The organism is Nioella nitratireducens (genome assembly GCF_001879715.1).
In the GTDB taxonomy this organism is placed as follows: Bacteria; Pseudomonadota; Alphaproteobacteria; order Rhodobacterales; family Rhodobacteraceae; genus Nioella; species Nioella nitratireducens.
The window spans coordinates 1-55377 of record NZ_MNBW01000016.1; the positions used below are offsets into that span (position 1 = coordinate 1).

A 55377-nucleotide genomic window follows, 5' to 3' on the forward strand; every position below is an offset into this window, starting at 1 on the left:
AACGGCGGAGAGTTTCCTGGGCTTCATCGACATAACATCGATCCGCCTCTGGCTCCGCCATTTGTCAACATGACCTAGAGAACGTCCCATTGGGCCGAAATTACGAGAACAAAGAGTTGCCCGACGACACCAACACCAACGTGTCCCGCCCCAGACAAGTCACGCGAGAAGAACTTTACGAAAAGGTCTGGTCGACACCGATCAGCCACTTGGCGGCCGAGTACGGTGTCTCCGGTTCCTATCTTGCGCGGGTCTGTACGGCGCTGGCTGTGCCCCGGCCTCCCGCTGGCTACTGGCAGAAGAAGGCGGTCGGAAAGGCCTCTCCACGACCTCCACTTCCCGCTGCAAAGCCAGGCGATCAGCTTGTCTGGTCGGCGGATACGCCGCTGGCGCGTCCCGTGACGCCCGCCGCCAGAGATTCGACGTCGTCACCTAGTCGTGGCAGGCAACGCAAGGATGCCCGGCATCCGATCCTTCGCGGCGTCGAGCCGCATTACCGCAAGACGCGCAAGATCGACGAGTACGAGTTTCTTCGACCCTACAAGCTCCTCCTGCCGGACATCGTGACGTCCGAGGCGCTGCTGCCACGCGCATTGGACCTCGCCAATGCACTCTACGATGCGTTCGAGCGAAAAGGGTATCGCGTGACCTTCGCGCCGCCTGATCAGCCATTGTTTCGGGCGCAGATCGAAGAGCAGGAAGTCCCGGGGAAGGATCGCAAATACGGGCGCTACTCCTACGGACGGATTTGGGCCCCGCACCGCCCGACCGTCGCCTATATCGGCGAGGTTCCCATCGGTCTTGCGCTCGTCGAAATGTCCGAACGGGTCACGCTCAGATACGTCAAGGGCAAGTATGTACGGGAAGACAGTGCGGTCGTGAAGGCCGCCAGGCCGCACCAGCTGGTCCACTCCTGGACGACCGAGAACGATGTTCCGTCCGGGCGCTTCCGGCTTGTCGCCTACGCACCGCGCCGGGACGTGGAGTGGTCGGCGATATGGCAAGAAACACCAAAGCGCGCCTTGTCGTCCATGTTTCCGCGGATCGTGAAAGAGCTGGAAGCCGCCGTGCCGGACCTGAAGTCCAAGACTGAAAAGGCCGAGGCGGCGGCCATCCGCAAGCAACGCGAATGGGAGGAACAGCGGGAGCGTTGGAAGCGCGAAGAGGACCGACGCAATGCGGACAAGGCCCTTGCCCAAAGCCGCGAACAACTTTCCGAAGTGATCCGGAAATGGTCCGCCGCGATGTCGACCGAAAGCTTTTTCCGCGAGGCGGAAGAACGTCTTTCCAGCGTCGACCCCGACAGGCGTCAGGCCTTGTCCTCTCGGCTTGATCTGGCGCGGTCCATGATGGGAACGCTCGATCCGCTGGAGTTTCTGGAGCAATGGGTCGCGCCGGATGAGCGCTATCGACGGCAGCATCCGGAAAACTGATAAAAACGCTGCTTTATCAGATTCTTGCGACCCGATATTCAAGCAACTTTGGCTTTGGTGCAGGCCGCGACTCGATCAGCATGTGTTCGATCGCCGAGCGTCGCGACTCCCGATCCAGCGTGTAGGTGTTCCGCCGGAACTCCACGCCTTCCAGCAGGGCCTTCAGGTATCCCGCGACCGTATCTGCCGCCATGATAAGCGTCGAGTCGAGCGTGTGAACGTAACGACTTGTGACCGAACCTTTCGCATGGCCGATAAGGGCCGCAATCGTGATCTCGGTGAAGCCCAGATCGTTGGCGATGCTTGCGAAGCTGTGCCGGAGGACATGCGGTGTCACATCCCAGAGCGGCGTGTCGGTCAGGAGCTTCTTCCAGCTTTGGGGAAAGTTGCCCACCGAGTTATCGAGACCCTGGCCGGGAAAGACATAGGTGCCGGTTCGCGCCGACCGCTTGCTTTCCAGGTACTCGATCACCGGAAGCCCGATGGGGCGCACCGACGCGCCTTCCTTGCTGTCGATCAGCCTCAAGCAGCTCCCCTCGATGTCGACCTCGCTCCATCTGAGATTGATGATCTCCCCGCGACGGCAGCCGGTCACGGCGAGGATCCAGAGGATCTCGGCATGCAGGCGATAGTGGTCGCTCTTCTGCGCCTGTCGCAGAATGCCACCGAGGATGCGGTATTCCGCTTCGCTCAGCCGCCGGTCCCGGACCTGGTATTTTGGTTTGCGCAGTCCGTGGGTGGGATTGTGATCGATCACGCCGGCTTCCACCGCGAAGGAGAAAATCCCGCCAAGCAGGCCCATTGTGCGGATGGCCGTGCCGCGCCCGCCGCGGACGATGGCTTTGCCGCGCAGCTTCTCTGTCTTCATCACGACGCGGGTCTTGCCCGCGATGATGTCCTTCATCAGGTTGTTCATGTCCGGCTTTGTAATGTCCCGGACCCGGCGCGTGCCGAGCAGGGGGATGATGTGTCGGCGGATGCGGCCCACGTCGATCTCGATCGTCGAGGCCTTCTTGGGGCGACCGCCTTTGCCCATGATCAGGCCAGCCTCCATATCCTCGATGTATTGTTGGCAGAGCTGCTTGACCGTCAGCGCCCTCCGGTCCTCCTCGCGTTCCTCGGCCGGGTCGTTGCCTCGGGCGACGTTGCCGAGCAGGGCCTTCGCTTCCCGCCGTGCCGTCTCGGGCGTCCAGATACCGTGAAGGCCGATCGTGTAGCGGCGCGACCGACCCCGTGCGCGGTACTGGAGGATGTAGCTGCGCTTGCCGGACGGATAGACGCGGAGCACGAAGCCCGGCAGCTCGTCGTCCCAGATCGCTTGGCCTTTGGCCGCCGGTTCGACCCCTTCGACAAATCGTTTCGTGAGCTTCGGCATGCTCCTGTTCCTCGCCTGCGCCCGGTTTCGAGTAAGCACCACGTAAGCACGCGGACGGAAAACAAGGCGTATTTTCGGATAGAGCTTTCGGAGCGGTGTTTCGTAATGTCTATATAATTCTGATAGTTATCGCGCTCTGGCGGGCTCTGTCGTACATTTCGGAAAGGCCATTAGGCCAGCTCCGAAGGCAGAGGCCATAGGTTCGAATCCTATCGGGTGCGCCATTTTCCCTTTGTGAACCAGTCAGACATTCAGTTCCGGGAGCGTCTTCGGCCCAGCAGTTTCCGAAACGAGGCAGGCGCCCGCGACCCAGGACTTCCGAACCGGTGCATCTGGCAAAAAAACGGCCCGAAAAGACAACGCTCCGGGCCGTTTCTGCTGATTAACGAGCACCTTATGAGGCGGCTCACTCCCCGCGATGCCGCTTTTCGAAACGCGGCAGCATGGCCGAGAAATCCATGCCCTTGCCGTCTTCGCGGTCCACGAATTGTTCATAGAGCGCTGCGGCGGCTTGACCCATGGGGGTGTCGGCATCGGCGGCCTCGGCAGCGGCTTGGCTCAGGCGCAGATCCTTGAGCATCAGTTCAGCCGCGAAACCGGGTTTGTAGCCATTGTCAGACGGGCTTTGCGGGCCGATCCCGGGCGCCGGGCAATAGGCGTTCATCGTCCAGCTATATCCCGACGAAGTGCTGACCACATCGAACATCGCCTGCCGGTCCAGCCCGAGTTTGTCGGCCAGCGCGAAGGCCTCGCAGGTGGCGATCATGGTCACGCCAAGGATCATGTTGTTACAGATCTTGGCCGCCTGACCGTTGCCCGCCGGGCCACAATGCACGGCCTTCTGGCCCATGATGTCAAAGAGCGGCTTGGCGGTGGCAAAGGCCGCGTCGTCGCCGCCGACCATGAAGGTCAGCGTGCCACCCGCCGCACCGCCAACCCCGCCCGAGACCGGCGCGTCGAGAAAACCCAGCCCCGCCGCCGCGCATTGGCCTGCCACGTCGCGTGCGGCGTCCACTTCGACCGTGGAACAATCGAGCAGCACCGCGCCCTTGGTCATCGCCGGGATGATCTCGCCCGCGACCGATTTCAGGATCGTGCCATTGGGCAGCATGGTGATGACCACGTCCTGCCCCGAGGCCGCTGCTGCTGCGGTGTCGGCCTGGGTCACGCCCTCTGGCATCGGCGCGGCAAGGTCGAACCCCGTCACCTCGTGGCCCGCCACGACCAGATTGGCCGCCATCGGCGCGCCCATGTTTCCGAGCCCGATAAATCCGATCTTCATGGTTGTCCTCCCTCAGAGTGTGAGTGCCTCCGCGCCCCGATCGGGCGAAAGAGCGCCGAAACCTCGGCAGGGCTGACCGCCCCCGGCTCGGCATGACGCCAGTTGGGCGCGTTGTCCTTGTCGATGATGATGGCGCGGATACCTTCGAGGAAATCCGCCTGCTCCAACGCGCGCGAGGTAAAGCGGTATTCGAAATCCAGAGCGCCCTCAATCGTATCGGTGGTCCGGCTGCGGTGGATCAATTCCACCGTGCAAGCCATTGATATTGGAGAATTTCCAGACATCTGAGAGAGGGCCTTTTGGGCAAACTCGCCCTCGGTCGCACCGAGCAGGTTAAGAATGTCGCGCAGGGTTTCCCCGGCGAACAGGCTGTCGATTTCCCCCTGAAGGGCCGCCAGCTTCGACTCTGGTGCAGGCAGGGCACTGCGGTCCACCGCCTCCCAATCGCCGGTCTCGGTCAGCGTGTCGATCAGCGACGGCCACTGGTTGCGCGGGATGTAGTAATCGGCGAAGCCCGCGTGAATCGCGTCGCCCGGGCCCATGCGGGCAGCGGTGACGCCGAGGTATTCGCCAAGCCGCCCCGGCGCGCGCGCCAGCAGCAGTGACCCGCCCACGTCGGGCACCAGGCCCACCCGGGTTTCGGGCATGGAAATGCGGCTGTCGTCGCAGACGATGCGGTGCGAGCCGTGGCAGCCGACGCCGACGCCGCCACCCATGACGAAGCCGTGCAGGAAGGAGACGACCGGTTTGGGAAAATTGTAGAGCGCCGCGTTCATCCGGTATTCGTCGGCCCAGAAGCGGCGGCCATAGTCAAAGTCGCCAGCGCGCCCGGTGCGGTAGATTTCGGCCAGATCACCGCCCGCGCAGAAGGCTTTCTCGCAGGGCAGCCCGTCGATGATCAGCAGCTTGACCACCGGGTCGTCGGCCCAGGCGGTCAGGGCTTTCTCGATCTCCAGGCACATGTCCCAGGTCAGCGCGTTCAGCGCCTTGGGGCGGTTCAGCGTGATCCGGCCCGCGCGGCCGTCGATGCGGCAGTGGATGTCTTGCATTAGCCACGCTCCACAAGCATTTGACGAGAAACGATAAGACGCATGATCTCGTTGGTGCCTTCCAGAATCTGGTGCACCCGCAGGTCGCGCACGATCTTCTCGATCCCGTAATCGGCCAGATAGCCGTAGCCGCCGTGCAATTGCAGGCACTGGTTGGCCACGTCGAAGCTGGCATCGGTCACATACATCTTGGCCATGGCGCAGAACTTGCTGGCGTCATGCGCGCCATTGTCCAGTTTCCACGCCGCCTGGCGCAGGAAGGTGCGGGCGGATTGGAGCTTGACCTCCATCTCGGCCAGCCGGAATTGCAGCGCCTGAAAGCTGTCGATGGTGCGCCCGAAGGCCTTGCGCTCGCCCATATAGGCCAGCGTCAGGTCGAGCGCCTTTTGCGCGCCGCCAAGGGCGCTGGCGGCGATGTTCAGCCGCCCGCCGTCGAGGCCCGCCATGGCGTAGGTAAACCCCTTGCCTTCTTCGCCGATCAGGTTATCGGCCGGCACCTTGCAATCGTCGAACTGCACCTGCGCCGTGGGTTGGGCGAGCCAGCCCATCTTTTTCTCCAGCGCCCCGAAAGAGAGCCCCTCGGTCCCGTCCTCGACCACCACGGTGGAAATCCCCTTCGGCCCATCCTCGCCCGTCCGGACCATGGTCACGTAAGCATCGGAATAGGAGCCGCCCGAAATGAACGCCTTGGTGCCGTTAAGCGTGTAGCCCTCGTTCGTCCGCTCCGCCCGTGTGCGCAGTGCGGCGGCGTCAGAGCCGGACCCCGGTTCCGTCAGGCAGTAGGAAAACACCTTTTCCATCGTGCAGAGATCGGGCAGCCATTTGGCCTTGGTCTCGTCCGAGCCGAACTTGTCGATCATGCCCCCACACATGTTGTGGATCGACAGGAACGACCCAACTGCGGGGCAGGACATGGCGAGTGCTTCAAAGACCAGCGTCGCATCCAGCCGAGACAGGCCCGATCCGCCATAGTCCTCAGAGACATAAAGCCCGCCAAAGCCAAGCTCCGCGATCTTGGGCCAGAGGTCTTTCGGGATCGTTCCCGCCGCTTCCCAGTCCATGGCATGGGGCGCGATATTCTCTTCACCAAAGCTGCGCGCCATGTCGAAGATCATCACCTGTTCGTCGGACAGTGCGAAATCCATGATCTAGTTCTCCCTAAACAGGCCGAAGTATTTGGCGACAAGCAACCACAACACGAAGGCCGCCGCTGGAATGAAATAGTTCCGAGGGAACTTGAGCAATCCGAAGCTAAAGATGTCTTCCCACATAAGCCACTTGTGGAGTGCCCTGCGGTAGTCAGGACTGCGGATTAACAGAACGAACCACACGAATGCGTAGATCGCTCCGCCAATCATGAGACCGTATATCGACACGTTGCCGGGTTTCCTCGCCCTCAGAATTGAACACTTGTTTAATTACCAATCCTTGCAGGAATTTTGCAAGCCGGGTCGCAACGTCACAAATCCGCGTGAAATTCTTCGATCAGGTGGCGGACCACGTCGCGCATGGCCTCGTCGCGGGGCTTTCCCGCCGTTTCCGACGCTTTCAGAACCGCGCGTTGCCGTTCCGCCGAGGTGCCGCGCGCGACCATGCCGCGCACCGCCTCGACCTCGGCCAGACAGCCGAGCGTTTCGGCGTCCTCCGCCACCAATTCGATGATATCCTCGACCAGCACCGCCATTGGCAGAATCTCGCGTTTGCCGAAGTCGATCAGCCCCCGCCGGGTGCCGTAGCGTTGCGCGCGCCAGCGATTTTCCTCGATCAGGAACCGGTCGTACAGCCGCCAGCGCTGGTTCAGGCCGCGCAGGCGATAGAGCATTCGCGCAAGGCTCTGGATCATCGCGGCCAGTGTCAGCGCGTCTTCCAGACGCGGGCTGACATCGCAAATCCGGGTTTCCAATGTCGGAAACCGGGCCGACGGGCGCAGATCCCACCAGATCTTGGAACTGTCCTCGATAATGCCAAGGTCGATCAGCACATCGACCGTGCGTTCGTAATCGGCAAAGGATGGAAACAGCGGCGGCAGCCCGGTGCGCGGCAGGTTGTCAAAGACGGTCAACCGGTAAGAGGCCAGCCGCGTGTCCTGCCCCTGCCAAAAGGGCGACGAGGCCGACAGCGCCAGCAGATGCGGCAGGAAGTAGCTCAGTTGCCCCATCAGATCGTTGCGCAGATCGTCGGTGCCAAGCCCCACATGCACATGCATCCCGCAGATCAGCATCCGCTGCACCACGCCACCCAGATCGCGGGCAAGGCTGTTATAGCGGTCCTTGTCGGTATGATGCTGGTCCTTCCAGTCGGCGAACGGGTGGCAGGACACGGCAATCGGCGCCAGCCCATGGCGATGGGCAATACGGCTAACGGTGCTGCGCAGGCGTTTCAGGTCGTCGCGCGCGGCGGAGATGTCGGCGCAAACGCGGGTGCCGATTTCGATCTGGCATTGCAGGAACTCGGGGCTGACCTGCTCTTCCAACTCGGCGCTGCACTGGTCCATCAAGTCGGGCGGGGCCACGGCCAGATCCAGCGTGCCCTGATCGACCAACAGGTATTCTTCCTCGATCCCGAGCGAAAAGGGGGGCTCTGTCTGGGGCATGGATGTCCTCCGCTATTGCGGCCAGCAAACCCCGGACTGCCGGTTTTGCCAAGAAAAAAACCCAGGCAGCGGGTCGGGGCGCACAGTCGCGGATTCAGGGCCCTTCACCCACCCGAATCGTCATCTTTCAGGGCGCTCGGCCCGCAATGGCGTCGAAGTTTTTTTGTTGACGCAAGCGGCCGGAAGGGGCTGAAATACCGTTCATTGTAATCAGCCGCATACAAAAAGAGGTATTGAACATGCGTAGACGGAATTTCGTTCTTGCCGGTTTGGCCGGTGTTGGCGTCACGGCAATTGGCGCGCGGGGTAGCCGCCTGCTGGCCCAGGAAACCCAGGGAATAGCGCCGATCGCGGCCTTCGCTACCGACATGGCCGGCGGTCGGGTGGTGGTGCGTGCCTACCCAGCCGAGGGCCGAGGCCGCTACTGGGTCATGGCGCGCGCGGGCGGGCGCGACCGCTGGTTCAATGTCGGTTTGCGGGGTGAAGTGGCCGATCTTCTCCGGGATCTGGCCACGACGGGCCAGTTGCGCAGTCGGCTGGAGCCAGAGACCGGTGCGTCGCTGCAATTCGAGATCCAGCGCGTGGCCGAAAGCGAAAACTTCCGGTTCCGGTTCCGCCCCGAGGCCGGTGACGACATCGAGGGGCCGGGCACCGGCGACGTTCCCCCGGGCGGTGGCGGCGGCGGCACCCAGGCCTTCGGATTCTGGGGGGCGCTCGTAGCTATTGTTGCGATCTTCGCGTTGGTGGGAATCTGGGCCATCGAAAGTGGCGAAGCCGCCCGCATGTCGCTGACCATGCGGGGCGTTGGCGTGACTGTCGAAATCGGCGAGGCTGCCGAGCCACCTGACGAGGGCGGATTTGTTCATGAAGACATATGCGATACGATGCCGCCGATGCTGTGTTGAAGCAGGTTAACGTGCCGCAGCGGCGCGGTTTTGCGGTGCGTCTTGTGGCCCCTGCCGGTTAGCGCGCGGTCTGCAACAAATCCTCGATCCGCGTTTCCCGCTGTCCAAGCAGCGCAAGCGCATCGGCTTCGTCTTCCTGCATCATCGGAACCAGCTTGTCCGATGGCTCCCATGACCGCATTGTCGTTTCCGCAATCTCGCGGCTTACCGCGCTCGGGGCGTAGAACACCAGCAAGGTCCGCGCGCCGCTTGCCAGAAGAATCTCGGCCTTTTCTGCTTGCATAGCCATGAACCGCAGGTAGTCCTTCTCGAACGCGGTAACCCCCGACAGGTCGACCAACTGGTCCTGCCCCGGACGAAACTCCGGGTCAGAGGCATAGCAGCCGAAGGCGCGTGCGCTCTCCTCAAGTGTTACCCGTCCCCAATAGCGCACCAAAACAAGCCCGCGCTTCGGGAAGATCCTGAAACTGACCGGCATGGCCCCCCCACCGTCACTTCGCCCTCTTTTGCGGTGTAAGTCGTTTCTTTGACCTGTCCAGAAAATCGACAGCCGTGGCGGGTTGGGTCGGGGTCGCAAATTCACGCGAAAAAAGTTTGAACCGACGTGGCGGGTCACACGACCTATGGCTGACGGACCAATTCAGAACCCCATCGGGAAGGACCCCCACCATGACCCGCTTTGCTCTTGCCTTCATCCTCAGCGCCGTTGTCGCCTCTGGTGTGCAGGCCGCCGGGTCTACCGGGTTTTCGCGTGGCGACATCTCGCGGGCCACGTCGGCAGGCGGGATCACCACCTCCGACGGCTTCGCCAGTGAAGGGGGCCTGGGCACCACCCGGTAAGCCGCCTCTTCCGATCGGACCTGACCAGACGAAAAAGGCCCGGAGCAATCCGCTCCGGGCCTTGTCGCATGTCGTGCGGGCTGGCTCAGTCCATTGCCTTGAAGGCAAATTCGCCGCCATCCTTGATGCCCGAAAACCAGCGTGCCGTAACGGTCTTGGTCTTGGTGTAGAAGCGGAAGGCGTCCGGGCCGTACTGGTTGAGATCGCCAAAGGCCGATTTCTTCCAGCCGCCGAAGGTGAAATAGCTCAGCGGCACCGGGATCGGGAAGTTGATGCCGACCATGCCCACGTTGACCTTGTTGGCAAAGTCGCGCGCGGTGTCGCCATCGGCGGTGAAGATCGACGTGCCATTGCCGTACTGGTTGGTCATGACCAGGTCGAGTGCTTCCTCATAGGACTGGGTGCGCACGGTGGACAGGACCGGGCCGAAGATCTCTTCCTTGTAGATGTCCATATGGGGCGTCACGTTATCAAACAGGCTCGGCCCCACGAAAAACCCGTCTTCATAGCCCTGCATGCTGAAATCGCGGCCGTCGACGACCAGCTTGGCCCCCTGTTCCACGCCAGAGTTGACCAGACCGCCAATCCGCTCTTTCGCCTGCGCGGTGATGACCGGGCCATAGTCCACATCCGCACCGGCGGTGTAGGGGCCGACCTTCAGCGCTTCGATGCGCGGCACCAGCCGTTCGATCAATGCGTCGGCGGTCTTGTCGCCCACGGGCACGGCCACGGAAATCGCCATGCAGCGTTCGCCCGCGGCGCCAAAGCCTGCGCCGACCAACGCGTCGGCGGCCTTGTCCATGTCGGCGTCGGGCATGATGATCATGTGGTTTTTGGCCCCGCCGAAGCACTGGGCGCGTTTGCCGTTGGTGCAGGCACGGCCATAGATATACTGCGCGATCGGGGTCGAGCCGACAAAGCCTACGGCCTGAATGGTTTCGTTGTCGAGGATCGTGTCCACGGCTTCCTTGTCGCCGTTCACCACCTGCAAGACACCATCGGGCAGACCGGCTTCCTTGATCAACTCGGCCAGACGCAGCGAGGTCGAAGGGCAGCGCTCGGACGGTTTCAGGATCATCGCGTTGCCGCTGGCCAGCGCCGGGCCCATTTTCCACAGCGGGATCATCGCGGGGAAGTTGAAGGGCGTAATGCCCGCCACCACGCCAAGCGGCTGGCGCATGGAATACAGGTCGATCCCCGGACCGCCATCGTTCATGTATTCACCCTTCAGCAGGGTGGGCGCGCCCATGCAGACCTCGATCACCTCCAGCCCGCGCTGCACGTCGCCGCGCCCGTCGGGCAGGGTCTTGCCGTGTTCGCGGCTGACCAGCTCGGCCAGCTCGTCCATGTGCTCGTTGATCAGGTCTGCGAATTTCATCATCACCCGCGCGCGGCGCTGCGGGTTGGTGGCAGCCCATGCCACCTGTGCTTTGGCGGCTCCGTCGATGGCTGCATTCATTTCCGCGACCGAGGCCAGCGCGACCTTGGCTTGCACCTCCCCGGTGGCGGGGTTCATGACGTCCGCCGTGCGGCCCGACGTGCCGGCGACATGGGCGCCGTTGATCCAATGTCCAAGCTCTTGCATGGGTCTCTCCCTTTGAAAACGGTCTCGAGTCGTCGCGAACACTACTCTTGCAATCTTGCGTCCAAAAGGGGCATGTTCTCAAAATCGATTTGCATTTTCGCAGGGTTCGTTGCCATGCCCAATTGGGATGACCTCAGGGTGTTTCTCGCCGTGGCGCGCGGTGAAAGCCTGTCGCGCGCGGGCCGCGACCTCAAGATGGACCCGGCCACCGTTGGCCGCCGCATCACCCGGCTGGAGCAGCGGCTTGGCGCCGTGCTGTTCGTCAAGTCCCCGCAAGGCTATGCCCTGACCGAAGCGGGCGAGCGGCTGCTGGCCCCGGCGGAACAGGCCGAGGGCGCGTTTTCCACCGGTATCGGGGCGGTCACCGGCCTTGGCGGGCGGCTGACCGGCTCGATCCGTATCGGTGCGCCTGATGGCTGTGCCAATTTCGTGCTGCCGCAGGTCTGCGCCGCGATCCAGTCGGAAAATCCGGGGCTTGAGATCCAGGTCCTCGCCCTGCCGCGCGTCGTGAACCTGTCCAAGCGCGAGGCCGATATGGCCGTGACCGTCAGCCCGCCCACGGCGGGGCGGCTGACGGTGCAGAAGATTTGCGACTATCACCTGCACCTTGCCGCGCCGCATGAAACGGCGGGGCGCATCACGACCCTTGCCGATCTGCAACACGAGGCGGTGATCGGCTATATCCCCGACATGATCTTCGACAAGGAACTCGACTACCTGTCCGAACTCGGCGTGTCCAACGTGGGCCTCGCCTCCAATTCCATTTCGGTTCAGCTCAACCTCATGCGGGCCGGGGGCGGGATGGGAATCGCCCATGATTTTGCCATGCCGTTCGCGCCGGAATTGCGGCTGGTTCTGACCGATCTGGTTGCGCTGACCCGTGGTTTTTACCTCGTGCGCCACGCCTCGGACCGTCATTCCGAGCGGCTGAACCGCTTTTCCACCGCGCTCGTGGCTGGAATGCGGGCCGAGATTGCCCGGTTGGAACGGCTTGCCAATGCCTGAGTATTTCGTTTGAAACGCTTGACACGAAACAATATTGCGATGACGCTGAGGGCAGGCAGTCATGATACGGGAGGACGCCATGCTCGTTCAGCAAATCCTCAAATCCAAACCCGACGTTGTCGTGGTCACCATTGCACCGGGCTCCAAGCTCTCGGATGCGGCGGAAACTCTCTCGACCAAGAAGATCGGCGCCATCATCGTGTCCCCGGACGGCAAGAGTGTCGCGGGCATTCTGTCCGAGCGCGACATCGTGCGCGAACTTGGCAAACGCGGGCCGTCCTGCATGTCCGATCTGGTCGATGACATCATGACCGCAGATATCGTCAGCTGTGCCAAGGGCGACAGTTCCGACGCGGTGCTGGCCAAGATGACCGCTGGCCGGTTCCGCCACATGCCGGTGATCGAGGACGGCGCGATGATCGGCCTGATTTCCATCGGCGATGTGGTCAAGGCGCAATTGTCGAAACTGTCGATGGAAAAAGAAGCGCTCGAAGACATGATCAAGGGGTTCTGAGCGCCCCGCGACTCCGGGCAGACCCTGCCCCGATGGCACGCCGTCGGGGCAAAATTCCCGTAATCCAGCGCGCCCCGAGCTGCCGATACCTCCGCCGATACCCCCGCCGTTACCCCCAAAGCGTCGCAACCTCGCAGATAGACTTGCAAATCCCGGCGCAATATTGTTGCGTGCCGGTCAAATATTCGCGGAAGGGAAGGGACCCCCATGCGCATCGGACTCTACCCGGGCACGTTCGACCCGATCACCCTTGGCCATATCGACATCATCCGTCGGGCCTGCATGTTGGTCGACCGCCTTGTGATCGGCGTCGCCATCAACCGCGACAAGGGTCCGCTCTTCACGCTGGAAGAGCGGCTGGCCATGGTGCAGGACGAATGCGCCTACCTGTCGGACAAGACCGGCACCGAGATCGTGGCGCACCCGTTCGAAAACCTGCTGATCGACTGCGCCCAGGATGTCGGTGCCAGCCTGATCATCCGCGGCCTGCGCGCGGTGGCGGATTTCGAGTATGAATTCCAGATGGTCGGCATGAACCGCAAGCTCAACGACAAGGTGGAAACCGTGTTCCTTATGGCCGACGCCCAGCATCAGGCCATCGCCTCGAAGCTGGTCAAGGAAATCGGGCGTCTCGGCGGCGATATCAGCCATTTCGTGACGCCCCCGGTGCGCGAGGCCGTGCTGGAGAAATTCCGCAAGGCGTAGGCCCGCCGCAAACCGCCGCGCCGCCCTCTTTTCCTTTTCCGTCGCAGCCACTACGTTGCCCGGCGAACGCTTTTACAGGAGAGCCCGGCATGGCCGAGATCAAAGACCCCGAAAACACCATCATCATCGAGCTCAAGGACGGTCCCGTCACCATCGAGCTTCTGCCCGACGTGGCCCCGCAGCATTGCGACCGCATGAAGGAACTGGCCCGCGAAGGCGCCTACGATGGCGTGGTCTTTCACCGCGTGATCGAGGGGTTCATGGCCCAGACCGGCGACGTGGCCCATGGCAATGCCGACAAGGGGCTGAACATCCGCATGGCTGGCACCGGCGGCTCGGACAAGCCCAATGTCCCGGCCGAATTTTCCAAGCTGCCGCATGACCGTGGCACCATCGGCGCGGCGCGGTCGCAGAACCCGAACTCGGCCAACTCGCAATTCTTCATCAATTTCAAGGACAACCATTTCCTCAACGGCCAATACACCGTCTATGGCCGCGTGATCGAAGGGATGGAGCATGTCGACAAGATCGTGCGCGGCGAGCCGCCCGCGACCCCCGACAAGATGGTCTCGATGAAGGTGGCCGCCGATGCGTAACCTCGCGCTTGCCCTGATCCTGCTGGCCAGCCCCGCGGCCGCCACCACGCTGGAACTGGACATCACCGGCGAGGCGCAGGGCACCATCGTTATTGACCTTTATGACGAAGTGGCCCCACAGCATGTCGAGCGCATCGCGCAATTGGCCGAGAACGGCGACTACAACGACGTGGTCTTTCACCGCGTGATCGACGGGTTCATGGCCCAGACCGGCGATGTGGAATTTGGCCGTCTGGGGCAGGACATGCGCTATGCCGGGCGCGGCGGGTCTGACATGCCCGACCTGCCGGCCGAGTTCTCGGACCTCAGCTTCGAGCGCGGCATTGTCGGCATGGCGCGGTCAAGCGACCCCGATTCCGCCAACTCGCAATTCTTCATCATGTTCGCCCCGGTGCCGCAGTTGAACGGCGACTATACCGTGGTCGGGCAGGTGATCGACGGCATGGACGTGGTGGACGCGATCAAGCGCGGCACGGGCCGCAACGGCGCGGTGATCGGCCAGCCCGATTACATCACCGCGGCCCGCGTGATCCGCGACGAATGACCGTGCCGGGCGGCCTTGGCAACAGGGCCGCCCGTCCTCTGCGCATGTGCCCGCTTGACGCCGCCTGCGCGCCCCAATAGCTGGGGCAGCATGGCACGCGCACCCCTACTTCAACTCAATGACATCTCGCTCACCTTCGGGGGCGATCCGATTTTTTCCGACCTGTCGCTGGTGGTCCACGAAGGCGACCGGGTCGCGTTGGTGGGGCGCAACGGCTCGGGCAAATCCACGCTGATGAAGGTCATGGCCGGACTGGTCGAGGCCGACAGCGGCAGCCGCATACTGCCCCCCGGCATGTCCGTGGGCTATATGGAACAAGACCCTGATTTCAAAGGCTTCGCGACGCTTGGCGACTACGCAACCAGCGGGCTGGACCCATCCGAATCCTGGCGTGTCGAGGCCGCTGCCGAAGGACTGAAACTGCGCCTCGACGCCGACCCGTCCGAGGCATCAGGCGGCGAACGACGCCGCGCCGCGTTGGCGAAACTGCTGGCCGAGGCACCCGAGCTGATGCTGCTGGACGAGCCCACCAACCACCTCGATATCGAGGCGATCGGATGGCTGGAAGCCCAGCTCAAGGAAACCCGGGCAGGCTATGTGCTGATCTCGCACGACCGGGCCTTCCTGAACGCGCTGACCCGCGCGACGCTCTGGATCGACCGGGGACAGGTGCGCCGCAACGAACAGGGCTTTGCCAAATTCGAAGACTGGCGCGACAAGATCTGGGACGAAGAAGACCAGTATCGCCACAAGCTTGACCGCAAGATCAAGGCCGAGGCCCGGTGGGCCGTGGAAGGCATCTCTGCCCGGCGCAAGCGCAACATGGGCCGTGTTCGCGCCCTTGGCGACCTGCGGCAGGAACGGGCGGGCATGATCCGGCGGCAGGGCACGGCGGCCATGGCGCTGGAAGAAGGCGCCAAGACCGGCAAGCGGGTGATCGAGGCCAGGGAAATTTCCAAGAGCTTCGGCGACAAGGTGATCTTCAAACCCTTTGACCTGCGCGTCCTGCGCGGCGACCGGGTGGCGTTTGTCGGCCCCAACGGCGTGGGCAAGACGACGCTGCTCAAGGTGCTGACCGGCGAGATCGCCCCCGACTCCGGCAATGTCGTCCACGGCACCAATCTGGAAATGGCGATCTACGACCAGACCCGCGCGGCCCTCGACCCTGACGCGACGCTGTGGGATTCGCTTGCGCTCGACCCGTCGATGGCCGTTTCCGGCGCGTCCGATCAGGTCATGGTGCGCGGCCAGCCCCGGCATGTGGTGGGTTATCTCAAGGATTTCCTTTTCGACGAACGGCAGGCCCGCGCGCCGGTCCGCTCGCTCTCGGGCGGGGAGAAGGCGCGGCTCTTGCTGGCCCGGCTGATGGCGCGGGAATCGAACGTGCTTGTCCTTGATGAGCCGACCAACGATCTCGACGTGGAAACGCTGGACCTGTTGCAGGATCTCTTGGGTGAGTATCCCGGCACCGTGCTGCTGGTCAGCCATGACCGCGATTTCATCGACCGGGTGGCGACAACCACCATCGCCATGGAAGGCGACGGGCGCGCCGTCGCCTATGCAGGCGGCTGGACGGATTATCGGGCGCAACGCGGCCAGACCGCCCCAAGCGCCGAGAAGGCCGCCAAGGCAAAACCCGCCGCCGCATCCAGGGACAAGCCCGAGGCCAAACCCAAATCCGCATTGTCCTATACCGAGCAGCACCGCCTGAAGGAACTGCCCGGCGTGATCGAGCGTCTGGAGGCCGAAATCGGCAAGCTCGAACACCTGATGTCCGACCCCGAGCTGTTCAGTCGTGACCCGGTGAAGTTCCAGAAGGCCACCGACGCATTGGTCGAACGGCAGGAAAAACTGGCCGCCGCCGAAGAAGAATGGCTGGACCTTGAAGAACGCGCAGGCGGGTAGCCGCTTGCGTCGATGCAAGCGCCCGCGGGCCCTTGACGGTTGGAAAGCGGGGCGCGCGCGCGCGCCTCTGGAAATCGCGGTTTCATATGCACGCCCGGTGTACGGGGGGTGTACAGGGGGTGTACGGGTGTCGACCTAGCCTCTGGGCGCCAATTGTGTCAGCGCCACACCAAGGCACATCACCAGAATCCCGCCCGCACGCAGCAGTGTCAGCGGCGCCGGAGTCGCCCCGAACAGGCCGAAATGGTCGATCAGTGCCGCCGACACAAGCTGCCCCAACAACACGAAGAACACCGCGTTCCCGACCCCGAAATGGGGCGCCACATAGGTAATGGACAGGACGTAGAACGCCACCAGAAGACCGGCCAGAAACAGGTGCCAGGGCTGCCCCGCCAGCCGCAGGATTGCGGCCGGTCCAGTAACCAGCGTAACCACGCAAGTGGCTGAAAATGCGACGATAAACAAAACGAAAGCCGCCGCGGCAGGCGAGCCGACATTGGCCCCCAACCGGGCATTCAGAGCGGCGAGAACCGGGATCCCGACCCCGGCGGCAAGCATGATTGCGGCGTGCTGAGACATCGCGGTCCCTCCCTTTTGCGCGCCACCCTGTGCCGGGGCGCAGCAAGGCGCAAGTCCTAAGAACAGATGCCCCTGATCTCGGCCCCGGCCCATGGTAACACCACATCGGGATGGCTCATCTGCGCGTCGATCGGCGCAAGGTCCAGATAAGGTTGCAAAATGTCCTGCAACCGCCGCGTCCGCGCCCCCGCCGGATCGAGCGCGCGACAGCAGACATATTCCTCGACAAGGCTGGCCTGCTGCTCGTATCCGTAGTGCAGGAAATCACGGGACTCTTCCGAAATATCAAAGAGATATGGATCATCGCTTACCCAACTTTCCGAGGCCCCGCGCAGAGGGTTGTAGCCTGTCACATCGCGGTATTGCCACTGCCAGATATGGGTCATCTCATGGGCAAAGAACATCGCCGCCAAGAGGCGCAATTCCTCGGGATAGCCGGTCAGATAGTCGTCCAGATAATAGTCCGGATTGACCCAGACCCGCCGGAACGACGCCATCCCCGCCGCACTGGTTTGCACCGTATCCCCTTGAGGTGGCGGTAAAATCCTCTCTCGGCAGGTGACGCGCGGACGCACGGGGCGGGTGTGGCTGCTTATCCCGACAAGCGGCATTTCGACGATCCGCAGCCGCTCGGTCTGCAACCCCGGCTGCAACTCGCCCATAAAGGCCCGCTCAGCCTCGGTCAGCGGTCGCCCGCAGGCGGCAAGGACAAGACAAAAAGCCAGCAACCAACGCATCTTGGGCCTCAGACCGACATGGCGAGAATTTGTGAAATCCGGGTCAGACCGCGCCCGGATTGCTCCATCCATACATTGAACGCGCCCTGAACCGCCCGCATGGACGATTTCGACCCTGCCGGTTTGTCGATCACGCCCTCGGCGATCAACCGGGCAGTGACGTCGCGGCTGAGGATGAACCCGTCGCGCCCGAGGAAACGCATCGCGTATTGTCCGGTCATCGCGCCAAGCCGCGATCCCCCGGATTTCATTAGATCGAGCAGGTCAATATAGTCGGTGGACCGCCAGGCCCCCAGCACCACGCCTGCGCCCCCTTGGTCTCTAAGAGATTGAAGGAAAACGGCATTGTCCCGCACGGTCTGGATCTTTGGCCCGTTACGAACGATCCGCGTGTCGACGAGCAGGTCGTCAAGCCAGTCGTCATCCATCATCGCGCAGCGACCGACGTCGAAGCCGTGGAACGCCGCTTCGAACCCGTCCCACTTTGCCTCAATGACTTTCCAGTTGAACCCGGCCTGAAACACGCAGCGGGTAAGCTGCGCGAGCCATCGGTCCTCGGGGATCGCCGCCAGTGCCTCTGGCGTCAGCGGGGTGGAGAGGCGCGCCGCCAGCCCGTCCGAACCGTGTCTTTCCGTTGCGATGGCGTGGATTTCGTCAAACGACCGCATCCGCGTGTCCCCCTTCTGTCGGGCCCAGCCTAGCACGGTCCGCGCGTCAGGCCACGTAGAAGGTCGCCTGCGCCCGCGCGATCTGATGGCCAGAGGGTTCAGCGACCAATTCCGCCTGCACGAAGGCCAAAGATTTACCCGCCCGCACGATATCGGCACGACAGACGATCCATTCGCCCACACCGGGCCGCAAGAACTGGCAGTCGAAATTCGTGGTCGCCACCGGGTGGAAGGCACCGAAATAACCGGCGGTGGCCATGACCATCGTGGTGTCGGCCATCGACATCAACGCCTGGCCCGACACGATGCCGCCAACGCGGGCCAGCCGTTCGGTGTTGGGCATGCGACTGACGGTGAACGAGTCGGTCACTTCGGTGATCTCTATTCCCAGATCGCGCACCCAAGGCGCGAAATTCTCGGCAAGAAAGCTGTTCAGGCTGTCGGGCGTGAGGGCAGGGGTGGTCATGGCGGTGTCCCCGTTTCTGTGTGGCTGGCTCAACGCTAAGGCGTTCACACAAAAGGGGCAATGCCCGCGGGCAAGCGGCGCTGTCATTGAATAACGTGACACGGTTTTCCCCTAGCAGGGCCGCGCTTTTGGATGACGGCGGCGGGGCTGTCATTGTGCTCTCGTCGCCTGTTCCCCCGGCGCAATCACCCTTCGCACTCTTCGCTTCAACCCAAAGGAATTTGACCCATGAAGACCACGATTAAAACCCTCCTCGCTGCCGCTATCGCGGCCACGGCGCTTGTGCAGACCGCGTCTGCGGATATCGTCATCCTGCGCCAATCGGACCTGATTGACACGCCCCTGCACAAGGTCACGCCGCGGATCGAACCGCATCCGATGCCGATCCTGTTCCCGCTGCCGCGGCCCATCCCGCTGCCCGACCCGTGCCTGAGCTGCCCGCCGTTCACGATGGATCACGGCCTGTTCGAAATGCCCCGCGTGATCGAGCCGCAGGTTCTGGCACCCACGCTGCGCCGCTGATCCCGACCCTCCTGACCTGTCATGCCCGCCCTCCGAGGTTTCCGCCTCGGGGGGCGATCAGCCTGCGTCACGCAGCCCGACCGAACGGCGCAGCGCAGCCATCGCCTGCATATAGGCGTCGTCGATCTGGTGATCGGTGGGCAGGTCGTCGAGGGCGAACATGTGCGCGTAATCCTCGTCCCAGTCATACCCCGCATGAACCCGCCGGTCGCCCAGGTCATGGGTGATGGTGGCGCGGATCTTGGCGTCCTCGCCGGGGCCGGTGAAGGTGTGAAAGCAAAGCGCCATGAATTCCAGGTGGCGGCGGTAGAACTCCTCCGACAGCAGGTGGCGCGAGATATTCACCTCGCGGTCGAGACGGCGCTTGGTGGCAATCAGGTCGGGCGGCGAGACCTCTTTCCAATAGCCGACGAGGCGGCGGAAACAGTAGATCCGGTTCAGATCGGGGGCGATGCGCTCGTAAATCTCCAGCCGTTTGACAAGGATCGGGCGGGTTTGCCACAGCGCCGCCTCGATGGAGATCAGCCGCCAGATCAGGGCGCCACTGACGCCGGCAACGAGCAGGAAGAACAGGATCTGGAGCCAGAGAGGCATCGGCACGCTCCGAAGCGGGAGAGTGCGGGAAAGGGTAGCAGAGAATGGAGCGGGGACAAAGGGTTGGGGGAGGGGTGAGTGGACCCACAGCCCGGAATCAAGCCGCAGGCGCCGGGCCAGCGGCGGCCCGTCCCGGCGGGCTGCCGCTTTGGTGAGGCTGCGCGTGGCCGAGAGGGAGGGCGGATGTGGCGGGAAATAGCGCTGCCGCCTCAAAGGTGCAGCGGCATCCCACGCGCCGCCGCTGGCCCTTGGAGGGGGAGGGATTTGCCCGGCATTGCGCGAGGGGTGGGGTGGTGGGCAGGATTGCCCACCTTACGCTTGCTTACTCGGCAACATCTGTTCAACCACTGCATACTTCCTGAAAGAAGCCCGCGCGGTCTTGATTTCAACCTCGCAATCCTGAAGCGCATCCTTAACTTTATTTGATGATATTATTGAGTTGGCACCTATTATGACCTCTTTCAGTGTGAGGTCAGGTCCAAATGGAACGAAAAATAGCGACTGTCCAATGCTCTTCGAATAAATTTCTTCTTTAGACAGGCTGACGTACACCCGCCATTCTTTCTCATAGGCCCAAATATCGCTCTTTGTCTTCTGGGCGTATTCAAGTTCTTCTTCATGAACGCGCTCGTCGTCTAGTTTTAGATTCCGAAACAGCCGCAAATCAGTAACGTACTGAATTTCCACCAATGCATCTGATTTTTTTGGATTAACATCAAAGCCGTAGCAAACGCCCTTGTGGTATTCCGCATAGTGTCCCCACATTGCAGGGCTTTTCCAATCGCTGGAAAAAGAAACGAAACCTTGTGCTCTTGCGTATTTATGAATACTCTTCTGCCACTCTCGCCGGAGTGGCCCTCCATTTTTTCCGAAGTCAAACGGTTTTAGCTCAAATATATCGTTCACTTCATCGGCAAAAGAGATCTTTAGACTCCGTTTTTTGAGGTTTTCCAGAGCGAATTTAGGCCCAGTATAATAATAAAGCCTCATACATGTCTCATCAATTCAAACATCCACATCCTCAACAAACCGCGCGTTTTCCTGGATGTACTGGAACCGCAATTCCGGCTTCTTGCCCATCAGGCGTTCCACCAGATCCCCGGTTTCCCCCGGTTCGTCCTCGTCGATGCTCACCCGGATCAGCTTGCGTTGCGTCGGGTCCATCGTGGTCAGTTTCAGATCCTTCGCGTCCATCTCGCCCAGACCCTTGAAGCGGGACACGTCGATCTTGCCTTTGCCGCCCAATCCCTTTTCCTGCCATTCGTCGCGCTCGGCCTCGTCAAGGCAATAGACCCGACGCGAGCCTTGGGTCAGGCGGTAGAGCGGCGGGCAGGCGAGATACAGATGCCCCTGGTCGATCAGCGGGCGCATCTGCGTGAAGAAGAACGTCATCAGGAGCGAGGCGATATGCGCCCCGTCCACATCCGCGTCAGTCATGATGATGATCTTGTCATAGCGCAGATCGTCAAGGCGGAACTTGCTGCCCAGCCCCACGCCCATGGCCTGACACAGGTCGTTGATCTCGGCATTGGAGCCCATTTTCGAGCTTGCGGCCCCCAGCACGTTCAGAATTTTCCCGCGCAGCGGCAGCAGGGCCTGCGTCTTGCGGTCCCGCGCCATCTTGGCCGACCCTCCGGCCGAGTCGCCCTCGACGATGAACAGTTCGGTTCCTTGCCGGTTGGTCGCAGAGCAATCCACCAGCTTGCCGGGCAGGCGCAGGCGTTTGGTGGCCGATTTGCGCTGCGTTTCCTTTTCCTGCCGCCGCCGCAGCCGTTCCTCTGCCCGCAGCACAAGGAAATCGAGGATCGCGCCCGCCCCCTTTGTGTCCGCCGCCAGCCAGTTGTCGAAATGGTCGCGCACCGCGCCCTCGACCAGCCTTTGCGCCTCGGACGTGGCCAGCCGGTCCTTGGTCTGGCCCACAAACTCCGGCTCGCGGATGAAGCATGACACCAGTGCACAGCCGCCGGTGATCAGGTCGTCGCGGGTGATCTGCGCGGCCTTCTTGTTGCCGACCAATTCGCCGTAGGCGCGGATACCCTTGAGGATCGCAGCCCAGAACCCGGCCTCGTGCGTGCCGCCCTCGGGCGTGGGGACGGTGTTACAGTAGGACTGGATGAACCCGTCGCGCGAGGGCGTCCAGTTGATCGCCCATTCCACCTTGCCGGGGGTGTTGAAGCGTTCCTTGAAATCAACCGTGCCCGCGAAGGGCTGATCGGCATATGTGGACGCCGTGCCAAGCGTTTCCCTCAGGTAGTCGGCCAAGCCGCCGGGAAAGTGAAAAATCGCCTCCAGCGGGGTTTCGCCATCGTCGATCGCGGATTTCCAGCGGATCTCGACACCCGAGAACAGATAGGCCTTGGAGCGCACCATCTTGAGCAGTCGCGCAGGCTTGAACCGATGATGGCCGAAGATCTGCTCATCGGGGTGAAAGGTGGTGGTGGTGCCGCGCCGGTTGGGGGCGCTGCCCATGTCCTCGACCGGACCAAGGGGAATGCCGCGCGAAAAGCGCTGTTCCACCAGTTTGCGGTCCCGCGCCACCTGAACGACCATCGTATCGGACAGGGCGTTGACCACCGACGCGCCGACCCCGTGCAGCCCCCCCGAGGTTTCATAGGAATCCCCCGAGAACTTGCCGCCCGCGTGCAGGGTGCACAGGATCACCTCCAGCGCGGATTTGCCGGGAAATTTCGGGTGCGGATCAAAGGGCATGCCGCGACCGTTGTCGCGGATGGTGACGGAAAAATCGTCGTGCAGCTCGATCTCGATGCGGCTGGCGTGGCCAGCCACGGCCTCGTCCATCGAGTTGTCGAGCACTTCGGCCACGAGGTGATGCAGCGCCCGCTCATCCGTGCCGCCGATATACATGCCCGGACGTTTGCGGACAGGTTCCAACCCCTCGAGCACTTCGATCGAGTCCGCATTGTAGCTTTGCTCTTGAGAAGCGCCCAGAAGAAGGTCGTCTGCCATGCCCGTCTGCTCTTTTGTTGGTGATTATGATTGCCGGAAAGAGTATCGCAGGGGCAGGGGCATCGACAAGGGGCCGCGCAGGATTTTGTGGCTGGCCCCGCACGGCCCACAAGGGAGGGGCTGGATCAGGTCGAGATCAGCCCGGCATTGTAGGCCTCTGCCCCAAGGGTGGCCTCGCCGCTGGAATTGCCCTCCAATTCGATCTGGGCCGGTGGCTGGCCCCAGCGTCCCGCCGCTTCGTCCGCCGCGCTTCCGCCGCCCATGGAAGGGGGCAGGATGTTCACCCGCACACCGCCGCGGAACGCGTCGAAGCTGGCGCCATTGGTCGGAGAATAGGTGCCGTCCGCGCCGACATAGGCCCCAAGTCGCCCACGGCTGAGCCCCCCTTCGACCCGCACCCGCACATCGCCGTTGCCATCGACCAGAACATGCATTGAAAATCCGGGCAGGCTGACGGAAAATCCGGAATTCAAACCGGGGATCAGGATGCCGTATTCTGGAAATTCCTCCTGGCAATTGTAACTGGTCGCATAGGGCTGGCCCTGCTGGCACGACAGTTGTGCCGAGGCGCTTTCCATCTCGCAGGTGACCCGCATCAGGCCGCCGACGATGCCGCCGGGGCAGATCTGGGCGCAGTTGAAATCGACGTTGCACTGGCTTTGCAAATACTGCCCATAGGGCGCGGCTATCGCGGGCAGGGCGGATGTGGTCACGCGCACCGCTGTCCCGTTTGGGTCGAGCGCATGGGCACGGGCCAAGGCCGCCGCGGCCGCGTCGGGGGTTCCGGCAGCCGCGTGCGCGCGGGCGAGGTTGGTCCAGTAGAGCGCCTCTTCGGGGGCGAGGGTCGTGGCGCGCTCGCCCGCGCTCACGGCGGTGGCGGTATCGCCAGCCGCGCGCGCGACATTGCCCAGGGTGTTCTGGATGGCCGCGCTATCGGGGGCCAAGGCTGCGGCGGCCTCGGCGGCCCGACGCGCCGTCTGTAGCCACATAGGATCGGCATTGTCGGGATCGGCGGCGTAGACCTCGACCAGCATTGCCGCGAAGTTGTTGAGCGAGGCCGGATCGCTTGGATCCCCCGCTGCGTCGGTGCCGAAGAACCATGCGGCGTGGGCGAAATGGCGGCGCATGAACAGCAGATGTCCGATGGAGTCACCCGTCAGACCCTGCGCGGCGTTGTCCAGGAGCAGGGCGGTGAATTCGGCAGCTTCGCCCGGCTCCCATTCCGTGGTCAGGCTGGCAAGCGTGGCGTCGAAGGCAATCTCGCCTTCGGACTGAGCCGCCGGGGCCGATGGGGCGGCAGGACTGGTCGTGTCGGTGGCCGTGGGTGCAGGTGCCGGGGCTGCCGGAGACGGAGCGACCGGCATGGTCGCGCCCGGCTTCGTGGGCTCTGGCGCGGGGTCCGGGGCCTTTTGGGCAAGGGCGGGTGCCGTCAGAAACAGTATGACGACGAGACTGGTCAGGGCGAGGGGACGTTGGGGCATGGCTCTCCTCCTGGGGCAATCGCACACCTACAGTTTACCCTAAGTCAACCCGTCGCGGTATGATCAATCTCGGGGCTTGGGCGATGGTCGTTCAGGGACGGCCAATTTGACCCCAATCAAGGCGCGTAAGACAGAAATGTGACAGACTTTACCCTGCAAAAAACGAAACAAAGACCAAAACGGAGGGACCGCATATGGAAGACCTGAACCCCGAGGCTGTGACCGACGCCCCTGTTGCCGATGCCAACACGTCGGCGCCGGACATCGCGCAGCCGGAGGCCTCTATCGTTCGCAAATTTCCAAAGGTGACTCTGGACCAGATCCGCCATGCCTTTGAAACCGGGCGTTACCCCTATAGCCGCAAGATGGCCCGCCGTGTCTACGAGGCCGAGAAGGCGCGGTTGCAGGCCGAGTTGCTCAAGGTGCAGATCTGGGCGCAGGAAACCGGCGAGAAATTCGTGATCCTGTTCGAAGGCCGCGATGCGGCGGGCAAGGGCGGCACGATCAAGCGGTTCACTGAACACCTCAACCCGCGTTTTGCCCGTGTCGTCGCCCTGAACAAACCGACCGACCAAGAGCGCGGGCAGTGGTTTTTTCAGCGCTATGTCGAGCATTTGCCGACGGCGGGCGAATTGGTGTTCTACGACCGGTCTTGGTACAACCGGGCTGGCGTGGAACGGGTGATGGGGTTTTGCGAGCCGAACGAATATCTGGAATTCATGCGCCAGACCCCCGACTTTGAACGAATGCTGACGCGGTCTGGACTCCGCCTATACAAATACTGGTTCTCGGTCACGCGCACCGAACAGCAACGCCGGTTCAAGAGCCGCGAAATCGACCCGCTGAAACAATGGAAGCTCAGCCCGATCGACATGGCCAGCCTCGACAAATGGGATGACTATACCGAGGCGAAGGAGGCGATGTTCTTTTACACCCACACCGCCGATGCGCCTTGGACGATCATCAAGTCGAACGACAAGAAACGCGCCCGGCTGAACTGTATGCGCCATTTTTTGTCCAGTATCGACTATCCCGGCAAGGATGAAACCATCGCGACACCGCCCGATCCGCTGATCGTCGGTCATGCCAGCCACGTTGTGCATGCGTCGGATCATATCCTTGGCAGGTCGCTGCACCCCGATCAGCGGCGCACACGCTGAGGGCTGGCGGGCGCCCGGCTGGTCCGGGCGTCGAAACGGTGGCGTTCGGGGGTCAGTAGGCCGTCACCAGCGGCACCTCTGCCGCGGTCACGATATTGCGCTGAATGCCAACGCTGGCCATGGCCGCCAGCATGGCGACGTCCGCGTCCGACAGGGTACCGTCATTGTAGGCCAGCAGACCGTCCTGCAACCCCGACAGGATCGTTGCGTTGGTCATCTGGTTTGCGGTGTCGAAGAAACCTTGCGCATCCGCCTCGGTCACGATGCCGGCGTCGTAGAGAGCGTTGAAATGGGACGAGTTGAACTGAACGAAGGCGTCGCTGACCTGCTGCGACCGCAGCTGCGCGTCGAGATTGGAGGCAAGCGTGCCGATTCCTTCGTCGAGCACCGAGGTGGCCGCAAGCGCCATGCCGGTCACGGCAGCGGTAAGCACGACCCAGTCAACCGTGACCGCGCCTTGCTCGGATACAAGGAACCTATGCAACTGGCTCGTGTGCATTATATGAAACTGCCCATTTTTTGATCCAATCTGGTCTGCGCGCCAAATGTGGCGGGAATGTGGCGAAGTGGGCTTCATGCAGGGCAACACTCTTGTTCCAAAGCGGAAACCTGTCGTTGATTTAAACCAGACTTTCAGCATATTGCCAAGGATTGTCCGGGTGAATTGCCCGTTTCGAGTGCTTCCATGTCAACCTTCCGCCACCACCTGCGGGCCGTGGTCTTGCTCGGTCTTCCCTTGGCCGGCAGTCATCTGGCCCAACTTTCCATCGGCATCACCGACACGGTGATGATCGGGTGGTATGGGGTCGAAGAACTCGCGGCGCTGTCGCTGGCAACGTCCTATTTCTTTGCAATTTACCTGCTCGGCTCTGGCTTCGCAATTGCTGTGATGCCGATGGTCGCCGCCGCCATCACCAATGACGATCGCAGACAGGTTCGCCGGGTGACCCGAATGGGGCTTTGGATCTCGGCGCTGACCGGCCTGCTGGCAATCCCGCTGTTCTGGTTCAGCGAGCCGATCTTTCTGGCGCTCGGTCAGTTGCCGGGCTTGTCGGCGGACATGCAGATCTATCTGCGGATTGCGGGATGGTCGATGCCGGTCTTCCTGATGGCGATGGTGTTCAAAAGCCATCTGTCCGCGCTGGAGCATACCCAGATCGTGCTGTGGTCGACCATTGCGGGCACGCTGATCAATATCCTGGTCAACTGGCTGCTGATCTTTGGCAATCTCGGGTTTCCGGAACTTGGCCTGCGCGGGGCGGCCATCGCCTCTCTCGGCACCAATGTCACCGTGTTCGTGATCCTGACGCTATACGCCGCCGGGGCGCGCGACTTGCGGGCCTACACCATTCTTGCGCGGCTTTGGCGACCCGACTGGGGCGCGTTCGGCGAGGTCTTTCGCTTGGGGTTGCCCATCGGGTTGACCATGCTGGCGGAAAGCGGGCTTTTTACCGCGAGCGCCATCATGATGGGCTGGATCGGGGAAGAGGCGCTTGCGGTGCATGGCATCGCCCTGCAAATCGCGGCGGCGACTTTCATGATCCATCTCGGGTTGAGTTCCGCCGCGACGGTGCGCGCGGGCCATGCCTGGGGCCGAAAAGACCCGATCGCCTTGCGACGGGGGGCCCTGGCCGCCCTGGTTCTGTCGCTTGTGCTGGTGGCAATCACGATCACCGCTTTCCTGACCGTGCCGGAACAACTGGTCGGACTGTTCCTCGACCCCAACGATCCGGCGCGCGGGCGGTTGATGGCGCTTGGTGCGTCGCTTCTGGCGATGGCGGCGCTGTTTCAACTGGCCGATGCGATGCAGGTCATGGCGCTTGGTTTCCTGCGCGGGGTGCAGGATACGCAACGCCCGATGATCTACGCGGTGGTCAGCTATTGGGTCTTGGGCGTCCCGGCGTGCTATGTGCTTGGCTTTTCAATGGGCATGGGCGGCACCGGGATCTGGCTTGGCATGGCCGTCGGCCTGTCGGCGGCGGCGATCAGCATGATGACGCGGTTCTGGACAGGCCCGGCCCGCACTCCGTTGGCGCTGGTGCCGGACCTGCCCGCGCCCGATATCGGCGCAGAGTAGACGCGGTCAGGCGGTCAGGGCGTCCAGAATGCGCGCCCATGACCGAATGCCCTTGTGAAAACTCTCCACGTCGTATTTTTCATTCGGCGAGTGGATTGCGTCATCGTCATTGGCAAATCCGGTCAAGAGCGCGTCCATGCCCAGAACCTGCTTGAAAAACCCTGCAATCGGGATCGAGCCGCCCATGCCGATGAACACCGCCTCGCGGTTCCATTCCTCGGACAGCGCCTGCCGGGCTTTCTCGAACTCCGGTCGCTCGGTGGGCATTACCGGGGCAGGGGAGCCTTCGAGATCCTGGTCCCATTCCACCGCAAGGTCGGGGCCAAGCCGGTCGGCGACGTGCTGTCGGATCTTCTGGCGCAGCGCGTCGGGGTCCATGTCGCCCACCAGACGGCAAGTGATCTTGCAATGCGCCTTGGAGGGGATGACCGTTTTGGACCCGGCCCCCTGATAGCCGCCCCAAAGGCCGTTGATTTCCAAGGTCGGCCGCGCCCACTGTTTTTCCAGCGTGGAATAGCCCTTTTCGTAGTGCGATACGGAATATCCCGCCTGTCCCAGATAGTCGGCCTCGTCAAAGCCCGACAGGGTCCATTGGCGCAGGATCTCCTCGGGCACCCCGTGCACGCCCTCGTAAAAGCCCTCAACGGCCACGGCACCGGTTTCGGCGTCATAGAAGCTGTCCACGATCCGCGCCATTTCCCGCAAAGGGTTCAGGCCCGGCCCGCCGTAATGGCCGGAATGCAGGTCGATGCGCGGGCCGGTCAGGGTGAACTCGTCCTTCAGCATCCCGCGCAACTGCGTCGGAATCGACGGCACGCCGGGCGCCACCATCGACGTGTCGCAGATCAGGGCGATATCGGCGGTCAGTTCCTTTGCGTTTTCCTGCATGAACGGCACCAGAGAGGGCGAGCCAGACTCTTCCTCCCCCTCGAAGAAGAGCGTGATCTTGCCCGGCAGCTTGCCGGTTTCCGCCTTGAAGGCGCGGCATGCCTCGACAAAGGTCATAAGCTGCCCCTTGTCGTCAGACGCCCCGCGTCCACGGATCACCTTGCCCTTGGGGGTTTCTTCGATGGCCGGTTCGAACGGCGGTGTGGTCCACAGGTCGAGCGGGTCGACCGGTTGCACATCGTAGTGGCCGTAGAACAAGAGATGCGGGCCGTCAGTGTCGAGATTGGCATGTGCCACCACCATCGGATGGCCGGGTGTCGGGCGTTTCGAAGCGTCGAAGCCGATGGATTTCAGGTCTAAGACCAGCCAGTCGGCCGCGGCATCGCAATCGGCCTTGAATGCCGGATCGGTTGAGATCGAAGGGATGCGCAGCAGCTCCATCAGCCGGGTCATCGCGGCCTCCTGATCGTGATCAATACGGGCGAGAACGGCGTCGAGCGACATGGCGCATCCTTTCTGGTGGGAAATCTTGCCCCGGACCTTACCAGCGGCGCGGCAACTGTCCAGTGGGCCGGATGCAACAACCCGGCAGGCTTTTGCCGGTTCTTGTCCTCGTGGTTGTCGTAAGCTGGCGCACACGGTATCCCGACTCTCGTGTTTCCCGGGGCCAAAGCCAAAAAACGGAGAGTTTTCCATGTTCAAGCGAATTTCCCCGAAGCTGGCCGGCCTTGTGCTGGCGCTGACTGCCACCGCCCTGCCGGCCCTGGCCCAGACCCTGCCGAACATGCGAGAGGCGCGTCGTCTGGTCTTTGCGCGTGACGGGGCGGTTGTGGGCGAGGTGATCCCCAATGACAGCCTGTCGACGGCAGATGTGGCGATCCTCAACCAGATTGTCGCCACGCAGAAATACTATGCGGCCGTGGCGATTTCACCCGATCAGGGGTTGGTGTCCGAGGCCACCGTGGCGGCGGCGAATTTCCATGATGAAGACAACGCCCGCCGGGTCGCGCTGGAAGGGTGCAACGAGCGCCGCGCCGAAGACAGCGCCGAATGCGCCATCGTGTTGATCATCCGCCCCGAAGGCTGGGAACCGGGCCGCCCGCTGCAACTCAATACCGACGCTACCGCCGCGCTTTGGGGCAGCTACCGCCAGTTGGGCCGCCCGCGCGCAATGGCCATATCCGAGGCCACCGGTCAGTGGGGGGTCGGAGACAGCTGGGAAGCGGCTGTTTCCGATTGTGGACAACCGGACTGCCGGGTGGTTGTGGATAATTGATTCCGGGTCTGGCTCGTTGATCCATGTCAAAGTAACTTGCGCGTCAATTTGTAACTTGCAGGTAACGGGCCTCAGGGCCTAATTCACCCTTGTCTCCGGCCTTCTCGGGAAACGCACCTGCCGGAACGAATCTAACCAGCGTCTTTCGGGCCAATGCGAACGGGCCCAAAGAAGGAGACCGCCAGTGAACTACGATGCCGCGCTTGATGCCGCCCTGAACCGTCTGCACGAGGAAGGGCGCTATCGCACCTTCATCGACATTGAGCGCCGCCGCGGCCAGTATCCACATGCTGTCTGGAAGAAGCCGGACGGGACCGAGCAGGACATCACCGTCTGGTGTGGCAACGACTATCTTGGCATGGGCCAGCACCCCGTGGTGCTGGAGGCGATGCATCAGGCCCTTGAAGACACCGGCGCAGGGTCCGGCGGCACGCGCAATATCTCGGGCACAACCGTGTATCACAAGCGGTTGGAGGCAGAGCTTTCCGACCTGTACCAGAAAGAGGCGGCGCTGGTCTTTACCTCGGCCTATATCGCCAATGACGCGACGCTGAGCACGCTGCCCAAGCTGTTTCCCGGTCTCATCATCTATTCCGACGCGCTCAACCACGCCTCGATGATCGAAGGCGTGCGCCGCAATGGCGGGGCCAAGCGCATCTTCCGCCACAATGACGTGGCCCATCTGCGCGAATTGCTGGCCGCCGACGACCCCGAGGCGCCCAAGCTGATCGCCTTCGAGTCGATCTATTCGATGGACGGCGATTTTGGCCCGATCAAGGACATCTGCGATCTGGCCGACGAATTCGGCGCGCTGACCTATCTCGACGAGGTTCACGCCGTCGGCATGTATGGCGCGCGCGGGGCCGGTGTGGCAGAGCGTGACGGCCTGATGGATCGCATCGACATCATCAACGGCACGCTCGGCAAGGCGTTCGGCGTGCATGGTGGCTATATCGCGGCAAGCGCCAAGATGTGCGATGCCGTGCGGTCTTACGCGCCGGGGTTCATCTTCACCACCTCGCTGCCGCCGGTCGTGGCGGCAGGGGCGGCGGCGTCGGTCAAGCACTTGAAAACCGACCAAGCCCTGCGCGACCTGCATCAGGAGCGCGCCAAGGTGTTGAAGATGCGGCTCAAGGGCATGGGCCTGCCGATCATCGACCATGGCACCCATATCGTTCCCGTGATCGTGGGCGATCCCGTCCACACCAAGAAAATCTCGGACATGCTGCTGTCGGATTACGGAATCTACGTCCAGCCGATCAACTTCCCGACCGTGCCGCGCGGCACGGAACGGCTGCGCTTCACGCCGTCTCCGGTGCATGATCCCAAGATGCTGGATGGGCTGGTGCGGGCCATGGACTCGCTCTGGAACCACTGTGCGCTGAATCGTGCCGAAATGAGTGCGTGACCTCTCGTCCACTGGTGCATTTGTCATTCATCTTGTGGTAACACCTTCCCAAGTCCGGCGATTTAGGGAATCAAACCGTCGGCACGTTGGGGATGTGTTCGGTCGACAGATCGGAAAAAACCGTCAGTTACCGAACTGCAATCGCGGGGCAGGACCGCATGGGCATGAACAAAGATGCGTCAGACGATGGCACCGTGCCATTCGACGGGTTCGACACGTTTGACGTACCTCTTGGCGACCTCTTGCGGGGCGAGCGTGCAACTATTGGCAAATCGCTGCTGGATGTCGAGCGCGAGCTGAAAATCAAGGCCGCCCACATCGCCGCCATCGAAAATGCCGACCTGTCGGTCTTCGCCACCAAGGGATTCGTCGCCGGGTACGTGCGTTCCTATGCGCGCTACCTTGGCATGGACCCGGAATGGACCTTTCGCCGATTTTCGCAAGAGGCCGGGTTCTACGGTGTTCACGGCGAATCCGCTGCGCAGGCCCGCGGTGCCAAGCGGGTCTTCGGAGAGGCCCCGGCGCGGGTTAGCCCGAATGACGTGATGTCCTCGGCTCGGGTCTCGTTCGCACCGCAACGCGAAAGCATTTTCAGCAATCTCGAACCCGGCGCGCTTGGCTCGGCGCTCGTCCTGTTGGCCCTTGTCGGCGTGATCGGATACGGCGCGTGGTCGGTCCTGACCGAGATCCAGCGTGTGCAATTCGTGCCGGTCGAGGAAGAACCCACCATGACCGCCAGCCTCGATCCGATCGAGACGGCCGGCGTGATGTCGATGGCCAGCGCGGAATTGCCGGACGCCGCGACGCCCCGCGTGCCGGTGATGGACCCGATCGACCCGATTTTCCGCCCGCAAGCCTTGGATATGCCGGTGATGACGCCGCGCGACCAGGCGATTGCGACGCTCGATCCCGACACGGTAGGTGACTATGCCTCGGCCCCGCGGATTCAGGCCCCGGCGCAGGACGAAGGCTATGAATTGGCCAGTGCCGTGCAGGTGACCGAAGAACCGCAAGGCGACGAGGTGATCCTGTTTGCGGTGCGGCCATCGTGGATTCGCGTGCGCTCTGTCTCTGGAACGATTCTGTTCGAAGGCACGCTGGATTCCGGTGACAGCTATGCCTTGCCGGAAGGGGCCGAGATGCCGACCCTGCGGGCGGGCAATTCCGGCTCGCTCTATTTCGCGGTGAATGGCGTCACGCTTGGCCCGGCAGGCCCCGGCACCTCGATTGCCCGCGACGTTGTTCTGACCGCCGATGCCTTGTCGGAAAGCTATGTGATGGCCGATGCCGCCGCCGATCCCGATCTGCCGCGCGTGGCCTCTCTGGTGCTTGGTGACGAGGGCAACTGAGCGCACCCCGTTGCCGTGCAGCGACCAAAGGTCTATCTGGGCGGCAAGAGCGTTTGACACCCCAGACAGCCCCGAGGCGTCCCATGTCCCATAATCCCATTCGTCCCTGGCGCAATATCGACCGCCGCGACAGTCGTCGCATCATGGTGGGCCGCGTGCCCGTGGGCGGCGGCGCGCCAATCTCCGTTCAGACGATGACCAACACGCTGACCACGGATGTGGCGGGCACCATCGCGCAGGTGCAGGCCTGCGCCGAGGCGGGGGCGGATATCGTGCGCGTTTCGGTGCCGGACGAGGCCTCGTCGAAGGCGTTGAAAGAGATTGTCGCGGAAAGCCCTGTGCCGATCGTGGCCGACATCCATTTCCACTACAAACGCGGCGTGGAAGCGGCCGAGGCGGGCGCGGCCTGTTTGCGGATCAACCCCGGCAATATCGGCAGCGCCGACCGCGTCGCCGAGGTGATCAGGGCCGCCCGCGATCATGGCTGTTCCATCCGCATCGGGGTGAATGCCGGAAGCCTTGAAAAGCACCTGCTCGACAAATACGGCGAGCCATGCCCCGACGCGATGATCGAAAGCGGGCTCGACCATATCCGCATCTTGCAAGATCACGATTTCCACGAGTTCAAGATCAGTGTGAAGGCGTCTGACGTCTTCATGGCCGCAGCTGCCTATCAGGGCCTGGCCGAGGCCACGGACGCGCCCATTCACCTTGGCATCACCGAGGCGGGCGGGCTGACGACCGGCACCGTCAAATCTGCTATCGGGCTTGGCAACCTGCTGTGGATGGGCATCGGCGATACGCTGCGCGTCAGCCTGTCGGCGGATCCGGTCGAAGAGGTGAAGGTTGGCTATGAAATCCTCAAGGCGCTCGGGCTGCGGCACAGGGGGGTCAACATCATCTCTTGCCCGTCCTGCGCGCGGCAGGGGTTTGACGTGATCAAGACGGTGGAGCTGCTGGAAGACCGGCTGGCCCATATCAAGACCCCGATGAGCCTGTCGGTGATTGGCTGCGTGGTAAACGGGCCGGGCGAGGCGTTGTTGACAGATGTCGGCTTTACCGGTGGCGGGGCCGGGTCGGGCATGGTTTATCTCGACGGCAAACAGGCCCACAAGCTGGCCAACGACGGCATGATCGAACACATCGTCGAACAGGTCGAGAAGAAGGCCGAACAGATCGAGGCCGCGCGGACCGTGGCGGATGCTGCGGAATAGGCCAAGGTCGCTCTTGCGGTGTTAACCCCTCATTCGGGCTTTCATGCTAGACCTGAGACAGGTCGACCCCCGCCGCGAAGTTGGGTGCGGTGCAGCGGGGGCCGCCTTTGGGTGTCCGGTCGTTCGGGGCGATCGGACAATTCAACACTACCGTAAGGAGTCTTGAGAAAGCGTTAACGCCGACCGATGACGCTGAAAAAGGTCATTCGGCGGCAAGACTGTTGGCAGGAAGCTTCTGAAGCAGTCTTTGTGCGGCCATCCCGGTGGCAAAGGTCAACTGTCCGGCGGCGATCGTGGCCTCGACCCGGCGGGTCGCCGGGTTCATCACCACGATATCGGCACGTTTTCCATGGTCGAGTGTCCCGCGATCTGTCAGGCCCATGATTTCGGCCGGTTTCCGCGAAACCAAGTCCCACGTCGCGGGCAGGGCATTGATCGCGCCACTGGCCAGCATCCATGCCGCGTCGGGCAGCGTCGCGGGCATCCCACCCGAAATCAAGCCGTCGCACAAACCCTCGGCCACCAGACGGGCGGTGTTCACGGCCTCTCGCATCCGCGCTTGTGGCAGCAGGTCGCCGGCGGGGGCCAAAACCGCATCGTTCATCGCCTTGGCCGTGGCCGCCGCCGCCCGTGTGCGTGGCTGTTCCGCGATGCGGGCCCCGAGCATTCGGTAGTATTCCCGCGTTTCCGCATCCACGTCGCCAAGGCTGCCATAGAGGATGCCAAGCGCATCGAAGGTTTCGGCCAACCGGCACAGATCGCGCGAAAACAAGGCGGCCGCGCTGTCGCCATCACGGTGCGGCTGCGACTGGAAGACGGCAAAGTCGAGGCCCTGTGCCTCTAGCAGGCGCAGCAGGTCCGGGTCCGGGCCGGGTTCCGGTGCCAGCACCAGCTTTGCGCGCAAATCGCTGCCGCCGCGCCGCCGCCCCAGGGCTGCCAACACGCCTTCCATCCGGCTCGGCTGTGCCTCCATCGCCAGCCACGCGGTGGTCACGCCATGACTGGCCAGACGCTCATCGAGACGCGGCAGATCCTGCGGACGGGGCAGGGACGGCAGGGCGCAATGCAGGTCAACTATTCCCGGCAACACCAGGTAGCCGGACAGGTCGACCTCGGGCAGCGGCCCCTTGGTGATCCGGCCGCGTGCCACGGCAAGCGACCGGCGCTGAAACTGGCCGTTGCGCAAGATCTGTGCGCCCATCAGGCGCATCGGAGGAAGATAGGTCGACATCTGTGAAAGACCGCTCGGATCAGGTTTTCGACGAGAGGTACGGGGCCTCTGTATCGTGGGTGTGACAATCCGCTCAAAATTCGCTGAATTCCCTTTGTAAACATCGGATATTAACCTGCGGCGGCAGGGTCGATTGCGCCGGTCGGATCGGGGCGATACTGTCGCCTCGCTATCGTTTGATCTCGAGGAGAGCCGAATGGCCGATATGTTGGACCTGCCCCGAAACGACGAGGGAATCAGCACCGCGGTCGGGCTGCTGAAACAGCGCTTCGGTGAACGGCTGGAAACTGGCGTGGCCCTGCGCGAACAGCACGCTCACACAGTGACCTGGATCGAAAACCAGCCCCCCGACGCGGTGATCTTCGTTGAGTCGACGCAAGAGGTGCAGGAGATCGTGCGCATCTGTGCCGATCACCGGGTGCCGATCATCCCCTTTGGCACAGGCTCGTCGCTTGAGGGGCAGGTGAATGCGCCCGCAGGCGGCATCAGCCTCGATTTTTCGCGTATGGACAAGGTGTTGGCCGTGCATCCCGAGGATATGGACGTGGTCGTTCAACCCGGCGTCACGCGCGAGGCGCTGAACACCTATCTGCGCGATACCGGCCTGTTCTTTCCGGTCGATCCCGGCGCGAATGCCTCGCTTGGCGGCATGGCCTCGACCCGCGCCTCTGGCACCAATGCGGTGCGCTACGGCACGATGAAGGATTGCGTGCTGGCGCTGAAGGCGGTTCTGCCGAACGGTGAAGTGGTCAAGACCGCCGCGCGGGCGCGCAAGACCTCGGCGGGCTATGACTTGACGCGGCTATTGGTCGGGTCCGAGGGCACGCTTGGCATCATCACCGAACTGACAATCCGGTTGCAGGGCATCCCCGAGGCGATCTCGGCCGCCACCTGTTCCTTTCCCACGGTCGAGGCCGCGTGCAACGCGGTGATCATGACCATTCAGATGGGGCTGCCAGTGGCGCGAATCGAGCTGTTGGATGCGCTTTCGGTCCGGGGCGTCAACGCCTATGCCAAGCTGGATCTGCCAGAGCAGCCGCTCTTGCTGCTGGAATTCCACGGCTCGGAAAACAGCGTCAAGGAACAGGCACAAACCTTTGGCGACATTGCAGAGGAATTTGGAAGCGAGGGATTTACCTTCACCACCCGCGAGGAAGATCGCAAGAAGCTTTGGCAGGCGCGGCATGATGCCTATTGGGCCAGCCTCGCCCTGCGACCGGGTGCCAAGGGGATTTCCACCGATTGCTGCGTGCCGGTCTCGCGCCTTGCCGAATGCGTGACCGCAGCGCAGGCCAAAGCCGCGGAACTGGGCATCATCGCCCCCGTGGTGGGCCATGTTGGCGACGGCAATTTCCACACCCTGCCGCTGGTCATGATGGATGATCCCGACGAGGTCGCCCGCGCCAAGACCTTTGTCAGTTGGCTGAACGAGCTGGCGATCTCGATGGATGGCACCTGCACCGGAGAACATGGCATCGGGCAGGGCAAGGCGAAATACCTGATGGATGAGCTTGGCGAAGGTGCCGTCACCATGATGGCCGCTGTCAAGCGCGGCATAGACCCGTTCAATATCTTCAACCCCGGAAAGATTCTTCTGAGTGATGTCTGATTTAGCCAACCAACCCTCCGCCCATTCCGAAACCCATCTTTCCTTCCGCACCGGTTGGCTGCGCGCCGCCGTGATGGGGGCGAATGACGGAATCCTCTCAACCGCCTCGCTGATCGCCGGGGTTGCCGCCGGTGGCGGTGACCGGGTGGCCATCCTGTTGGCCGGGGCCGCCGGTCTGGCCGCTGGTGCGATGAGCATGGCCGCCGGGGAATATGTCTCGGTCTCCAGCCAGTCGGATACCGAGCGCGCCGATATCGCCCGCGAAAAGCATGAGTTGCGGGTGAACCCCGAGGCGGAACTCGAAGAGCTGGTGGCGATCTATCGCCATCGCGGGCTGTCCGAGGGGTTGGCCCGCAAGGTTGCCCAGGAACTGACCGAAAAAGACGCGCTTGGGGCGCATCTGCGCGATGAGATCGGGATCACCGACCTGTCGCCGCCGCGCCCGATGCAGGCCGCCATCGTGTCGGCCCTGACCTTTGCCGTCGGCGCGGCCGCGCCGTTGATCGTGGCGGGTTTTGCGCCGCTCTCGGGCTTGGTCTGGTGGGTGGCTGCCGCGACCATGTTGGCACTGGCGATTATGGGTGGTCTTGGCGCGCAGGCGGGCGGGGCCCCGAAACTTCGCGCGGCAACCCGCGTGGTCGTCTGGGGCATCCTCGCGATGGTCGCAACCTCGGCCATCGGCAGTCTCGTCGGAACAACGCTTTAGCGCCCGCCACTGGCCCGCACCCGGTGCGGGCCACAAGGGGGGTTTTCATGTTAGCGCTAACGGATTATATGATGCTCAACGCGCAACATAGGAGTCCCGCATGACGCTCTCGCCGAAAATCGCCGAAGTCACCGACCGCATCATCGCGCGCTCGGCCGAGCGCCGCGCCGCCTATCTCGATCGTATGCGCCGCGCGGCCGAAGACGGCCCGGCACGGGCACATCTGGCCTGTGGCAACCAGGCCCACGCCTATGCCGCGATGGCCGAAGATCAGGGGCGCCTTGCCGATGGCCGCGCGCCCAATCTTGGGATCGTCACCGCCTATAACGACATGCTGTCGGCGCACCAGCCGTTCGAAACCTTCCCGGCCCTGATCAAGGAGGCCGCCCGTGCGCGCGGGGCCACCGCACAGGTTGCGGGCGGTGTGCCTGCCATGTGCGATGGGGTCACCCAAGGCCAGCCGGGGATGGAGTTGAGCCTTTTTTCGCGTGACGTGATCGCGCTGGCCGCCGGTGTCGCGCTGTCCCACAACTGTTTCGACGCCGCGCTCTACCTGGGGGTGTGCGACAAGATCGTGCCGGGGCTGATCATCGCTGCCGCCACGTTCAGCCATATCCCCGCGGTTTTCGTGCCCGCGGGCCCGATGACCAGCGGCCTGCCCAATGACGAAAAGGCCAAGGTGCGCCAGCAATTCGCGACTGGCGAAATCGGGCGCGACAAGCTGATGGAAGCCGAAATGGCCTCGTATCACGGGCCGGGCACCTGCACCTTTTACGGCACCGCCAATTCCAACCAGATGCTGATGGAGTTCATGGGCCTGCACCTGCCGGGGGCGAGCTTTGTGAATCCGGGCACCCCGATGCGCGACGCCCTGACCCGCGCGGCCACCGAACGCGCGACCGAGATCACAGCGCTTGGCAATGACTATCGCCCGGCGGGCGAAGTGCTGAACGAAAAGGCGTTCGTGAACGGTATGGTTGGGCTGATGGCGACGGGGGGGTCCACCAACCTCGTGCTGCACCTGCCCGCGATGGCGCGCGCCGCGGGGATCGAGCTTTTGCCCGCCGACTTCGCGGATATTTCCGCCGTCACGCCGCTGATGGCGCGGGTCTATCCCAACGGTCTGGCCGATGTGAACCATTTCCACGCGGCCGGCGGGCTTGGCTATATGATCGGCGAGTTGCTGGATGCCGGGTTGATGCACGAAGATGCCGTGACCGTGGCGGGGGACGGCCTGTCGCGCTATCGGCAGGAACCCAAGTTGCAGGACGGCAAGGTGGTCTGGACAGAGGGGGCGGGAAAATCCCTTAACGAAAAGATCCTGCGCCCGGCGTCAGACCCGTTTCAGGCAACCGGTGGATTGGCGGAACTCACCGGCAATCTGGGCCAAGGCATCATGAAGGTCTCGGCCGTCGCCCCCGAACGCCACGTGATCGAGGCCCCGGCCGCCATTTTCCACGATCAGCGGGATGTCAAGAAAGCCTTTCAGGCCAATGAGTTGAACCGCGATGTTGTGGTTGTTGTCAGGTTTCAAGGACCGAAGGCCAACGGAATGCCGGAATTGCACAGCCTGACGCCGGTGCTCGCCGTGCTGCAAGATCGCGGCCACAAGGTGGCCCTTGTCACCGATGGCCGCATGTCGGGCGCCTCTGGCAAGGTGCCCTCGGCCATCCACGTCGCCCCCGAGGCGCTGGATGGCGGCCTGATCGGCAAGCTTCAGGATGGCGACATCCTCCGGGTCGATGCGGTCAAGGGCACGCTGGATGTGCTGACCGACGGCGTCGCAGACCGCGCGCCTGCCACGCCAGACCTGTCTGCCAACAGCCACGGTATCGGGCGCGAACTGTTCGAGGTTTTCCGCCAGACCGCCGGGGTGGCCCCGAACGGCGCCGGCGTGGTGGTCTGAACGCCGTTTTTTCCAGAAATATCCCCGCCAGAGGTGCCGATCCTGTGCCTCTGGCCCCGACCCAAGGATGTCTGACATGACCCCGCATCAAGCTTCTCTTCATGCCCGCGAGATCGCCGGGCTGGCCCCGATCATTCCGGTTCTCGTGGTTGACGACGTTGCCCATGCCCGGCCTTTGGCCGAGGCCCTTGTCGCCGGTGGCCTGCCCGCGCTGGAAGTGACGCTGCGCACGCCCGCCGCGCTCGACGTGATCCGCGAAATGGCCAAGGTGCCGGGCGGTGTCGTCGGGGCGGGAACCCTGCTGACACCCGCAGATGTGCTGGCCGCGAAAGAGGCCGGAGCCAAGTTCGGGGTATCTCCCGGGGCGACGGACAAGCTGTTGGAGGCCTGCGAAGCGGCAGACCTGCCGCTGCTGCCGGGCGTCGCCACCGCGTCGGAAGCGATGCGCCTGCTGGAGCGCGGCTATGACATGCTGAAATTCTTTCCCGCCGAAGCCTCTGGCGGTGCGGCGGCGCTCAAGGCCATCGGGGCCCCGATCCCACAGGTCGCTTTCTGCCCCACTGGCGGCGTCAGCATCAAGAATGCCCCTGACTATCTGGGCCTGCCGAATGTACTCTGCGCCGGGGGGTCTTGGGTCGCCCCGAAAGAGGCCGTGCTGGCAGGTGATTGGAGCCGGATCGAACAGTTGGCCCGAGAGGCCGCAGCCCTGCCGCGCTGATCCCTTTTTCTGATCAAAATACGCAAAATGTCGCTGCGCCCTCCTGCGCGGCGACATCCAGGTCAGGCCAGCATTTCGCGCAGGACGGTGTTCACCATCATCACATCGTCGCGCGTGCAGTCAAAGCTGCCTGCCGTCATGCGAATGACGAAGCGCCCCTTGTGCCGGGTCTGGGTCAGGTAGACCCGCCCATCGGCGTTGACCTTCTGGATCAGCGCCTCGGTGGCCGCATCCCCCGCGCGATGAGCGAATGAGAAGAGTGCGAGCCGTGGCTCGGTCACGATCTCCAGCTCCGGTATATCCCGCAGCCGGTCGGCCAATTCGCCCACCCATGCGACGTGATTGCGCAGCCGCGCGCGCAAGCCCTCCAGCCCGTAGGCACGCAGGACGAACCACAGTTTCAACGCCCGGAAGCGGCGCCCGAGCGGCACCGTCCACTCGTTGAAATCGTTGATGTCAGAGCTTTCCAGTGTCTCAAGGTAATCGGGACGCAGCCCGAGCGTGCGGATCTGTGGCGCAGGATCACGCAGGAATTGCACCGAGCAATCGAACTGCACACCCAGCCATTTATGCGGGTTGAAGACGATGGAATCGCACCGCTCCGCCCCGGCCCAAAGTGGCTGAAATTCGGGGCAGATCATCGCCGAGCCCGCCCACGCCGCATCCACATGGGTATATAGGTCTTCGGCCTCGACCACCGGCAGGCAATCCTCGATCCGGTCGATGGCCCCGACAGAGGTTCCGCCGATGCAGAACACCACGCCCGCAGGCACATATCCCGCCGCACGGTCGGCGGCGATTGCGGTGGCCAGCGCGTCCGGGTCCATCGACAGATCGTCCCGTGTCTTGACTTTCACGAGGTTGTCTTGTCCGATTCCGGCCAGACGGACCGCCTTGTCAATCGAGCTATGGGTTTGATCTGACGCGTAAATCCGCAAGCGGGGTTGCCCTGACAGGCCCTCGGCCAGACCCGCCCAACCGAGTGCCCGCTCGCGCATTGTCAGCACGGCCGACAGCGTTGCCGTGGTCGCGGAATCGTGGATCGTGCCGGTGACCCCGGCGGGCAGGCCCATGGCCGCGCGTAGCCACTGGATCATCCGCTCTTCGATTTCGGTCGCGGCGGGAGAGGTTTGCCACAACATGCATTGCGCGCTGATCGCGTTGGCCAATTGTTCGGCCAGCATCGAGGCGGGCGAGGCATTGGACGGAAAATAAGCGAAGAACCGGGGATGCTGCCAATGGGTCATCGCGCCGGGCACGATGGCCTCGAAATCGTCGAAGATCCGCTCCATCGGCTCGGGCTGGTCCGGTGCGGTTTCGGGCAGCGCCTCGCGGATGCTGCCGGGGATCACGGCGGGCCGCACCGGGCGGTCACGCAGGCTGGCGTGATAGTCCTGCGCCCATGCGGCGGCGCGGGCAGACCATTTCGGCAGATCGTCGTGGTTCATAGGCTGTCCTCCTGCCCGAAAGTAATACACATGTTAAGCAAATAGCGCAACACGCGTCTGTCGGGCCGAGGCAACACCGGAACAGATGCTCATGCAAGGGCAGGGCGGTAGGCGGCCTCGATCTCGATCAGGCGGCGCTTGCGCCACAAGCCGCCGCCATAGCCGGTCAGGCTGCCATCGGCGCCAAGCACCCGGTGACAGGGGATCAGCACGGCAATGCGGTTGGCCCCGTTGGCCCGCGCCACGGCACGGGCGGCATCGGGTCGTCCAAGGGCTTGGGCAAGGTCGGAATAGCTGCGGGTCGCGCCCGCCGGAATGGCCTGCAAGGCGCGCCAGACCTGTTGCTGAAACGCCGTGCCACCGGGTGCGAGTGGAACCGAGAAGGCCGGATCGCTTCCATCGAAGAACCGTGCCAGTTGCTCTGCTGCCTGATCGGTCGGCGACGGGCGTCCGATCCCGATGTCGCCCTTGGCGTCGCGGTAGAGCCGCTTCAACTCGGCGGACAGGGCCTTGCGGTCGGAAAATTCCAGCAGGTAGAGCACTTTGGCATCGCTGACCGCCACCATCGGCCCAAGGGCGGTGTCGATCCAGTCGGCTTGCAGCCGGGCCTTGGCGCGCAGCGTGCCGGGGGCAAGCCCCATCAGCCGGGCAAAGGCCGCGCGAAAGGCTGACGGGCTGTCGAACCCGGCGTCGAGCTGTGCTTCGGTCACGCTGCCGCTTTCGGACAGCGCAGAGGACCCCTCGCGCAGCCGCCGCTGGCGCGCCATGTCCAGAAAGCTCATTCCGAAGTGACGTTTGAAGGCGCGGCGCACGGTCGAGGGATCATGCCCCATGGCCACCAGATCGGCCTCTCGCCAACGGCGGGTAGGGTCGGCCGCCAACGCGCGGGTCAGATCCTGAACCAGTGGCTCGCCCGATTGGTCGAGCGGCTTGCACCGCTTGCAGGGGCGAAAGCCCGCCTCTATGCAGGCGCCCGCCGTTGGGAAAAAGCAGCAATTCTTGCGCAGAGGCGTGCGGGCCGGGCAATTCAGGCGGCAAAAAATACCGGTGGAGCGGACGGCAACAAAGGCCAGACCATCGAACCGGGCATCCTTGTCCAGCATGGCCGCATAAAGCGTGTCGGGATCGGGACTTTTGAACATCATGCCTCGATCCTAGCCGATTCGCCGCGCCGATGACGCCGGAATTCGGGCGTTACTTCGCCGCCTGCTCGGCCAACTCCGCCGCGAAAGACAGCAAGGTTGCCACCGCTGTGCGCAGCCTGTCGTCATCTACGGTCAAGGCCACCCGGACATGCCCGGCGGCAGCTTTGCCAAAACTCTCGCCCGGCATCACCGCGATCCGGTGTTTGTCCAGCAGGGCATAGGCAAAATCCTCGCCGCTCATCCCCGTCGCGCGCAGGTCCAGCATTGTATACATCGCGCCCTGCGCCGGGATGGCACGGACAACCTGTTGCCCTTCGACCAGATCCAGCACGATCTGTCGGCGGCGGCGGAAGGGGGCGGCGATCCGCTCTTCGAACGCCGGCCCCTGTTCCAGCGCGAAAAGGCCCGCGCTCTGTACGAATCCGGCGACGCCATAATTGGTGTTGGTGGCAAGCTGGATCAGGTTGCCGGTCACCTCTTCCGGGGCCACGATCCAGCCGCAGCGCGACCCGGTCATCGCGTGGCTTTTCGACAGCGAGCCGATTTGCAAGGTGCGCTCTTCCATTCCCGGCAGGCTCCGCGGGCTGATATGATGGCCCTCCCAGACCTGCGTGTCATAGACCTCGTCCGAAATCAGCCACAGATCATGGTCCCGCACGACCCCGGCGATCCCCGCCATCGTCTCGGGCGCGTAGATCGCGCCGGTGGGGTTGTTGGGGCTGTTGATGAGCAGCGTTTTCGCGCCCGGCGTCGCGTCTGCAATCGCGTCGGCACGCGGCTGAAACCCGTCGCGCGACCGCGCCGCCACCGGCACCGGAATGGCCCCGACCGAGCGGATCGTGCCGGGATAGGTGGCGTAATACGGGTCGATGAAAAGCGCCCGGTCGCCCTCGTCGCAGGTCGCGTGATGGGCCATGAACAGCCCCGCCTGACCGCCCGGCGTGATGATGACGTTGTCGCGCGTCGTCGCCACGCCCGAGGCCGCCTGCACCCGCGCCGCGACATGGTCGCGCAGCGCGTCGATGCCGGGCACCATGGCATAGCCGGTATTGCCCGCCCGCGCCGAGGCGTCCATCGCGGCAAGGATTGTCGGATCGGTGCGGATGTCATGTTCGCCGATGGTCAGTTCGGTGACCGGAATGCCCTCGTCGATCATCTTGCGGGCGGCCATGAACACCCCCCAGCCGTCATCGCCATCCCCGTTCAGCGTGGAAATCCGCCGCGATTGCTGCATGGTCTGCCCCTGTCTTGCGTCTCTCGAATCCGAGGCCAGAGGGGCGCACGGCCCTTTCCCCTTGTCAATCGCCGCGCCCACCCGCGACCGGCAGAGTGTCGTGGGGGATTGGCAGCCCGCCGGAACGGCGCTACGCTCTGCGCATGACTCGGGCCATCTGCATTATCTGCTGCATTACCTGCTGACATCGTCAGGCGGGTCCGTTTCATTGCTTTCAAACCGGTTGTGAACTTGCTAACCCGCCCGCGAGCCCCCGCGCGTGAGGAAAAGCCATGACCACGATCCGGTTGCACAACAACAAGACCCGCAAGAAAGAGCGCTTCACCCCGCTCGATCCCGACAACGTGCGGATGTATGTCTGTGGCCCCACGGTTTATGACCGGGCGCATATGGGCAACGCGCGCGCCGCCGTGGTGTTCGACGTGCTCTTCCGCCTGCTGCGCCATGTCTACGGCCCAGATCACGTGACCTACGTGCGCAACTTCACCGACGTGGATGACAAGATCAACGCGCGGGCCAAGGAGAGCGGTCGCCCGATCGGCGAGATCACGGCGGAAACGACGCAATGGTATCTGGACGACATGGGTGCGCTCGGCGTGATGGAACCCACCCAGATGCCGCGCGCGACGCAATATATCGGCCAGATGATCGCCATGATCGAAACGCTGATCGAGAAGGGAAACGCCTATGCCGCCGACGGGCATGTGCTGTTTTCCGTGAAAAGCTATCCCGACTATGGCCGGCTCTCGGGCCGGTCCGTCGATGACATGATCGCCGGGGCTCGGGTCGAGGTGGCCCCCTACAAGCGCGACCCGATGGATTTCGTGCTGTGGAAGCCTTCATCGGACGATCTGCCGGGGTGGGACTCGCCCTGGGGCCGGGGGCGGCCCGGCTGGCATATCGAGTGCTCGGCGATGAGCTATGAATTGCTGGGGGCCACCTTCGATATCCATGGTGGCGGCAACGACCTGATGTTCCCGCATCATGAGAACGAGGTGGCGCAAAGCTGCTGCGCCCATCCCGAGGGCGGCTTTGCCCGCTATTGGCTGCATAACGAGATGTTGCAGGTCGAGGGCAAGAAGATGTCCAAGAGTTTGGGCAATTTCTTTACGGTGCGGGATTTACTGGAGCAGGGTATTCCGGGCGAGGTGATCCGGTTCGTCTTCCTCCAGACCCATTACGGCAAGCCGATGGACTGGACGGCGAGGAAGGCCGAGGACGCAGAGAAGACGCTGCGCAAATGGAGAAGCCTCGCCAATTCCGCCAACGTTGTGGGGGAAGTCGATCAGGAAGTCGTCGAAGCTCTGGCTAACGACCTCAACACCTCGAAAGCAATCGCCCGCCTGTATCAGCTCGCCAAATCAATCCAGGACAGGCAACACGCAGATGTGCCGCAAAGCGAGATTGATGACTTCGCCGCGTCCGCACGTCTTTTGGGACTGCTTGTAGACTCCGCTGTCATGGGGGCGTGGGTGTTTGATGGCGCTGTGGAGGAGCATGCGGCAAGATCTCAATTGAATGATCTATCGGCTATCTTGAGCCGCGCACGCGCGCAGGCCATGCAAACCAAGGACTTCTCCGAAGTCGACCGGCTCAAGGCCGCGCTGGTCGAGGCCGGGGTCGAGGTCCGCATGTCGAAGGCGGGGGTGGAACTGATGCCGACCCCGAAATTCGACGCGACAAAGCTGGAGGGGCTGGCATGACCAAATCCCGCCTCACCCTCTACGACACCACCCTGCGCGACGGGCAGCAGACGCAGGGCGTGCAGTTCTCAACCGCCGAAAAGCAGACCATCGCCAAGATGCTCGACAGGCTCGGGGTGGACTACATCGAAGGCGGCTGGCCCGGGGCGAACCCGACCGACAGCGCGTTCTTCGACGCCGCCCCCGCGACCAAGGCCACCATGACCGCCTTCGGCATGACCAAGCGGGCGGGCCGCTCGGCTGAGAATGACGAGGTGCTGGCGGGCGTGCTGAACGCCGGGACCAAAGCCGTCTGCCTCGTTGGCAAGACCCATGATTTCCACGTTGAAACCGCGCTTGGCATCACCCTGCCGGAGAACGTGGACAACATCGCCAAATCCATCGGTCATCTGGTCGGGCAGGGACGTGAAGCGCTGTTCGACGCCGAGCATTTCTTCGATGGCTACAAGGCCAACCCGGACTATGCCGTGGATTGTCTCAAGGCTGCCTATGACGCGGGCGCGCGCTGGATCGTGCTGTGTGACACCAATGGCGGCACGCTGCCCGCCGAAATCGGGCGCATCACGGGCGAGGTTATCGCGGCGGGCATCCCCGGCGATCATCTGGGCATCCACACCCACAACGACACCGAGACCGCCGTCGCGGGCAGTCTGGCCGCGATCGAGGCGGGCGCGCGGCAGGTGCAGGGCACGCTCAACGGCCTCGGCGAGCGTTGTGGCAATGCCAACCTGACGACACTGATCCCGACGCTGCTGCTGAAGGAACCCTATGCCAGCCAGTACGAAACCGGGATCACGCTGGACGCACTCAAGGGGCTGACGGTGGCCAGCCGCACGCTGGACGATATCCTGAACCGCGTTCCGATGCGGCAGGCCCCTTTCGTGGGGGTCTCTGCTTTTGCCCACAAGGCGGGGCTGCACGCCAGTGCCATCGTCAAGAATCCCACGACCTATGAACATATCGACCCATCGCTGGTCGGCAACAGCCGCATCATCCCGATGTCCAATCAGGCCGGGCAGTCGAACCTGATCCGTCGTCTGGCAGAGGCCGGGATCACGGTGGAAAAGGGCGACCCGGCGCTGGCCACCATCCTTGACGAGATCAAGGCGCGGGAATCCGAGGGGTATTCCTTTGACACCGCGCAGGCGAGTTTCGAGCTGCTGGCGCGCCGCGCGCTCGGCCAATTGCCCCGGTTCTTCGAGGTGAAGCGCTACAAGGTCACGGTCGAGCGCCGCAAGAACAAGTACAACAAGATGGTCAGCCTGTCCGAGGCGGTGGTGGTCGTGAAGATCGGCGATCAAAAGATGCTGTCGGTGTCGGAAAGCATGGACGAGACTGGCGGCGACCGGGGACCGGTGAACGCGCTGTCCAAGGCGCTGGCCAAGGATCTGGGGCCGTATCAGTCTTATATCGACGATATCCGTCTGGTCGACTTCAAGGTCCGCATTACCCAGGGCGGGACCGAGGCCGTGACCCGCGTGACCATTGACAGCCAGGACAGCAGCGGGCGGCGTTGGTCGACCGTGGGGGTGTCGCCCAACATCGTCGATGCGTCTTTCGAGGCGCTGCTGGATGCGGTGACATGGAAGCTGGTGCGCGACGGCGCACCGGCATCGTGAGGTCGGCATGAGCGTGAATGCCTGCGCAGAATTGGTCGAACGGGGCGACCCGGACCGGTTTCTTGCCGCCATGGCTGCGCCGCCTGCGGCGCGCGCTGTGCTGTTCCCGCTCTATGCTTTCAATCTGGAGGTGGCCCGCGCGCCCTGGGTGGCGTCCGAGCCGATGATCGCAGAAATGCGTCTGCAATTCTGGCGTGACGTGACCGAGGAGATCGGGCAAGGCAAACCGCCGCGTGCGCATGAGGTGGTGGCCCCGCTGGCCGACGCGGTTCCGGCTGGTGCGGCACAGTTGCTGGACGGGCTGATCGCCGCGCGCCGGTGGGATGTCTACCGCGACCCGTTCGAGGACGCGGCGCATTTCGAGGCCTATATCGACGCAACCTCGGGCCATCTGGTCTGGGTCGGCGCTCTGGCGCTTGGCGCCCCCGATATGGCCGAACCCGTGGTGCGCGATCTGGCCTTCGGGGCTGGCGTGGCGGGTCTGCTGCGCGCGGTGCCCGAGCTTGAGGCGCGGGGCCGGGTGCCGTTGGTGGACGGTCGCCCCGAAGGCGTGCGCAGCTTGGCGCAGGCGGGTTTGGCGCGGTTTCGCAACGGGCTGGCCGGGCAGGGCGCTGTGCCGAAAGTGGCGCGCCCGGTGCTCTTTGCCCTGTGGCGGACCGAGGCGACGCTGCGGGCCGCGATTTCCGATCCGACGCGCGTGGCGGATGGTCAACTGGACGAGAGCGAGTTTGCCCGGCGCGGGCGGCTCTTGCGCGTGTCGCTGACCGGGCGGCTTTGATCTGCATCCGCGCCTGCGGCCACGCGGTGCCCTTTTCATTCCGGCAGCGCTGTCCTATCACGGGATGCATCGGCGGATGTCCCGCCCCATCACCAAGAAGGACGGCACCCTTTGCCCCAAACCCTGACCACGACCGAGGCGCTCGCAGAATACTGTGCCCGCGCCGCCACCGCTCCTTATGTCACTGTCGATACCGAGTTCCTGCGCGAGCGGACCTATTTCGCGCAACTCTGCCTCGTGCAACTGGCCTTGCCGGGGACCGATGACAGCGACGCGGTGCTGGTCGATCCGCTGGCCGAGGGCCTGTCGCTGGACCCGCTTTACGACCTGTTCCGCAACACCGATGTGGTCAAGGTCTTTCACGCCGCCCGGCAGGATCTGGAGATCTTCCATGTCGATGGCGACGTGATGCCGACGCCCCTGTTCGACACGCAGGTCGCGGCGATGGTCTGCGGCTTTGGCGAGCAGGTGGGCTATGAAACGCTGGTGCGCAAGATCGCCAAGGCGAGCCTGGACAAGTCCAGCCGGTTTACCGACTGGTCACGCAGGCCGTTGTCCGAAGCGCAAAAGAATTACGCGCTGGCCGACGTGACGCATCTGCGCCAGATCTACGAATATCTCTCGGGCGAGCTGGCCAAGACAGGCCGCACCGCTTGGATGGAAGAAGAACTGCGCACGCTGACCAACCGCGATGGCTATGTGGTCGACCCCGAGGAGGCGTGGCGCCGGGTCAAGACACGCACCAATTCCGGCAAGTTTCTGGCCGTTCTCAAGGAACTGGCCAAGTTCCGTGAGGACACGGCACAAACCCGCAACGTGCCGCGCAACCGGATCATGAAAGACGACGTGCTGTTGGAAATGGCCTCGACCAAGCCGCGCAGCGTGCAGGATCTGGGCAAGTCGCGCCTGCTGCAACGCGAAGGGCGCAAGGGAGATCTGGCCGACGGCATTCTGGGTGCCGTGCAGCGTGGTCTGGACATGAAGCCCGAGGATTACCCGAAACCCGCCCACGCGCCGGACAAGACGGCGCTGAATCCCGCCCTTGCCGATCTGCTGCGGGTGCTGCTCAAGGCCAAGGCAGAGGATGCGGGCGTCGCGCAAAAGCTGATCGCGTCCAGCGCCGATCTGGACAACATCGCCTGTGGCGGGCGCGACGGGATGTGGTCCAAAGGCTGGCGCAACGAGGTGTTCGGAAAGGACGCCATGCGTCTGTGCGAAGGCAAGATCGCCCTTTCGGCCAAAGGCCAGCGGGTCAAGATCGTCACGCTCGATTGAGCGTGACGGTCGTCACCTGCGGCGAACGCTGCGCCGGTTCTGCTGGCCAATGACGGTAATCGAGCGGATACCCGCAAGGTCTTGACGCGACAGGACGGTTGCAGCGTAAATCTCGCGCGAGCGGGGCGGACCGACACGGGTGGCCGGATCTGCCGGTTCACGAATGCGGAACTCGAAGACCAGTTCGCCGGAATCGCGGCTGACTTCGACCAGATCGGCCTCCCAATAGCCCTGACGGAGCGGCAAGCCGACGGCCCGGATAATGGCCCCGCCCGGATTGGGATCTACATCGAGGCTGGCGATTTCGGTGACAAGCTGTCGGCCATCGGTCGGCACCGCAGCCGGTTCTTCCACGGCGATCCGATCTTCCCGGTCATTGCCGAACCAATTGAACGGGTTCAGCCGCGAGCCGCAGGCCGAAAGGCCGAGCACCACCAGAAGGGCCACAAGTATGCGAGGGGTCATGGATCGTCTCCGCCTGTCTCCTGCCCCTTGACTAGCGCATTGGTGTGACGTTGAAAAGCGCCTCTGGACCTTTCTGCCCGCGCGCCCTACCTGTGGGGCGCAGCAAGACGGAGACCACCATGGCCACGGACGCCTTCGAAGAAATCGCAGAAACCTTCGAGTTCCTCGACGATTGGGAGGAGCGCTATCGCCACGTGATCGAGCTTGGCAAGGCAATGGACCCGCTCGAAACTGCCTTCCGCGTGCCTGCGACCAAGGTCGATGGCTGCGCCAGTCAGGTCTGGATTTTGCCCGAGATTGACGGGGAGGGCCCGGATGCCGTGTTCCGGTTTCGCGGCGAAAGCGATGCCATGATCGTGCGCGGGCTGATCGCTGTGTTGCACGCCCTGTATTCCGGGCTGACGGTGAGCGAGGTTCTCAAGGTCGATGCGGGGGGCGAATTGGCGCGGCTGGGGCTGAACGACCACCTGTCGTCGCAACGCTCCAACGGCTTGCGCGCGATGGTGGACCGTATCCGCCTGCTGGCGCGCGAAACCGCGGCGACGGGATAGGCAATCGGGCCGTCAGCGCTGTGCGACGGTCTCCAATTCCACCGCCAGGTCGCCGTAGCCGGTATAGCGACGCTCGAAGTCAAGCTTTAGGAATGCCGCGCAAGACTTTGCTTTTTCAGTCAGTTTCTGGTCATCGACCTGCGCCTGATAGACCAGCTTGGTATAGTTTCCGAAATACATGTCCAACAGCTCGGGGTGCCGGTCCAGCCCGAGCGGCTTGGTCACGAAAGCATCAAACTGGCGCACGAGAAAATCGGTCACGTAAAAGGCGGTGATCTCGTCTTCGGCACGATCGGCAAAGACCGCGTTCCCTTCGAAGAAGGAATAGCAATGCGGGCCTTGCAGCATCTCCACCCCGAGCGCATCGCACCGCGCCTTGAGCAAGCCGCCCGTGCCGCAATCGGCATAAACCACGAACACATCGTCATAGGCCGCGCGGTGCTTGACCACCGCTGCTTCGATCGCGTCGGGGATGCGTTCGGGGCTATTGTGCAGGATCGCAGGCAGGCACTGCAAGTCGAGATGGCTCCAGCCATTCATCCGCTTGAGTGCGAGGATTTCATGCGCCAACGCCCCGCAGGCCAGCAACAGGATCTTGCCGGTTCCCTCGGCCATCCGTCCGGCGCGGGTCAGTGCGCTGTCCTCCAGCGGCGCGTTCGGGGCAAGGGGGGCAGGGTCGGCTGCGCTTTGATGGAGGCGGCGCATGGGTCAGTTCCCTTTGCGGGCGACCAGACCGACCAGAAGCGCCGCGACCATGGTCACGGGCAGGGCGATGGTCCATGCATCGGGGCCGGGCGTCAGCAAGGACGCCACCCACAGGGTCAGGCCGGCGGCGGACATAACGATGATGAGGAGCAGAAAGAAGTGTTTTGTCATGCCCCCAACATAGGCCCGCCACGGCCATGATCTACCCCCCGCTGCGACCCGCTTTCATCCGTTGCCGACCTGCCCGGATCTGCATCAGCGCCAGCCCTGAAAGGATCACCGCGGCCCCCAGCCAATCCAGCGGCGCGGGGCGTTCCCCCAACACAAAGCCAGACACCGCAATGCCCACCACAGGGATCAGCAGCGCGAAGGGCGTGACCTTGGCAGCCGGATGACGGGACAGCAGTGCGCCCCAGAGCGAATAGCCAAGCACCGTTGAGGCCGCCGCCACATAAATCACCGACAGCCACCCCCGCAGGGAAAGCGCCGCGAGCGTGGTGAAAGGGGCGGCGCCCTCGGTTGCCGTTGTCAGCACCAGCATCGGCAGCGGCGGCACAAGGCTGGCCCAGACAAACAGCGCCAAGGTGTTCACGCGGCCGAGACGCTTGAGCACCAGGTTGCCGAGCGACCAACACAGCGCACCGCAAAGGATCAGCCCCAGCCCCAGCCCTGTCACGTTCCCACCGGCCGAGACCGCGAAGATCGCGAGCCCGAGCAATGCCAGCGAAAGCCCCGCGACTTGGCGCGCGGTGATCCGCTCGCCAAACAACAGGACGGAAAACAGGATGGTCAGGGGCGCCTGAACTTGCAACAGCAACGAGGCCAGCCCCGCCGTTGCATCGGCCTTGAGCGCCGCAAACAGAAACGCGAACTGGCCCATGTTGATCAGGGCACCGACCGCGAGGATCTTCCACCACGGCACTGGCGGGGGTTTCAGCACCGCCAGCAACGGCAACAGGATCGCAAACCGTAGACCGACGAACAGGAAGGGCGGCAGCTCCTCCAAGGCCAGTTTCATCGCGGTGAAATTGCTGCCCCAGGCCAGGATGACCAAAGCCACGAGGCCAAGGTCACGCGGCGGCATGGGGCCTGATTTCGGCGCGCCCGCCGTCGGTCAGCAGAAAGGCGCGGCGGCCTTCGACCACGACTGCCGAGAGCGGCCCGCCATAGGCCGCCCCGGTGTCGATCGCCAATCGGTTGCCGTGGTGTTCGACACCCTCGACCGGCGTGTGACCGTGGATGACCAGCGGGCCGTGGTCGCGGGTGTCGTCCAGAAACTCGTGGCGAATCCAATAAAGGTCTTCGGGGTCTTGCCGGTCCAGCGGAATACCGGGGCGGATCCCGGCATGGACCAGCAAACACTCCCCCTGGGCAAATGACAGGGGCAGGGTGGCCAGAAAATCATGATGCGCACGGGGCACCTTGGCCCGTGCCTCGGTATGCAGGGCTGAGGGGGATTGATCCGGGTCGATCCCGTAAGAGGCCAGCGTGTCCAGCCCCCCGATGCGCGGATGCAGATAGGTGTAGTCGAGGCGCAGGCGCGGGTCTTGCCGGGGGGCAACTTCAAGGAAATAGGCGAACATGTTGTCGTGGTTGCCCCTGAGCACGGTCAAACGCGGGTCGCGGGCGGTTTCCTGCATCAGGAAATCGACCACGCCGCGACTGTCCGGTCCCCGGTCCACGAGGTCGCCGATCTGCACCACGGGGGCCGCGTCATCGCCGGTCAGGGCACGGTCGGCCTCGATCCGGGCCAGCGCGTCGCGCAGCCGGTCCAGATGGCCGTGAACATCTCCGATAGCATAGACTCGCATGGGCGCAGAGAACGCGGAGCAGCGCGGAATGGCAAGGGCCGGTCAGAGATAATCCGACCGGCTCAGCCCGTATTTGGCCATTTTTTCGTTGAGCGTCCGGCGCGGCAGGCTCAGCTCTTCCATCACGCTGGCGATCGAGCCGCGATGGCGGCGCATGGTGTTGTCGATCAGCATCCGCTCGAACGCTTCCACGTATTCCTTGAGCGGCTTGCCTTCGCCCACGGCCTGCGGGCCGCTTTCTTCGCCGTCACTCATCAGCAGCGAGGCAATGGTGCCCGAGCCGCGCCGCTGTTGCAGGATCGCGCGTTCCGCGATGTTGATCAACTGGCGCACGTTGCCGGGCCACGGCGCTTGCAACAGTTGCGCGGCCTCTTGTGCGGTGACCTGCGGCGCGTCGGTGCCGTATTCCTCGGCAAACTGCTCGCCGAAGCGGTTGAAGAGGGTCAGGATGTCTTCGCCACGGGCCCGCAGCGGCGGCAGGTCGATCCGCATGGCGGCAAGGCGATAGAACAGGTCAGGGCGCAGGGCCGGTTCGCATCCCGTGTCCGGGTCGGCCGCGTTGCAGATCGCCACGATCCGAGTCTCGGCTGGCGCGCCCATGTCCTCGATGCTCTTCAACAGCCGCGCTTGCAGGGCCTGCGGCAGCGCCTCGACCCCCTCCAGCAGCAGCGAGCCGCCGCGCGCCTGCTCGACCAGCGGCAGGTCTTGGCCTTCCCCCACGGGGCCGAACAACATCGCGCCAAGCGCGGTTTCATCATGGGCGGCGCAGGCCACGGCCACCAGCGGTTTGCCGGCACGGGGGCCGACCGCGTGCAGGGCATGGGCCACAAGCGTCTTGCCGGTGCCGGTTTCGCCGGTGATCAGCACATGGCCATCTGCCTGCCCGAGGTCGAGAATGTCCTCGCGCAGTCGTTCCATCACCGGGGAAGAGCCGATCAATTTGCGCATCAGCACGGTGCCGTCCGACAGTTCCTTGCGCAGCGCCCGGTTGTCCAGCGTCAGCCGCCGGGTCTGGCCGGCGCGTTTGGCCAGTTCCGTCATCCGGTCGGGGTTGAATGGCTTTTCAAGGAAGTCATAGGCCCCGATCCGCATCGCCTCGACCGCCATGGGCACATCGCCATGGCCGGTGATCATGATGACGGGCAGACTGCTGTCCATGCCCATCAGGCGTTTGAGAAACGCCATCCCATCCATGCCGGGCATCTTGATGTCGGTCACCACCACGCCCGAGAAATCTGCGCTGATGTTTTTCAAGGCCTCTTCCGCGCTGGCATAGGTCTCGGTCTCGAAGCCCGAGAGCGCCAGCCACTGGCTGATCGACTGCCGCATGTCCTGTTCATCATCGACGATCGCAATCCGCATGGCTCATCCTCTTATTGTCATTCGGCGGCGGCGCTGCCTTGGTCAGAGCGGGGCAGGCGCACCTCGAACACGGCGCCGCCCTCTTCCCCGTTGCGCGCGGTCAGCCGCCCGCCGAGGTCCTTGACGATGCCGGACGAAATAGCGAGGCCAAGCCCCACCCCGTCGCCGGGCTGTTTGGTTGTGTAGAATGGCTCGAACAAAGCGTCGAGATCGTCAATCCCCCGCCCGTTGTCGCGCACGGTCAGCACGATCTCGTCGCCCTCCGCCACCAGCAGGTCCAGTTCCCGACGATCCTCGGCCTTCATCGCGTCGAGGGCGTTGCGCAGGAGGTTGATGATCACCTGTTCCAGCCGCAGCCGGTCCGCCAGCACAAGCGCCGGGGTGCGCGGCAAGCTTTGAGTGATCTCGACCGTCATCTGCCGCAATTGCGGCTCCATCATCGTCACGGCCGAGGCGAGCGCATCGCGCATGTCGACCTCTTGAAACGCCTCTTCACCCTTTCTGGCATAGGATTTCAGTTGCCGAGTGATGGCCCCCATCCGGTCGATCAGGTCGTCGATCCGCTGGAAGGAGGACAGGGCCTCTTCCGGGCGGCGGCGCTGCAACAGCAGCTTGGCCCCGGCGAGATAGGTCTTCATTGCCGCCAGCGGCTGGTTCAATTCGTGGCTGACAGCGGCAGACATCTCGCCCAGAGCGGCCAGTTTGGAACTCTGGGCGAGGCTTTGCTCAGCCTCTTCCAGGTTGCGTTCAACCTTTTGACGTTCGGCGATTTCTCGCTGCAGGCGGTCGTTCAACCGGCGAAGCTCCGCCGACTCTCTTTGGAAGATCACCGATTGAAGCCGGGCGCGGCGGCTCAGAACGTAGAACGCCCCGGCCAGCAACAGGGCGAATCCCATGATCTCCAGCGCCAGAACCCCGTTCACCCGTTCCCGAACCGAGTCGTAGGCGGTGAACGAGACCAGCATCCAGCCGCGGAACGGGATGCGCGATTCCAGCCGTAACGTGCTGCCGCCCGAAAAATACGGGCCTGGCGTGGCAAAGGCCCAATCGCCCGCCGCCTCGATTGCGCGGTCGATGGCGGTCGAGGGCGAGCGGAGTTCGACGGCCTCGGTCTCGTTATGGCCGCGCCAACGCGGCTCGGTCGACAGGATGATGCGCCCCTGCGAGTCGGCCACGAACACGGCTTCTGACGTGCCCCGCCATCGGTCGGCCAAACGGCTCAGATCGACCCGCACAAGGATCACGCCCAGCAAAAGCCCGCCATCTTCGATCCGTCGGGAAAACGAGAAACTGAACCCGCCAGAGTCGGTCTGGGTAGTGGTGAACACCGTCTCGGACGAGCGCAAAGCCTCAACCAAATAAGGCCGCCCGGTGTGCAACTCGCCGATCTCCAG

At 63.5% G+C, this 55377-nt stretch carries 53 protein-coding genes (1 of these 53 only partly in view); 25 read left to right on the forward strand and 28 right to left on the reverse strand.

The window, feature by feature from the left end:
* Positions 1–89 precede the first annotated feature (89 nt).
* On the forward strand, positions 90–1433 hold the full coding sequence (locus tag BKY27_RS15105; RefSeq protein ID WP_084667992.1) for a FliH/SctL family protein: 1344 nt from the start codon (positions 90–92) through the stop codon (positions 1431–1433).
* Positions 1434–1449: 16 nt separating this feature from the next.
* On the opposite strand, the gene BKY27_RS15110 is transcribed toward BKY27_RS15105, so the two are convergent.
* The 5 genes from BKY27_RS15110 to BKY27_RS15135 form a co-directional block, all read right to left on the reverse strand.
* Entirely contained in the window at positions 1450–2808 is a 1359-nt protein-coding gene (locus tag BKY27_RS15110; protein ID WP_071675322.1) for a tyrosine-type recombinase/integrase, read from the reverse strand.
* A gap of 406 nt (positions 2809–3214) precedes the next feature.
* Positions 3215–4090: a 3-hydroxyisobutyrate dehydrogenase gene (mmsB, locus tag BKY27_RS15115; protein WP_071675323.1), complete on the reverse strand. Its 876-nt coding sequence runs from the start codon at positions 4088–4090 to the stop codon at positions 3215–3217.
* Positions 4087–5139, reverse strand: a complete 1053-nt coding sequence (locus BKY27_RS15120; RefSeq protein ID WP_071675324.1) for an enoyl-CoA hydratase/isomerase family protein — start codon at positions 5137–5139, stop codon at positions 4087–4089. Before BKY27_RS15120 ends, mmsB begins: the two co-directional genes overlap by 4 nt.
* On the reverse strand, positions 5139–6284 hold the full coding sequence (locus BKY27_RS15125) for an acyl-CoA dehydrogenase family protein (RefSeq protein ID WP_071675325.1): 1146 nt from the start codon (positions 6282–6284) through the stop codon (positions 5139–5141). The genes BKY27_RS15120 and BKY27_RS15125 overlap by 1 nt, the downstream gene beginning before the upstream one ends.
* Positions 6285–6598: 314 nt before the next feature.
* On the reverse strand, positions 6599–7732 hold the full coding sequence (locus BKY27_RS15135) for a carboxylate-amine ligase (protein ID WP_071675327.1): 1134 nt from the start codon (positions 7730–7732) through the stop codon (positions 6599–6601).
* A 239-nt stretch (positions 7733–7971) separates the two neighbouring features.
* Here BKY27_RS15135 and BKY27_RS15140 point away from each other — a divergent pair, with 239 nt between their 5' ends.
* Positions 7972–8637, forward strand: coding sequence for a hypothetical protein (locus BKY27_RS15140; RefSeq protein ID WP_071675328.1), 666 nt, complete (start codon positions 7972–7974; stop codon positions 8635–8637).
* A gap of 58 nt (positions 8638–8695) precedes the next feature.
* On the opposite strand, the gene BKY27_RS15145 is transcribed toward BKY27_RS15140, so the two are convergent.
* Positions 8696–9115 carry a hypothetical protein gene (locus BKY27_RS15145; protein WP_071675329.1) on the reverse strand — a complete coding sequence of 140 codons (420 nt, stop codon included), beginning with the start codon at positions 9113–9115 and terminating at the stop codon, positions 8696–8698.
* A 191-nt stretch (positions 9116–9306) separates the two neighbouring features.
* On the opposite strand from BKY27_RS15145, the gene BKY27_RS20160 reads away from it, so the two are divergent.
* The gene (locus tag BKY27_RS20160) at positions 9307–9477 is read left to right on the forward strand and encodes a hypothetical protein (RefSeq protein ID WP_158514987.1); all 171 of its coding nucleotides are present in this window, start codon (positions 9307–9309) and stop codon (positions 9475–9477) included.
* Positions 9478–9562: 85 nt separating this feature from the next.
* On the opposite strand, the gene BKY27_RS15150 is transcribed toward BKY27_RS20160, so the two are convergent.
* Positions 9563–11062, reverse strand: coding sequence for a CoA-acylating methylmalonate-semialdehyde dehydrogenase (locus tag BKY27_RS15150; protein WP_071675330.1), 1500 nt, complete (start codon positions 11060–11062; stop codon positions 9563–9565).
* 114 nt (positions 11063–11176) lie between these two features.
* On the opposite strand from BKY27_RS15150, the gene BKY27_RS15155 reads away from it, so the two are divergent.
* The 6 genes from BKY27_RS15155 to BKY27_RS15180 all read left to right on the forward strand — a co-directional run bounded on the left by BKY27_RS15155 (position 11177) and on the right by BKY27_RS15180 (position 16331).
* Positions 11177–12067, forward strand: a complete 891-nt coding sequence (locus BKY27_RS15155; protein WP_071675391.1) for a LysR family transcriptional regulator — start codon at positions 11177–11179, stop codon at positions 12065–12067.
* A gap of 79 nt (positions 12068–12146) precedes the next feature.
* Positions 12147–12581, forward strand: a complete 435-nt coding sequence (locus BKY27_RS15160; protein WP_071675331.1) for a CBS domain-containing protein — start codon at positions 12147–12149, stop codon at positions 12579–12581.
* 207 nt (positions 12582–12788) lie between these two features.
* A complete protein-coding gene (coaD, locus tag BKY27_RS15165) occupies positions 12789–13286 on the forward strand; it encodes a pantetheine-phosphate adenylyltransferase (RefSeq protein ID WP_071675332.1) in 498 nt (165 codons plus the stop codon).
* Between the two features lie 89 nt (positions 13287–13375).
* Entirely contained in the window at positions 13376–13882 is a 507-nt protein-coding gene (locus tag BKY27_RS15170; protein ID WP_071675333.1) for a peptidylprolyl isomerase, read from the forward strand.
* Positions 13875–14426 carry a peptidylprolyl isomerase gene (locus BKY27_RS15175; RefSeq protein ID WP_071675334.1) on the forward strand — a complete coding sequence of 184 codons (552 nt, stop codon included), beginning with the start codon at positions 13875–13877 and terminating at the stop codon, positions 14424–14426. Before BKY27_RS15170 ends, BKY27_RS15175 begins: the two co-directional genes overlap by 8 nt.
* 90 nt (positions 14427–14516) lie before the next feature.
* On the forward strand, positions 14517–16331 hold the full coding sequence (locus BKY27_RS15180) for an ATP-binding cassette domain-containing protein (protein WP_071675335.1): 1815 nt from the start codon (positions 14517–14519) through the stop codon (positions 16329–16331).
* A gap of 135 nt (positions 16332–16466) precedes the next feature.
* On the opposite strand, the gene BKY27_RS15185 is transcribed toward BKY27_RS15180, so the two are convergent.
* From BKY27_RS15185 to BKY27_RS15200, 4 genes are read right to left on the reverse strand one after another with little or no spacing between them, the layout of a single operon-like run.
* Positions 16467–16910: a DMT family transporter gene (locus BKY27_RS15185; RefSeq protein WP_071675336.1), complete on the reverse strand. Its 444-nt coding sequence runs from the start codon at positions 16908–16910 to the stop codon at positions 16467–16469.
* A 56-nt stretch (positions 16911–16966) separates the two neighbouring features.
* Entirely contained in the window at positions 16967–17647 is a 681-nt protein-coding gene (locus BKY27_RS15190) for a hypothetical protein (RefSeq protein ID WP_071675337.1), read from the reverse strand.
* Between the two features lie 8 nt (positions 17648–17655).
* Positions 17656–18315 carry a DNA-3-methyladenine glycosylase I gene (locus tag BKY27_RS15195; protein WP_071675338.1) on the reverse strand — a complete coding sequence of 220 codons (660 nt, stop codon included), beginning with the start codon at positions 18313–18315 and terminating at the stop codon, positions 17656–17658.
* A 46-nt stretch (positions 18316–18361) separates the two neighbouring features.
* Positions 18362–18781, reverse strand: a complete 420-nt coding sequence (locus BKY27_RS15200) for a PaaI family thioesterase (protein WP_071675339.1) — start codon at positions 18779–18781, stop codon at positions 18362–18364.
* Positions 18782–19009: 228 nt separating this feature from the next.
* Here BKY27_RS15200 and BKY27_RS15205 point away from each other — a divergent pair, with 228 nt between their 5' ends.
* Complete coding sequence (locus BKY27_RS15205) at positions 19010–19303, forward strand: hypothetical protein (RefSeq protein ID WP_071675340.1); 294 nt, start codon at positions 19010–19012, stop codon at positions 19301–19303.
* 57 nt (positions 19304–19360) lie between these two features.
* Here the strand turns inward: BKY27_RS15205 and BKY27_RS15210 are convergent, their stop codons facing one another.
* From BKY27_RS15210 to BKY27_RS15225, 4 genes are all read right to left on the reverse strand, one after another.
* Entirely contained in the window at positions 19361–19897 is a 537-nt protein-coding gene (locus BKY27_RS15210) for a hypothetical protein (RefSeq protein WP_071675341.1), read from the reverse strand.
* Positions 19898–20209: 312 nt separating this feature from the next.
* Positions 20210–20887, reverse strand: coding sequence for a DUF2971 domain-containing protein (locus BKY27_RS15215; RefSeq protein WP_084667993.1), 678 nt, complete (start codon positions 20885–20887; stop codon positions 20210–20212).
* A gap of 15 nt (positions 20888–20902) precedes the next feature.
* Positions 20903–22864 (reverse strand): DNA topoisomerase IV subunit B, encoded by a 1962-nt coding sequence (parE, locus tag BKY27_RS15220; RefSeq protein ID WP_071675343.1) that lies wholly within the window; start codon positions 22862–22864, stop codon positions 20903–20905.
* Between the two features lie 125 nt (positions 22865–22989).
* Positions 22990–24345: a hypothetical protein gene (locus tag BKY27_RS15225; RefSeq protein WP_071675344.1), complete on the reverse strand. Its 1356-nt coding sequence runs from the start codon at positions 24343–24345 to the stop codon at positions 22990–22992.
* 194 nt (positions 24346–24539) lie between these two features.
* Between BKY27_RS15225 and ppk2 the strand changes: the two genes are divergently transcribed.
* Entirely contained in the window at positions 24540–25505 is a 966-nt protein-coding gene (gene ppk2, locus BKY27_RS15230; protein WP_071675345.1) for a polyphosphate kinase 2, read from the forward strand.
* A gap of 52 nt (positions 25506–25557) precedes the next feature.
* Here the strand turns inward: ppk2 and BKY27_RS15235 are convergent, their stop codons facing one another.
* Complete coding sequence (locus BKY27_RS15235; protein WP_071675346.1) at positions 25558–26004, reverse strand: hypothetical protein; 447 nt, start codon at positions 26002–26004, stop codon at positions 25558–25560.
* Between the two features lie 186 nt (positions 26005–26190).
* Between BKY27_RS15235 and BKY27_RS15240 the strand changes: the two genes are divergently transcribed.
* Positions 26191–27582 carry an MATE family efflux transporter gene (locus BKY27_RS15240; protein WP_071675347.1) on the forward strand — a complete coding sequence of 464 codons (1392 nt, stop codon included), beginning with the start codon at positions 26191–26193 and terminating at the stop codon, positions 27580–27582.
* A gap of 6 nt (positions 27583–27588) precedes the next feature.
* Here the strand turns inward: BKY27_RS15240 and BKY27_RS15245 are convergent, their stop codons facing one another.
* Positions 27589–28974: a M20/M25/M40 family metallo-hydrolase gene (locus tag BKY27_RS15245; RefSeq protein WP_071675348.1), complete on the reverse strand. Its 1386-nt coding sequence runs from the start codon at positions 28972–28974 to the stop codon at positions 27589–27591.
* 190 nt (positions 28975–29164) lie between these two features.
* Here BKY27_RS15245 and BKY27_RS15250 point away from each other — a divergent pair, with 190 nt between their 5' ends.
* From BKY27_RS15250 to ispG, 4 genes are all read left to right on the forward strand, one after another.
* Complete coding sequence (locus tag BKY27_RS15250; protein WP_071675349.1) at positions 29165–29746, forward strand: hypothetical protein; 582 nt, start codon at positions 29165–29167, stop codon at positions 29744–29746.
* A 184-nt stretch (positions 29747–29930) separates the two neighbouring features.
* Positions 29931–31154: a 5-aminolevulinate synthase gene (hemA, locus tag BKY27_RS15255; RefSeq protein ID WP_071675350.1), complete on the forward strand. Its 1224-nt coding sequence runs from the start codon at positions 29931–29933 to the stop codon at positions 31152–31154.
* Between the two features lie 164 nt (positions 31155–31318).
* Entirely contained in the window at positions 31319–32503 is a 1185-nt protein-coding gene (locus tag BKY27_RS15260) for a helix-turn-helix domain-containing protein (RefSeq protein WP_233491857.1), read from the forward strand.
* Positions 32504–32586: 83 nt separating this feature from the next.
* The gene (gene ispG / locus BKY27_RS15265) at positions 32587–33717 is read left to right on the forward strand and encodes a flavodoxin-dependent (E)-4-hydroxy-3-methylbut-2-enyl-diphosphate synthase (RefSeq protein ID WP_071675352.1); all 1131 of its coding nucleotides are present in this window, start codon (positions 32587–32589) and stop codon (positions 33715–33717) included.
* 202 nt (positions 33718–33919) lie between these two features.
* On the opposite strand, the gene BKY27_RS15270 is transcribed toward ispG, so the two are convergent.
* Positions 33920–34948: an amidohydrolase family protein gene (locus tag BKY27_RS15270; protein ID WP_071675353.1), complete on the reverse strand. Its 1029-nt coding sequence runs from the start codon at positions 34946–34948 to the stop codon at positions 33920–33922.
* A gap of 196 nt (positions 34949–35144) precedes the next feature.
* On the opposite strand from BKY27_RS15270, the gene BKY27_RS15275 reads away from it, so the two are divergent.
* The 4 genes from BKY27_RS15275 (at position 35145) to BKY27_RS15290 (ending at position 39887) form a co-directional block, all read left to right on the forward strand.
* Positions 35145–36557, forward strand: coding sequence for an FAD-binding oxidoreductase (locus tag BKY27_RS15275; RefSeq protein WP_071675354.1), 1413 nt, complete (start codon positions 35145–35147; stop codon positions 36555–36557).
* Positions 36550–37263: a VIT1/CCC1 transporter family protein gene (locus tag BKY27_RS15280; RefSeq protein WP_071675355.1), complete on the forward strand. Its 714-nt coding sequence runs from the start codon at positions 36550–36552 to the stop codon at positions 37261–37263. Before BKY27_RS15275 ends, BKY27_RS15280 begins: the two co-directional genes overlap by 8 nt.
* A gap of 100 nt (positions 37264–37363) precedes the next feature.
* Entirely contained in the window at positions 37364–39169 is a 1806-nt protein-coding gene (gene edd / locus BKY27_RS15285; protein ID WP_071675356.1) for a phosphogluconate dehydratase, read from the forward strand.
* Positions 39170–39245: 76 nt separating this feature from the next.
* A complete protein-coding gene (locus BKY27_RS15290; RefSeq protein ID WP_071675357.1) occupies positions 39246–39887 on the forward strand; it encodes a bifunctional 4-hydroxy-2-oxoglutarate aldolase/2-dehydro-3-deoxy-phosphogluconate aldolase in 642 nt (213 codons plus the stop codon).
* Positions 39888–39949: 62 nt separating this feature from the next.
* Here the strand turns inward: BKY27_RS15290 and BKY27_RS15295 are convergent, their stop codons facing one another.
* The 3 genes from BKY27_RS15295 to BKY27_RS15305 form a co-directional block, all read right to left on the reverse strand.
* Entirely contained in the window at positions 39950–41335 is a 1386-nt protein-coding gene (locus BKY27_RS15295) for a pyridoxal phosphate-dependent decarboxylase family protein (protein WP_071675358.1), read from the reverse strand.
* Positions 41336–41424: 89 nt separating this feature from the next.
* Positions 41425–42480, reverse strand: coding sequence for a bifunctional transcriptional activator/DNA repair enzyme AdaA (locus tag BKY27_RS15300; protein WP_071675359.1), 1056 nt, complete (start codon positions 42478–42480; stop codon positions 41425–41427).
* Positions 42481–42529: 49 nt separating this feature from the next.
* A complete protein-coding gene (locus BKY27_RS15305; protein ID WP_071675360.1) occupies positions 42530–43714 on the reverse strand; it encodes a pyridoxal phosphate-dependent aminotransferase in 1185 nt (394 codons plus the stop codon).
* 272 nt (positions 43715–43986) lie between these two features.
* On the opposite strand from BKY27_RS15305, the gene cysS reads away from it, so the two are divergent.
* The 4 genes from cysS to rnd all read left to right on the forward strand — a co-directional run bounded on the left by cysS (position 43987) and on the right by rnd (position 49089).
* The gene (cysS, locus tag BKY27_RS15310; protein ID WP_071675361.1) at positions 43987–45417 is read left to right on the forward strand and encodes a cysteine--tRNA ligase; all 1431 of its coding nucleotides are present in this window, start codon (positions 43987–43989) and stop codon (positions 45415–45417) included.
* Positions 45414–47036, forward strand: a complete 1623-nt coding sequence (cimA, locus tag BKY27_RS15315; RefSeq protein ID WP_071675362.1) for a citramalate synthase — start codon at positions 45414–45416, stop codon at positions 47034–47036. The genes cysS and cimA overlap by 4 nt, the downstream gene beginning before the upstream one ends.
* Before the next feature lie 7 nt (positions 47037–47043).
* Positions 47044–47814, forward strand: a complete 771-nt coding sequence (locus BKY27_RS15320) for a squalene/phytoene synthase family protein (protein ID WP_071675363.1) — start codon at positions 47044–47046, stop codon at positions 47812–47814.
* 111 nt (positions 47815–47925) lie between these two features.
* On the forward strand, positions 47926–49089 hold the full coding sequence (gene rnd / locus BKY27_RS15325; protein WP_071675364.1) for a ribonuclease D: 1164 nt from the start codon (positions 47926–47928) through the stop codon (positions 49087–49089).
* A 12-nt stretch (positions 49090–49101) separates the two neighbouring features.
* Here the strand turns inward: rnd and BKY27_RS15330 are convergent, their stop codons facing one another.
* The gene (locus BKY27_RS15330) at positions 49102–49554 is read right to left on the reverse strand and encodes a hypothetical protein (protein WP_071675365.1); all 453 of its coding nucleotides are present in this window, start codon (positions 49552–49554) and stop codon (positions 49102–49104) included.
* Between the two features lie 119 nt (positions 49555–49673).
* Here BKY27_RS15330 and BKY27_RS15335 point away from each other — a divergent pair, with 119 nt between their 5' ends.
* On the forward strand, positions 49674–50105 hold the full coding sequence (locus BKY27_RS15335) for a SufE family protein (RefSeq protein WP_071675366.1): 432 nt from the start codon (positions 49674–49676) through the stop codon (positions 50103–50105).
* Positions 50106–50117: 12 nt separating this feature from the next.
* Here the strand turns inward: BKY27_RS15335 and BKY27_RS15340 are convergent, their stop codons facing one another.
* The 6 genes from BKY27_RS15340 to BKY27_RS15360 form a co-directional block, all read right to left on the reverse strand.
* Positions 50118–50810, reverse strand: a complete 693-nt coding sequence (locus BKY27_RS15340; protein WP_084667994.1) for a DUF1638 domain-containing protein — start codon at positions 50808–50810, stop codon at positions 50118–50120.
* A gap of 3 nt (positions 50811–50813) precedes the next feature.
* Positions 50814–50945 (reverse strand): hypothetical protein, encoded by a 132-nt coding sequence (locus BKY27_RS20530; RefSeq protein ID WP_267888895.1) that lies wholly within the window; start codon positions 50943–50945, stop codon positions 50814–50816.
* A gap of 67 nt (positions 50946–51012) precedes the next feature.
* Positions 51013–51894 (reverse strand): EamA family transporter, encoded by an 882-nt coding sequence (locus tag BKY27_RS15345; RefSeq protein ID WP_071675367.1) that lies wholly within the window; start codon positions 51892–51894, stop codon positions 51013–51015.
* Complete coding sequence (locus BKY27_RS15350) at positions 51881–52621, reverse strand: metallophosphoesterase family protein (protein WP_071675368.1); 741 nt, start codon at positions 52619–52621, stop codon at positions 51881–51883. Before BKY27_RS15350 ends, BKY27_RS15345 begins: the two co-directional genes overlap by 14 nt.
* A 42-nt stretch (positions 52622–52663) precedes the next feature.
* The gene (locus BKY27_RS15355; protein ID WP_071675369.1) at positions 52664–53983 is read right to left on the reverse strand and encodes a sigma-54-dependent transcriptional regulator; all 1320 of its coding nucleotides are present in this window, start codon (positions 53981–53983) and stop codon (positions 52664–52666) included.
* A 17-nt stretch (positions 53984–54000) separates the two neighbouring features.
* Positions 54001–55377 carry the 3' portion of a sensor histidine kinase gene (locus BKY27_RS15360; protein ID WP_233491858.1) on the reverse strand. 390 nt of this gene lie beyond the right edge of the window, so only the last 1377 of its 1767 coding nucleotides appear in the window; its start codon lies off the right edge, out of view; its stop codon occupies positions 54001–54003.

What these genes read in the sequence shown, in the direction of transcription:
- BKY27_RS15110 (WP_071675322.1), bottom strand. Translation starts at nt 2,808, where the DNA reads ATGCCGAAGCTCACGAAACGATTTGTCGAAGGGGTCGAACCGGCGGCC.
- mmsB (WP_071675323.1), bottom strand. Translation starts at nt 4,090, where the DNA reads ATGAAGATCGGATTTATCGGGCTCGGAAACATGGGCGCGCCGATGGCG.
- BKY27_RS15120 (WP_071675324.1), bottom strand. Translation starts at nt 5,139, where the DNA reads ATGCAAGACATCCACTGCCGCATCGACGGCCGCGCGGGCCGGATCACG.
- BKY27_RS15125 (WP_071675325.1), bottom strand. Translation starts at nt 6,284, where the DNA reads ATGGATTTCGCACTGTCCGACGAACAGGTGATGATCTTCGACATGGCG.
- BKY27_RS15135 (WP_071675327.1), bottom strand. Translation starts at nt 7,732, where the DNA reads ATGCCCCAGACAGAGCCCCCCTTTTCGCTCGGGATCGAGGAAGAATAC.
- BKY27_RS15140 (WP_071675328.1), top strand. Translation starts at nt 7,972, where the DNA reads ATGCGTAGACGGAATTTCGTTCTTGCCGGTTTGGCCGGTGTTGGCGTC.
- BKY27_RS15145 (WP_071675329.1), bottom strand. Translation starts at nt 9,115, where the DNA reads ATGCCGGTCAGTTTCAGGATCTTCCCGAAGCGCGGGCTTGTTTTGGTG.
- BKY27_RS20160 (WP_158514987.1), top strand. Translation starts at nt 9,307, where the DNA reads ATGACCCGCTTTGCTCTTGCCTTCATCCTCAGCGCCGTTGTCGCCTCT.
- BKY27_RS15150 (WP_071675330.1), bottom strand. Translation starts at nt 11,062, where the DNA reads ATGCAAGAGCTTGGACATTGGATCAACGGCGCCCATGTCGCCGGCACG.
- BKY27_RS15155 (WP_071675391.1), top strand. Translation starts at nt 11,177, where the DNA reads ATGCCCAATTGGGATGACCTCAGGGTGTTTCTCGCCGTGGCGCGCGGT.
- BKY27_RS15160 (WP_071675331.1), top strand. Translation starts at nt 12,147, where the DNA reads ATGCTCGTTCAGCAAATCCTCAAATCCAAACCCGACGTTGTCGTGGTC.
- coaD (WP_071675332.1), top strand. Translation starts at nt 12,789, where the DNA reads ATGCGCATCGGACTCTACCCGGGCACGTTCGACCCGATCACCCTTGGC.
- BKY27_RS15170 (WP_071675333.1), top strand. Translation starts at nt 13,376, where the DNA reads ATGGCCGAGATCAAAGACCCCGAAAACACCATCATCATCGAGCTCAAG.
- BKY27_RS15175 (WP_071675334.1), top strand. Translation starts at nt 13,875, where the DNA reads ATGCGTAACCTCGCGCTTGCCCTGATCCTGCTGGCCAGCCCCGCGGCC.
- BKY27_RS15180 (WP_071675335.1), top strand. Translation starts at nt 14,517, where the DNA reads ATGGCACGCGCACCCCTACTTCAACTCAATGACATCTCGCTCACCTTC.
- BKY27_RS15185 (WP_071675336.1), bottom strand. Translation starts at nt 16,910, where the DNA reads ATGTCTCAGCACGCCGCAATCATGCTTGCCGCCGGGGTCGGGATCCCG.
- BKY27_RS15190 (WP_071675337.1), bottom strand. Translation starts at nt 17,647, where the DNA reads ATGCGTTGGTTGCTGGCTTTTTGTCTTGTCCTTGCCGCCTGCGGGCGA.
- BKY27_RS15195 (WP_071675338.1), bottom strand. Translation starts at nt 18,315, where the DNA reads ATGCGGTCGTTTGACGAAATCCACGCCATCGCAACGGAAAGACACGGT.
- BKY27_RS15200 (WP_071675339.1), bottom strand. Translation starts at nt 18,781, where the DNA reads ATGACCACCCCTGCCCTCACGCCCGACAGCCTGAACAGCTTTCTTGCC.
- BKY27_RS15205 (WP_071675340.1), top strand. Translation starts at nt 19,010, where the DNA reads ATGAAGACCACGATTAAAACCCTCCTCGCTGCCGCTATCGCGGCCACG.
- BKY27_RS15210 (WP_071675341.1), bottom strand. Translation starts at nt 19,897, where the DNA reads ATGCCTCTCTGGCTCCAGATCCTGTTCTTCCTGCTCGTTGCCGGCGTC.
- BKY27_RS15215 (WP_084667993.1), bottom strand. Translation starts at nt 20,887, where the DNA reads ATGAGGCTTTATTATTATACTGGGCCTAAATTCGCTCTGGAAAACCTC.
- parE (WP_071675343.1), bottom strand. Translation starts at nt 22,864, where the DNA reads ATGGCAGACGACCTTCTTCTGGGCGCTTCTCAAGAGCAAAGCTACAAT.
- BKY27_RS15225 (WP_071675344.1), bottom strand. Translation starts at nt 24,345, where the DNA reads ATGCCCCAACGTCCCCTCGCCCTGACCAGTCTCGTCGTCATACTGTTT.
- ppk2 (WP_071675345.1), top strand. Translation starts at nt 24,540, where the DNA reads ATGGAAGACCTGAACCCCGAGGCTGTGACCGACGCCCCTGTTGCCGAT.
- BKY27_RS15235 (WP_071675346.1), bottom strand. Translation starts at nt 26,004, where the DNA reads ATGCACACGAGCCAGTTGCATAGGTTCCTTGTATCCGAGCAAGGCGCG.
- BKY27_RS15240 (WP_071675347.1), top strand. Translation starts at nt 26,191, where the DNA reads ATGTCAACCTTCCGCCACCACCTGCGGGCCGTGGTCTTGCTCGGTCTT.
- BKY27_RS15245 (WP_071675348.1), bottom strand. Translation starts at nt 28,974, where the DNA reads ATGTCGCTCGACGCCGTTCTCGCCCGTATTGATCACGATCAGGAGGCC.
- BKY27_RS15250 (WP_071675349.1), top strand. Translation starts at nt 29,165, where the DNA reads ATGTTCAAGCGAATTTCCCCGAAGCTGGCCGGCCTTGTGCTGGCGCTG.
- BKY27_RS15260 (WP_233491857.1), top strand. Translation starts at nt 31,319, where the DNA reads ATGAACAAAGATGCGTCAGACGATGGCACCGTGCCATTCGACGGGTTC.
- ispG (WP_071675352.1), top strand. Translation starts at nt 32,587, where the DNA reads ATGTCCCATAATCCCATTCGTCCCTGGCGCAATATCGACCGCCGCGAC.
- BKY27_RS15270 (WP_071675353.1), bottom strand. Translation starts at nt 34,948, where the DNA reads ATGTCGACCTATCTTCCTCCGATGCGCCTGATGGGCGCACAGATCTTG.
- BKY27_RS15275 (WP_071675354.1), top strand. Translation starts at nt 35,145, where the DNA reads ATGGCCGATATGTTGGACCTGCCCCGAAACGACGAGGGAATCAGCACC.
- BKY27_RS15280 (WP_071675355.1), top strand. Translation starts at nt 36,550, where the DNA reads ATGTCTGATTTAGCCAACCAACCCTCCGCCCATTCCGAAACCCATCTT.
- edd (WP_071675356.1), top strand. Translation starts at nt 37,364, where the DNA reads ATGACGCTCTCGCCGAAAATCGCCGAAGTCACCGACCGCATCATCGCG.
- BKY27_RS15290 (WP_071675357.1), top strand. Translation starts at nt 39,246, where the DNA reads ATGACCCCGCATCAAGCTTCTCTTCATGCCCGCGAGATCGCCGGGCTG.
- BKY27_RS15295 (WP_071675358.1), bottom strand. Translation starts at nt 41,335, where the DNA reads ATGAACCACGACGATCTGCCGAAATGGTCTGCCCGCGCCGCCGCATGG.
- BKY27_RS15300 (WP_071675359.1), bottom strand. Translation starts at nt 42,480, where the DNA reads ATGATGTTCAAAAGTCCCGATCCCGACACGCTTTATGCGGCCATGCTG.
- BKY27_RS15305 (WP_071675360.1), bottom strand. Translation starts at nt 43,714, where the DNA reads ATGCAGCAATCGCGGCGGATTTCCACGCTGAACGGGGATGGCGATGAC.
- cysS (WP_071675361.1), top strand. Translation starts at nt 43,987, where the DNA reads ATGACCACGATCCGGTTGCACAACAACAAGACCCGCAAGAAAGAGCGC.
- cimA (WP_071675362.1), top strand. Translation starts at nt 45,414, where the DNA reads ATGACCAAATCCCGCCTCACCCTCTACGACACCACCCTGCGCGACGGG.
- BKY27_RS15320 (WP_071675363.1), top strand. Translation starts at nt 47,044, where the DNA reads ATGAGCGTGAATGCCTGCGCAGAATTGGTCGAACGGGGCGACCCGGAC.
- BKY27_RS15330 (WP_071675365.1), bottom strand. Translation starts at nt 49,554, where the DNA reads ATGACCCCTCGCATACTTGTGGCCCTTCTGGTGGTGCTCGGCCTTTCG.
- BKY27_RS15335 (WP_071675366.1), top strand. Translation starts at nt 49,674, where the DNA reads ATGGCCACGGACGCCTTCGAAGAAATCGCAGAAACCTTCGAGTTCCTC.
- BKY27_RS15340 (WP_084667994.1), bottom strand. Translation starts at nt 50,810, where the DNA reads ATGCGCCGCCTCCATCAAAGCGCAGCCGACCCTGCCCCCCTTGCCCCG.
- BKY27_RS20530 (WP_267888895.1), bottom strand. Translation starts at nt 50,945, where the DNA reads ATGTCCGCCGCCGGCCTGACCCTGTGGGTGGCGTCCTTGCTGACGCCC.
- BKY27_RS15345 (WP_071675367.1), bottom strand. Translation starts at nt 51,894, where the DNA reads ATGCCGCCGCGTGACCTTGGCCTCGTGGCTTTGGTCATCCTGGCCTGG.
- BKY27_RS15350 (WP_071675368.1), bottom strand. Translation starts at nt 52,621, where the DNA reads ATGCGAGTCTATGCTATCGGAGATGTTCACGGCCATCTGGACCGGCTG.
- BKY27_RS15355 (WP_071675369.1), bottom strand. Translation starts at nt 53,983, where the DNA reads ATGCGGATTGCGATCGTCGATGATGAACAGGACATGCGGCAGTCGATC.